A 57275-nucleotide genomic window follows, 5' to 3' on the forward strand; every position below is an offset into this window, starting at 1 on the left:
TAGAACAGGCTCTCCTGCATCACGAGACGCTCGCCCATCATGACCGGATCCTCCGCTGAGAATGCACCATCAGGGAATCATGATCCACCGCCAATCACGACGACTTTTTCAACGAAATCGGCACTTCTCGGACATAGCATCTAGGTCAGCTTAGACTGTCTAAGCTGACCTTCCTGATTGTAGCAATTGCGCGGTTTTGACCCGAGATTTCGCTCCTTGCTCCGGAACTAAATGCCAAGCTTGGAACTAACGAATAATCACCACTTCAAGGTATTTGCTGGGAACGACCATAGTGTCGTCGCCTGAGCGATTGAACTCGGCGGTTAAGTGCAGCAGGTCCTTCTCGAGAGCTCCTCGGGCATCAGGTGCAAGCGCCGCAAAGATCTTGAGAACCGGTCCATAATAGTTCCGGAACACATCCAACCAGTGCTCAGGCGACCGGTAGCGGAATACAAAGTGCCTCTCATTGGCTTGGATCGACGCGGCTTGCCGGCCGAACAGCTCATCAAGGCGTTCACGGTTGCCCCAGAGAGAGGGCGGCCGCACTGCCGCCGGAGGGGGCATGTACTTGCCAACCGTCTTGAACAGCTGACCGATGAAGCCGTCCGGTGTCCAGTTCGCGAGCCCGATCCTGCCTCCGCGTTTGCACACTCGGAGCAGTTCCGATGCGGCCTGATCCTGGTCTGGAGTGAACATGACACCGAAGGTGGACACCACCACATCAAAGCTCTCATCCGCAAACGGCAGAGCTTCTGCATCCGCCTCCTGGAAGGCGATGGGTAGACCCTCGGCTTGAGCCCTCTCCCGTGCCCGATCGAGGAGAGAAGGCACGTAATCCGTAGCAACGACATCACACCACCTGCGCGCGGCCGCAAGCGAGACGTTTCCGTTGCCTGCAGCCACATCGAGCACCTGTTGACCTGCGCGAAGGTCGAGCGCCTCGCAAAGCTCCTCGCCCACGATCTGGAGAGTGGTTCCAACGACAGCATAGTCTCCGGACGACCAGGCACTCTGCTGGCGGGCTTTGAGAGCATTCAGGTCCGGTTGGACGGATTGTGGGTCCTGGTTTATCGTGACAGCGGCATCAGCCATGACAGGCCTCCCTGGGTGTTGACGAGCCGGCCTTTGGTTCTGGCGAGCCGGAAGGCTTAAGGCCCTATGGAAGAGACCGTAGCAGCCGCCCGTGGAGGTGAACGTGGTAGGCAGCGTGGAAACGGCCGTGGAATCGTCCATCTCGGGGGATCTCCGAGGTTCCGCGTCCTACGTGGTGCGGATGCTTGGGCCTTTGACCATATCACGCAACGATGTCTCAATAGCGCTGCCGGCATCACGTAAGGTGCGGGCCTTGTTCGCCTATTTGGCACTTTCCGCGAATGCCGTGGCGCGAAGCCACCTTTGCGAGTTGCTATGGGACGTCCCGAACGATCCCAGAGGGGAACTGCGCTGGTGCCTCAGCAAGATCCGCCGCCTCGTCAATGAGCCCGGAAAGTGCAGGGTGAGGACTGAAGCGGATGCTGTAGCGCTTGATCTGGATGGATGCCAGGTCGACGCCTTGCAGATGATCCGAGCAGCAGATTTGGGCATCGCCGCCCATTCCTTGGAGCAATTGCGCAGAATTGCTGACGGGTTCGGAGACGAGTTTCTTGAGGGCTTGGAACTGGATCGCAGCCCGAACTTCAACACCTGGCTCGTGGCACAACGTCGTCGAATCCGCAGCTTCCAGATACATGTTCTGGAACACCTTGTTGAGCGCCTCACTGATGATGAGGCTCTCGATTACTTGAACCGCTGGGCCTCGCTCTCCCCACTGGACGAGCGGGTTCATGTGCGTCTTCTCCAGGTCCTTGCCCGGCAGCAGCGTTTTCAGGAAGGGAAGGATCACCTTGAGGCAATCGTCCGGCTGTTTGAAGCCGAGAGTCTGGATAGTGCTCCTCTCCGCCACGCTTGGCAATCTACAAGGACCCAGCCAGCACGCCCGCTCTCAGCTCACGCGACCATCATCTCGGAGCCGGCGGCTAAAGCAGTCGTGCAGATCTCGCCCGCCGCACCCCACCGCGGCTCCATTGCAGTTATGCCATTCACTGACCAATCCAGCTCACCGTGTTTTCGGGGCGGAATCTCCGACGCTCTCGTCCATGACGTCATCACTCGACTTGCCAAGCTCCGGAGTCTGTTCGTCATTGCACAGGGGACAACTTTTGCTCTGCATGACAGGAACATCCCACCCCACGAGGCGGGACGCATGCTGAATGTCGAGTATGTCGTCAGCGGATTGCTACGTCGCGATGGCAGCCGCCTGATGGTGCAAGTGGAGCTCTCGGAGGTGCAAAGCGGGCGAATTGTCTGGGCTGAAATCTTCAACCACTCTGTTGATGATGCCTTCCTCGTCCTGGACGAAATCGGCGACAGAATCGTGGCCGCGATTGCCAGCGAAGTTGAAGCGGTGGAGCGCAATCGCGCCATTCTCAAGCCGCCAAATTCACTGAATGCCTGGGAGGCCCATCACCGCGGCCTATGGCATATGTACCGGTTCAACAGGATGGACAACGAACAGGCGCAGCGCTTCTTCGAAATAGCCGTCGGGCTCGACCCAACCTTTGCACGAGCCTATGCTGGGTTGTCCTTCACCCATTTCCAGAAGGCGTTTCAGGGTTGGGCGGAGCGCCAGCCTGAGGTCGACCGCGCCTTTGAGGCAGCCGGACAAAGCCTCATGGTCGATGATCGCGATCCGGCTGCCCATTGGGCGATGGGCAGGGCACTTTGGCTGCGCGGTAGCTATGACCAATCGTTTCGCGAGTTGGAAACGAGTGTCGACCTGAGCCCCAACTTTGCGCAGGGGCATTATACGCTGGCGTTCGTCCATTCTCAGGTTGGCAATCCAGGCACGGCTATCGCGGCATCCGATCAGTCGCGTCGTCTCAGCCCCTTCGACCCGATGCTGTTTGGCATGCTTGGCGCCCGGGCCATGGCTCTCATCCGTCAACGCAACTTCGAGGAAGCCGCGCGCTGGAGCGTGGATGCGGCCACTCGACCAAACGCGCATGCTCATATCCTGGCGATTGCGGCATTATCATTAGCCCTGGCCGGGCGGATTGATCAGGCACGTGAGTATCTCACCGCCATTCATAGAACACTCCCTCGTTATGATGTTCGCGACTTTCTCACTGCAATGCGGTTCGCACGAGAGGACGAGGTTCTGTTCCAAGAGGCAGCTCGGCGCATAGGGATGGACTCGAACTAGGGACAGCCGCACCGCAACTCGACAAGCCCGTTTTGCTCAGCAGTAGGTTCTGGCGCCTCTCGGAAGCAGTGCTTCGGTCTGCTCGCCCAGCGTAAGCGGACCTTTGTGAAGGTAGGGAACCTTCAGGGTCTGAACCGACACGGACGCTAGCGCCGGAACTGCTCTATCGTTTGGGAAGCAATGTTCTTTGGTGGCAGCCAACCACGGTCGTGCAACGGCCGACATCCTTAAAGCGCTGACCACCTGTCCGGTTCTGTCAAGAGGATGTCCCACCCGATCAAGAAGCCCTCAAGGTTCAGCGTAGTGTTCAGTTTACCGGCTGGTCCGGGGCAGGAGGGGCATCGCCCGCGGGCCTCCCCCGCGAGCCTCCCCATTGAGCCTGGGAGCGTGGACATGAAAGCGGCAGCTCTCAGCCTTTCCCTGATCACGGCCAGCGTCCTGACCATCTCCATCGCCCAGGCCCAGCCGGTGACCGGCACGCCGGGCTCGCCCGGCGCCACAACGACCATCGGGGGCAGGCAACTGCCGCCGCCCGATCCGGCCTTCGGCGGCGTGATCCGGGAACAGGCCTCGGAGTCGACGGCGTGGTGGGCACCGCGCGTCGTGCCGCCCCAAGGCGCGCCTAACGTGCTGCTGATCATGACGGATGATGCCGGATTCGGCGCACCCAGCACCTTCGGCGGCGTCATTCCAACACCGGCCCTGGACCGCATTGCGAATAGCGGGCTGCGCTACACGAACTTCCACTCCACGGCGCTGTGCTCGCCAACCAGGGCGGCGTTGATCACCGGGCGCAATCACCACACGGCCGGTACCGGGGTCGTGGGCGAGATGGCCACGGGGTTCCCAGGGTACGACACGGTCATCCGGAAGGAGACTGGTACCGTCGGCACCATCCTGAAGGAGAATGGGTATGCGACCTCGTGGTTCGGCAAGAACCACAACACGCCCTTCTATCAGGCGACCCAGGCCGGACCGTTCGACCAGTGGCCGATCGGCATGGGCTTCGAGTATTTTTACGGCTTCGTCGGGGGCGACGCCAGCCAGTGGCAGCCCAACCTGTTCCTCAGCACCACGGCGATCTATCCCTTCCAGGGCAATCCCGGCTGGAACCTGACCACCGCCATGGCCGACGATGCGATCCGATACATGAAGGAACTCAACGAGATCGCGCCCGACAAGCCGTTCTTCGTCTATTACGTGCCGGGCGGCACGCATGCTCCGCATCATCCGACGCCGGAGTGGATCAAGAAGATCAGCGACATGCGCCTCTTCGACGAGGGCTGGAACAAGCTGCGCGAGACCGTCTTCGCCAACCAGAAGCGGCTGGGCATCATGCCCGCCAATGCGCAGTTGACGCCGTGGCCGAAGGAACTGCCGCAGTGGGATGCGTTGAGCTGGGAGGAGAAGAAGCTCTTTACCAAGCAAGCGGACGTCTACGGGGCGTACCTTGCCTACACGGACCACGAGATCGGCCGGGTCATCCAGGCGGTCGAGGACATGGGTAAGCTCGATGAAACGCTGATCATCTGCATCTCCGGCGACAACGGCGCGAGCCCCGAAGGCATGCTCAACGGCACACCGAACGAGTTCACCACCTTCAACGGCGTTCCTGTGCCGGTGAAGGACCAGTACCTCTGGTACCCGTTCTGGGGCTCGGAACGGACATTCCCACACTTTGCCGCCGGCTGGGCCTGGGCCATGGACACGCCGTTCAAGTGGACGAAGCAGATTGCGTCGCACTTCGGCGGGACGGCCCAGGGCGTGGCGATGTCCTGGCCCGGGCACATCACGATCTCGGCGGCATCCGCAGCCAGTTCCACCACGTCATCGACATCGTGCCGACGATCCTCGAGGCAACCGGAATCCCGGCACCCGACACGATCAACGGGATCAAGCAGCGTCCGATCGACGGCATCAGCATGACCTACACATGGGACCAGGCGAACGCCAAGGGCCCGACCCGGCACACCACTCAGTATTTCGAGATGCTCGGCAATCGCGCGACCTATCAGGAGGGGTGGGTGGCTGCCACGACCCCGGCTTCGCTCCCTTGGGAGCCGAGCACCGCTATGCCCCCGGACGTGATCACCGGCTACAACTGGGAACTCTACAATGTCCAGGAGGACCCGACCCAGTCGAACGATCTCGCCACCCGGATGCCGGACAAGCTCAAGCAGATGCAGGACCTGTTCTATGCCGAGGCGAAGAAGCACGACGTGCTGCCGCTCGACAACTCCACGCTCGCGCGCTTCACCACGCCGCGTCCGAGCCTCACGGCGGGGCGCAAGGTCTTCACGTATTCAGGTGAGCTGAGCGGTGTGCTCGCCAGCGGCGCGCCGAACATCCTGGACAAGTCCTACAGCATCACGGCTGAGGTCGAGATTCCTGCGGGTGGCGCGGAGGGCATGATCGTGACCCAGGGCGGGCGCTTCGGCGGCTACGGCCTGTTCCTGAGCAAGGGCGAATTCGGCGTCGGCCGGGGCAAGGTGGTGTTCCTGTACAACCTGCTCGACCTGAAGCGCACGACATGGGAAGGGCCTGAGCTGGAGCCCGGCAGGCACACCATCCTGTTCGACTTCAAGGCAGATGCGGCCGGGTTTGGCAAGGGCGGGACGGGCGTACTGTCGGTGGACGGCAAGGAGGTGGTGCGGAATTCCCTGGACCACACGACCCCTGTCACGTTCCTGGAGGATGAAGCCTTCGACGTCGGTCAGGATACCCGTACGCCGGTTGCGCTGCTGGAGTATCGCTACGACACGCCATTCAAGTTCACGGGCAAGATCAACAGGCTGACCTTCAGGCTTGAACCGGAAAAGCGTGCGGAGGCCAATCCCTGAGAGAAGCAGTCGTTTCCAGCCAGGATGGAAGCGCGAGGGGCCAAGCATGATCGGGGCGACGCAACGGGTACTGATAGCCGCCGCTGTCGCTGAAGCGGCGACCGGCATGGCGTTGCTGCTTGTTCCGTCGCTCGTGGGGCAGCTGCTGCTCGGTGAGGAACTCGTCGGCGTCGCCGCGTCGGTGGCACGCGTGGCCGGCCTCGCGCTGATCGGACTGGGGATCGCGTGCTGGCCGGGTCCGCCGCTGGTTGGCATGCTGACCTACAGTACGCTTGTTGCCCTGTACCTCGCCTACCTCGGCATCGCAGGCGATGGGACCGGTGTGCTGCTGTGGCCGGCGGTTGCCGTGCACGCGATCCTGTCAGTCTTTCTTGGACGTGTCTGGCTGGTCAGCGCCCAACAGTCGGCCGGTGATACATTGAATTGAAGAGCAATCCTTGATCCGGGAAAGAGTTCGGACAGGGCATCACTGAAGGCCCGATGCAAGAATGGCTCCGACACCACCGGAATCCATCCAAATCGCAGCCGTTACCGACTCACCTGACTCGCCGGGACGGCAAGCACCATCATTGACTTCAAGCCTGCCTTATCGGCAGTCCAGCGCATGAAAACAGATCGCTTCAGGATTGTTGACTTTCTATTTGGGGTGATTTGGCCGACGGAAGGCTCAAAGAACGTGAGCGAGTGTGAGAGCATATCCGATGTGCTGGTTCGCTCGACAATGAGCACAGCCCTCGACGGTTCTAGGAGCGCGAAGATCTTAGGAGGTGCCGTCCGCAGCAAGCCACAATCCATTTCAGCCCATGTGGGCATCAGGGATTTCAGTCAATTCGTTGAGGAGGATATTTTATGTCCAAGCGATTGCTTTACTTCAACGCGACTACGGAAGAGCACGGAGCAGAGCTCTATTATCTCCCTCAGAGAGGCACGCGGCCGACCCTGATCGATCTCGTTCCGGGTCAGGAGGGATCGGATCCTACCGGCTTCACGGCTCTGAAAGGCCAGGTCTATTTTTCGGCCTATGCTCCGGGACACGGCTATGAGCTTTATCGCCTCTCTCCCGGAAGCTCCAAACCCACATTGATCGACATCGAGCGCGGCCAGGAGAGCTCATATCCACACAATTTCACCGTCTACAAGGGACAGCTTTACTTCGCCGCCACCACGGCAGCGAACGGCACCGAACTCTATCGTCTCTCTCCTGAGAGCAATGTGCCGACTCTGATCGATATCAATCCCGACCAAAGCAGGTCCGATCCGTATCACGTGGGTTCGGACCCAAAGAACTTCGTGACTTATAAGGGGGGCCTGTACTTCACCGCCTTCACGGAGGCGCGGGGGGAGGAACTCTATCGCCTTTCTGCCGACAGCAGCAAGCCAACCGTGATCGACATCAATCCCGGCGAGAAGAGTTCGATGCCGGGGATCTTCGGAGACTTCACGGAGTACAGGGGGCATCTCTATTTCACCGCAGATACGCCGCAGAGTGGGACTGAGTTGTATCGGCTGTCCCCCGGCAGCACGAAGCCCGTTCTGATCGACATGACCCCTGGTCCGGCAGGATCGTTCTCCACCTACTTTAGCGGTTTCGAGAAGTTTGATGGCAAGCTCTACTTTGCCGGATTCAGTGCAGAGACCGGGACGGAGCTCTCTTATCTCGACGGTGCAAGCAGGACGCCGACCATAATCGATATCAACCAAGGTCAGACCTATTCCTTCCCGACCAATCTTACCGCCTTTCGGGGAAGCCTGTACTTCACGGCTTGGACGGAAGAGCATGGTACCGAACTCTATCGCCTTCCCCGCGGCAGCACTGAGCCAATCCTGATCGATATCAACCCAGGACCAGCCGACTCCGCCCCACTCGACCTGACCGTCTTCAAGGGCAGTCTCTACTTCTCGGCCAACTCTGAGGAGCATGGCAACGAACTCTACCGGATCTCTTCCGGCAAGACGAAGCCCACGCTGGTCGACATCAATCCGGGAACGGACGATTCTTCCCCGACGGACTTTGCCGCGCTCGACGGCAGACTTTACTTCACGGCCAGCTCGCATGATCAAGGCCGTGAGCTCTATGGGCTTTCTTCAGGCAGTCAGAAGCCGAGCGTGATCGACATCAATCCCGGCCCGGCGGACTCACACCCTCGCGAATACTTCACGCTGTGAGGATCATGGAAGCGCTTCAGGTCGGAGCGGTGCTGAGAATGATGTGATGCGAAGGTCTGGCCCAGTACTGCCTTTGCGTGCGCCTCCAGAGCATCGGATCCAAAGTGGAGTCCACTAATGGGTCCGATGCGCTAGAGGGTGTCTGGAAATTAAGCTGCTGCATGGGCTAATCTTTTGGTCATGAGGCGGGACATCGCGAGATAGATCCACGTCTCGGTTGTGGCCGAGAGGCGTTCCCAATCCTTCGCCAAGCGCCGGTTCCGGATCAGCCATGCGAAGGTGCGTTCGACGATCCAGCGTTGAGGCAGAAGAGAAAAACCGGCCGGCATCTCGGGTGCGGGCTGGTCGGCCGGCACGCGCACCCAACGACGTGGTCGCTTCACGATCAGGAGCATCCATCCGAGTTCAGCAGAGAGCCAGGTGGCCAGCCCCTGATAACCCATGTCGGCAAACAGGCATTCCACCTCGGGGTAGCGGCCTCTCGACTCGACTAACACGGCTTCCGCCGCGCGACGGTCATGCACGTCGGCCGGATGCACCAACACGTGTAGGATTAGTCCTTGCGTGTCGACCACCAGATGGCGCTTGCGGCCGGAGATCCGCTTGCCACCATCGTAACCGCGTACCCCACCAGCCTCGCTGCTCCGGGCTGTCTGGCTGTCGATGATGGCGGCGTGCGGTTGCGGAGTGCGGCCGGCCAGCATCCGGGCTCGGGTGCGCAGGCCATCATTGATCGAGCGCCAGATCCCCCTTTGGCGCCATCGTCGAAAGTGATCATACACGCTCTGCCAGGGCAGGAACTCGTGTGGCAGCAGACGCCAGGGTTCTCCGCTGCGCAGGACGTAGAGGATGGCATTCAGCACCACCCGCAGATCGTGCTTGCGCGGGCGTCCGCGGCGGGTTGTGGGGGCAAGGAGCGGCGCCAGAATCGCCCGCTCCGCATTGCTCAGGTCGGTGTCGTAGTTGAGGGCTGTCATGCCCTTCAGATGGGCTCAACCCGATTTTCCAGACACCCTCTAGCGTTGAAAGTGAGGCAATCATAGAAACTCGGAACGTCTCTTCCTGGCACTCCCCGGGCCAAAGCCACTGGTCCGCTTAGGCGGGTAGGAGCTGACGTTCATTCAGAGACCGGAATGTGAAAATCTGACCCAGAGGAGATGGTCGATGTGGCCGCCTTCGATGGGTTCGCGTCGAAAGCTGTCCAACATCTGACGGCTTCCTCGGTGTCTTTACGTCTTTAGCGGCGAGCGCAGATCGGACCCATCTGCCCGGTCTGCGCCTGGAGCGGTCGCGCGGCGCGGATTGGCGTGCCCGGCTAATGAGGCCCTGGTTGGACGCGCGTCAGCGGCGTGCCGTCCACTGCGACGGCTTGTGCACTCTCCAGCTTCTTGATGTCGTCAGGCGATAGCTTCGGCCGATCCACCTTGATCGATAGCTTGCTCAACTTCGCGGTCAGCGGGAAAGGCGGCTTGTAATCGGCGTCGTTCACGCCGGTGAGCGTGTCCGAGCCGATGTCGAAGGACTCGTCCCATTGCAGGATCATCGGCAGCGTCTGCGGCAGCGCGATCGTCTGCACCGCCTTGCCGTTGACCTTGAGCGTGCCGGTGCCGGAGCGACCGACGCCGCTCATGTTGTTGAAGGCAAGGGTGCCGACGCCCAGACCGTCGTACTTGAAGTCGAATTCCAGCGTGTGCTTGCCGGGTGCGAGGGCGTCCGGGCCCTCCCACTTGACGCGTTTCAGGTCGACGAGATTCCACAGGAACACCGGCTTGCCCTGGAGCAGATAGAAGCCGTAGCCGGCGAAGCGCCCGCCCGAGGTCAGGATCATCCCCTCGGCGCCTCCCGGCGGCACCTCGATGTCGGCCGTGATCGTATAGGAGGTGTTCAGCAGCAGCGGCGAGTCGCCCTGCGGCAGCCCGGTCATCGGCCGGGTATAGACGAATTCCGAGCGCCCCGCCGTGATGTTCGGCCGAGGAGCGACAATGCGCGCGGCGACCGAAGCATCCATCGGGAACATCTGATACTTCTTCGCCTCCGCGACGAATAGCTGCTTCAGCTCGTCGACCTTCTGCGGATTTTTCTCAGCCACGTCGGTGGTCTGATTGAAGTCCGTATTGAGGTCGTAGAGCTGGAGCACCTGATTGTTCAGCGGGTCGGGATTGGCTGCGCCGAACGCCTCCCACGGAGCGCGATTGACCTTGGTGCTCAGGAACCAGCCGTCATGGTACAGCGCCCATTGCCCCATCATCTCGAAGTACTGCGTCGTGTGCCGCGACGGCGCCTAAGCGTTCGCCGCATCGAACGTGTAGGCGAAACTTGTGCCCTCGATCGGCGCCTGCTGGATGCCATCGACGATGTCCGGCGCGCCAATGCCAGCGGCCTCGAGGATCGTCGGCACGATGTCGCTCACGTGCACGAACTGTTCACGCAACCCGCCCTTGTCCTTGATGCGCGCCGGCCATGACACGGCCATGTTCTGGTTGATGCCGCCGAGCTGCGAGGCGTTCTGCTTGAACCATGAGAACGGCGTGTCGAAGGTCCATGACCAGCCGGCAGACATATGGTTGTAGGTCTGCTCGGTGCCCCAGACATCGTAGAACTTCATCTGAACGTCGACAGGCAATTCGTTCAGACCGTTGAAGAACGCCACCTCGTTGGGTGTCCCCTTCGGACCGCCCTCGGCGCTGGTGCCGTTGTCGCCGTTGATATAGATGATCAGCGTGTTGTCGCGCTGCCCGATGTCCTCGAAGGCCTGGATCACGCGTCCGATCTCGTGGTCGCTGTAGGCCACATAGGCAGCGAAGACCTCGACTTGGCGAATGAACAGCTTCTTCTCGTCGGCCGAGAGCGCATCCCACTCCTTCAGCACGTCCTTGGGCCAAGGTGGCAACGTGGCGTCCTTGGGGATCACGCCGAGCCGCTTCTGGTTCTCGAAGATGCGCTCGCGCACCTTGTTCCAGCCCTCGTCGAACAGCTTCATCCGGCTGATCCTGTCCACCCATTCCTTGGTCGGGTGGTGCGGCGCGTGCGTGGCACCGGGCGCATACTTGACGAGGATCGGCTTGCCCGGCTGGATCTGGTGCATCCGGTTCACGTAGTCGACGGCGTCGTCGGCCATCGCGGTGACCAGATTCCAGCTTCCGACCGGCTTGCCCTCGAACGGATAGATCTGCGTCGTGTTGCGGAAAAGGTTCGGCTGCCATTGGTTGGCGTCGCCGCCGACAAAGCCATAGAAGTACTCGAAGCCCATGCCGGTCGGCCACTGGTCGAACGGCCCGGCCTGGCTGGCCGCGAAGGCCGGCACGTTGTGGTCCTTGCCGAACCAGGAGGTGGCGTAGCCATTGTCCTTGAGGATCCGGCCGATGGTGGCCTTGTCCTTGGCGATGATGCTGTTGTAGCCGGGAAAGCCCGTGGACTGCTCGGAGATGACGCCGAAGCCGGCCGAATGGTGGTTGCGCCCAGTGATGAGCGCCGCGCGCGTGGGCGAGCACAGCGCGGTAGAGAACATGCGGTTGTAGCGCAGGCCTTGATTGGCGACGCGATCCAGCGCTGGCGTCGGGATGACCCCGCCGAAGGTGCTGGGCACCCCGAAGCCGGCATCGTCGGTGATGATCAGCAGGACGTTGGGCGCGCCTTGCGGCGGCACGATACGCGGCGCCCACCACGGCGTGGACTGCAAGGCGTCGTCCCTGATCACGCCGCCGAACTGGGGGTCCGGTGCGGGGAGTTGCCGTCCGTCGATGGTGGTGGTCGCATCCGGTGCCCCTGGCGTGCCGGTGGTCTGTTGAGCCTGGGCTACGGAGATGGCCAGAAGGCTGGCAGTGGCGAGGGAAAGGGCGAATGATATGGCTTCCTTCATGCCCAGGATCCTCCTGTGGAAGACGGCCGATCAACCGCCCGACGAGCAAGGCGAAGGGGATCATCCTCGATTCAGGGGCGCGTGACGTCTTAGGTGCGCAATGAACATCAGTTCGCGGGAGCATGCTTGATCGGACGGGACATTGGCTTGACAGGATAAGACAGGTGCCTGCCGCTAAACCTAAAGAGTTCCCCATCCGGTGCCTCGGGCGTGATGGGTCGGAGGTCTGGCCTTAGCCTGACCAGACGACGCACATCGCAACTGTGTTGAGGTCAACAGGAAGAGCAGCTTATGGCACAAGGCGGAAGTGAGCCGAATGTCCACTCACGCGGGAAGCACCAGACATTCCGAAAAGTCGGCGAACGCCACCGCCTGCCCCCTGGAGCATCGGCCCCGAAAGTGGACCCACTTTCGGGGCCGATGCTCCAGACCTTGAAGAGCGCATCGTTGAGAGCGGAATCGGAGGTCCGCGTCACTGAAAACCGGATCCACTTTTCCTTACGATGCGCTGGAGCAGCGGACGTTCACACGGATCCATGGCCAGTGGCGTTGAAGTAGTCGCGGCACTGCCCATGCGGCTCGAAGCCGTCACAGATCCCGCACGCCGTCGGTTATATCGTTGAACGGAGTGTGGTGGGCTGGCGTAGTCGCGGTGCGAAGATCTGCTTTCACCACACGCCGCTACAGCCGGTCAGACGCGAGTACCGTGACGGCAGCTCGATCCGCCCGTTGGCGACCATCAAAATATCTGGCACGAATGGCCGGGTTCTTGAGGTAGCATTCCTCGGCGGCGAGCATGACGTGCAATTCCTCCGGGTGAAGATACCGGGGCGCGATGAGGACGTCATCCTCCACCTGATTGCGGAGACGGTAGAGATCATGGACTGGTTATACAAGCTGATCGCTAATAGCAGTGATGCGGTCATTCTCGTCGGGGGAGTGGTCTGCACCGCCGGTCTCGCCCTTGTTCTCGCCCTGATCTCGCGGCGGCTTTTCTTTTCACCCCACGACGAGGCGTTCGAGAGCCACAGCAAACTGGCCGATGTGGTCCATGGAAGCCTTCTGGCATTCTCCGTTTTCGTTCTTGCTCTGGTGCTGACGGAAGTCCGCTCCAATCTCGGGAAGGCTGATGACGCGGAGCTTCGGGAGGCTTCGGTCATCGCGCGGCTTGTTCGAGACCTCCAGACTTTGGGGACCAAGGAGGCGTCAACCGCGAGTGAGCGCGTTAAGGACTATGTCAGGTCGACGGTCTCCGCAGAGTGGGAGCTGCTCGCCCAGCATAATCCGTCGCTTGCGGAGGAAACAGATCGTGCCTTGGCGTTGCTCGTAGCACAGGTCAACACGGTGGCAGCGGACAATCCCGCAGCCGCCAGTGCCTTACGAGGTTACGTGGAGAAACTGGAGGATCTGCGCCAGAGCCGACTCGAGTTCGCCACGAAGAGTGTGCCCCCGGTGTTCTGGTGGGTGATGGCCGTCTTCATCATCGGCGCAATGATCATGAACGGGCGCCATAAACTGGACGCCTTCGGAATGACGCTGATCGCCTTCCACATGGGGGCAATCGGGTTGGTTATTGCTTTGATCCTGGTGATGGATTCACCGTTCAGAGGAGAAACGAGCGTCTCACCGGCTTCGCTGGTGAGGGCCGCGAGGCTGCCATCACCGTAGTGCAACTGTTCAAGTCGAGCCCGCTCGTCAGAGGATAGGCCGAACACGGGAATCTCTTCGTCGTAGCCCTTGAGCAGGCGGGCTCCGAGCGGGATCAGGGCGCGTTTGCCGCTCACGGCTTCGGCGATTTTGATATCCAGCAAAATCTCCCGATCCGATGCTGACGCGCAGAGCCTCGCGGCGCGGTTCACGACGCTGCCGATGGCCGTGTAGTCGAACCGGCTCCCGTATCCGATCCGCCCGACAATGGCCGGTCTCATGGCGGGCTTGGATTCCAATCCTATGCATCATGGCTGCCTATCGCGGATAACAAGCTTCCCAACCACAAGCTCATCGATCTCCACGCGGCTGATCCGCGCTCTTCCGACCACCAGTCGTCCAATCGCGAGCGCACCAATCGCCAATGCGCCAAGTGCCACAGCGCCGAGTGCCACGGCGCCCACTGAGGAAGCTCCTATCCGGGCCATTCCAATGGCGACGCTCTTCGTGGCAACCGAGTTATTGGCCATCCTGCTGCGCTCAACCTCATGACGTCCTATGCGTTCACTCATCATCCCTCGCTCCTCAAGGCTCGGAAAGCTAATTCAGGAACAGGCCGCCCGGTGCAACACGACCCAGCCGAGCAACCTCCGGTGTTGGCGGCGACCGGCTGCGCGAGCACGGCAGGCAGATAGAAGAGGAGCCCCCAGGCAAGGATCTGCGTGATTCCCGAGCGTGGCGATGACCACTCTCGGACTCGGCATGGCGGGATCGCTCGCCAGGGACTCACTCACAGGATTCGACACGGATGGATCTCAACAGCAGTGCGCGGGTTCCGCAACCTCCTCCGGCCGGCTTAGCGCTCAATCAAGAACACATCTTGCGCTGCTCCCGACGCGGCAGGCCATAACAAAACGGCATAACTGAAAGTATGTCGGGCCGCCTAGTGACACCACGTGGGCCTTGTTAGCTTCTTTGCAACCGAGCCCGAGACGAACGACAGGCTGCGGGAGGATGAAACAATATTAGGCTGCGGGCGCAAGCCTGCCGGATCACCAGCGGGCCAGCGTCTGCCACCAGCTTTTGGCAGCCCCCGCGCATGTCCAGAAGACGAGGGGAGGACGAATGAAAACGCGCAATTGGAAAGTGGCGTTGGCGGGCGAGTGCATGCTGAGCCGACCGTTTGCAATGCATGACGAACCTGAGTTCTTGAAGGTGGGCGAACTGCTCAAGGATGCCGACGTCACTTACGGCCACCTCGAGATGAATTTCGCCGAGTACGACGAGCTCAAATGGCCAGCGCGTGGCCAGGGGATCGGCAGCTTCATGATGTCGGACCCCGAGATCGCCAAGGATCTAAAGTGGGTCGGTTTCGATATCATGTCGACGGCTCATAACCACAGCTACGACTTTGGCCCAGAGGGACTTCTGGCCACCAAGAAGTACATGAAGGACGCCGGCATCGTCACAGCCGGTACCGGGGCCGATCTCGAATTGGCGAGCGAGCCTGGCTATGTCGAAAAGAAGAACGGCCGCGTTGCGCTCGTCTCCACCAGCTCGGGCAATCAGCATTTCATGTGGGCCAGTCTGCCCAAGGGTGGGCTGCGGGGCCGGCCCGGCGTCAATCCGCAGCGCCTGAACTTCGAGTTCATGGTCGATGGACAGACGGCCGAGAACCTCAAGGACTTCGCGAAGAAGCTCAACATTGCGAAGGCGCCCAAGCACGGACGGCCGGGTTCGTTCGGCATCCAGATCCCGGGGTCACAGCAATGGGGCGACCCCGACTCCTTCTTCGTCGGCGATCGCTGCGAGATCATCAGCCGCTGCCATCAGCGCGATCTCGAGCGCAACCTGCGTTCCGTCGACGAGGCACGTGCGATGGCAGATCTCGTCATCGTCGCACATCACTTCAGCGTCTCCGACGGTCCGCGCGGCGACACTCCCCCGCAGTTCGTCCGGCAATTTGCCCATGCCGTCATCGACGGTGGAGCCGACATCTATGTTGGGCACGGATGGCACCGCACGCTTGGCATCGAGATCCACAATGGCAAGCCGATCTTCTATGGTCTTGGCAATTTCTTCGCCCAGTCCGAATTCATCCAGCGCGTGCCGTACGACAGCTACGATGCCTGGGGCCATGATGTAGACCGCCTGCCGATGCTCACGCCGGCTGCACATCCGCTTCACCCGGGGCTCGATACGCCATCCGATACTTGGTGGAGCTCCGCCATCATCCAGCTGGAAATGGACGAGCACAAAGTGAAGCGCATCCTCCTGCATCCGGCCGAGATGGGGCATGACTCCACTCCTCAGGCCAACCAGACCCGCCGGACAGGCAAGGGCGAGCATCATAACACCGAAGGCCGTCCAATGATGGCGAAAGGTGAGGATGCCGTGCGCATTCTCGATCGGTACCGCCGCCTGTCGGAGCCGTTTGGTACGAAGGTGGAGATCAGAGACGGCGTAGGCGTCATCGACCTCCAGTAAGCAGGCACATACTCATGCGCCCTGACCGCAGCGGAAGAAACGCGGCAGGGCCACGAATTTAAGGCGGTGACCGGCTTGGCCGGGGCAATCGCCAAGGGAGGAAAACGGGTGGATCTGCATTTCGATACCGGACAGCCCCTTGTTGCGCGATCCATCGGAGAGATGTCTGTTGGAACAGCCGCAAGTTCAAACCCGGATATGCGACGACCGGCCCCATTTCTGGATGTGCGAGGACTGACGATTTCGTTCCCCAACGCAACGGGGCACAGCGAGGTGGTCAGTAATCTCAGCTATGCCATCGCGCCAGGCGAGACTCTGGGAATCGTAGGCGAAAGCGGCAGCGGCAAGACCATGACCGCGCTCGCGCTCCTCGGTCTTGTGCCGGGCGGCGGGCGGATCAGCGGACAGCTCGTGTTCAATGGCCGCGACATTGCCAGGCTGACCCCTGCCGAGTGGCGTCGTCTGCGCGGCCGCGACATTGCCATGATTTTCCAGGAACCGATGACGGCGATGAACCCGGTCATGACCGTGGGCCGCCAGATCGCGGAGACTTTGGTCGCTCATGAGAGCCTGAGCCGGCGCGCGGCAAAGGAACGGGCCGTGGAGCTACTCGCCTCGGTCGGCATCCCGTCCCCAGCGCGTCGGGCCGAGGATTATCCGCACCAGCTTTCAGGCGGCATGCGCCAGCGGGCGATGATCGCCATGGCCTTGGCATGCAAGCCGAAGCTCCTGGTTGCCGATGAACCGACCACAGCGCTCGACGTGACGATCCAGGCGCAGATTCTCGACCTGATGGTGGAGTTACAAGACAAAACCGGCATGGCGATCCAGTTCATCAGCCATAACCTGGCTGTTGTGTCCGAGGTCGCTCATCACATCCTCGTCATGTATGCGGGCAAGGGCGTGGAATACGCACCCGCCGAGGAATTGTTCGCGAACCCTCTGCATCCCTACACCCGAGGTTTGATTGCAACGCTGCCGGATCCAGACCACCCCGTGAAGCGGCTCCACGTCATTCAAGGCAGCGTCCGGTCCGTGCCCAAAACCGGATGCCGCTTCGCTGCCCGCTGCAGCCTCGCTAGCGACGAATGCCGGCAGACCGAACCCTAACTGCGCGAGGTGGTACCGGGCCACAGCGTAGCTTGCTTCAAGGTGGCCCCATGACAGCACTTCTCGAGATCGACCGCGTCAGTGTTCATATTCCGCTCAAAAGCGGCTTTCTGCAGTCACCGTTGTCATTGCGCGCGGTTGAGGACGTGTCGCTCAAAGTCGGACGGAGCGAGACGCTCGCCATCGTGGGTGAAAGCGGCAGCGGCAAGAGCACGCTCGGTTATGTCGTAGCGGGATTGCGCAAGCAGACGGCGGGCAACGTTCGCTTCAACAGTTCCCGGGCTGCCGCTCCAGGGGAAAATCCTGCGCAGATCATCTTCCAGGATCCGTTCTCCGCACTCGACCCAAGAATGACGGTCGGTGAGATTGTCGCAGAACCCCTGCGTCTGCGCAGCATTGGGCAGAAGGAGCGCCTGGGCCGAGCCGCCAACGTGTTGGAGCAGGGCGGCATGCCCGCTGATGCCGCCCGGCGCTATCCGCATCAGTTTTCAGGCGGGCAGAGGCAGCGCATCGCCATCGCCCGCGCGCTGATTGGCGAGCCGGAGCTGATCGTAGCCGACGAGCCGCTGTCGGCGCTTGACGTGTCCATTCAGTCCAAGATCCTGAACCTGCTCGCCGACATCAAGGATCAACACGGGATCAGCTATTTCTTCATCAGCCATGATCTCGGCGTGGTCCACCACCTGGCGGACCGCGTGGCCGTTCTCTACCTCGGCCGCTTGATGGAGGTGGCCCCACGCGATGAGATCTTCCGAACACCGAGCCACCCTTACACCCAGGCTCTGCTGGATGCCGTGCCGCGCATCGGGCGCGGACGACGCAAGCACCAGGCTCTGAAGGGCGAGATCCCTACACCGCTCGCGCCCCCGCCCGGTTGCGTGTTCAACACCCGCTGCCCGCGGGCACAGGACATTTGCCGCCGGGAAAGGCCGGCCCTATTGCCCGCACCCGGCCGTCCAGGTCAGCTCGCCGCGTGCCATTTCAAGGACTGATCCGATGCTGCGCTATACGATTTCCCGTTTGTTGCAGGCTCTGTTCGTCGTCCTGATCATGTCCTTCCTGCTGTTCGTCATGATCGGGCTCATGCCCGGCGATCCCATCGAAAACATGCTGGAGGGTAATCCCTCGCTGACGCCTGAGACGATCGCCCGGATGCGGGAGCTTTATGGCATGAACCAGCCTCTGCTCGTCCGCTACGGCCATTGGCTGACGACCGCGTTGCAGGGGGACTTCGGTTACTCCAACCTCTACTCGCGCCCGGTTATGGATGTACTCCTCCCTGCGCTAACTCAGACGAGTAAGCTCCTGATCGCGACACTGATCGTCAGCATCCCCCTGGCCCTTCTGCTGGGTTCCCTGGCCGCACGACGGCCCAATGGAATGGTCGATAGCGTCATTAGCTTTTTCTCTTTCGCCGCAATTTCTCTGCCGAACTTCTGGATCTCGCTTCTCTTGATCATCCTCTTTTCGGTCAACCTCGGCTGGCTGCCTGCAAGCGGGACTCCTCTTTCGAATGACGCACCGCTGTCCGAGCAAATCGCCCGCATGATTCTGCCGACGATGGTGCTGAGTCTGTTCTATGTCGGCCCGCTCCTGCGCTACGTTCGGGCCTCGATGATCGAGACCCTGTCATCCGACTTCGTGCGCACGGCCCGTGCCAAAGGATTGTCGGAGCCAGCTGTGATGATCCGTCATGCCCTGCGCAACGCGCTGATTCCGATGGTGACCGTGCTCGCCCTTAGCTTTGGGTCGCTGTTTTCCGGCGCGCTGGTGGTCGAGACGATTTTTGGCATGCTTGGCATGGGAAAGATCATCTACGACGCCATCGGCAATATCGACTTCAATCTGGCCCTGATTGGATTGTTGCTGGCAACAGTCGTGACGCTCCTTTCCAATCTGCTGGCCGATCTCGCCTATGCATGGCTCGATCCGAGGATTTCTCTGACATGACAACTGCGAGCCTGAATTCCGTCACTCTTCCCGCTGTGGATACAACCTCCATCTGGCGCATGCGGTACGAGAAATTTCGTACCCATCGCCTGGCAATGGTGTCTCTGTTCTTCATCATCCTGCTGACCATTCTCTGTGCGATGGCCTATCCGTTCGGCCTGGTGATGGGGATAGATGCGAATGAGACAAACCTTCTCTACAGGTTCCAGCCGCCGTCGGCGGAACATTGGCTCGGAACGGACGATCTCGGCCGCGACGTTCTTCTACGGCTTCTTTATGGCGGGCAGGTATCCATCGCGGTCGGCGTAGTCGCCACATTTCTTACCGCGATCATCGGCATTGCGATCGGCGTGACCGCAGGCTTTGTACGGGGGAGGATGGATGACTTTCTCATGCGCGCCACCGATTGCATGATTGCGCTGCCACTCATTCCGCTCGTCATCGTATTGGGAGCGATCGACCTGACGAAACTTGGCCTCAGCCCGGAGGCTGCGACCTCTCCGTTGTTCGTCTTCCTGCGCATCGTCATCATCATCGCGTTGGTGGACTGGACGACGATGGCGCGGATCGCGCGCGCCGGGGCGATCCAGGTGCGGGAACGCGACTATGTTCGCTCCGCCACTGTCAGCGGTGCCGGAAAGCCCTACAATGTCTTCGTCCATGTTCTGCCCAATATCTCAACGCCTCTGATCGTGGCGGCCGCGCTGACGGTTGGGCGCATTATTCTGCTGGAATCGACGCTGAGCTTCCTCGGATTCGGAATCGTTCCCCCGACACCGACCTGGGGCAATATGCTGACCAACGCCCAGCAGCTCATCATCTCGGCTCCGGAGCTGGCCGTCTATCCCGGGCTTCTGATCTTCGCCACGGTGATGGCGGTCAATTTCGTGGGTGACGGGGTCCGCTACGCATTCGATCCACGTTCGGAGAGCGAAGGCCGATCTTCATAACAACAGAAAACATCAAGCCAATCAGGGAGGAACAAGAATGAGTTTTCAGAACATAGTGATGGGGATGGCGGCTGTGCTCGCGGCCTTCGCGAGCCAACCCAGCCTTGCCCAGACCAAAAAGGATCAATTGGTGGTCGGTCAGCTGCAGTTCCTGACCAACTTTCATCCGTTGATCCAGGTCAACAACACCAAACGGAATGTGATCACCTACGGCCTGCGCCCCATCACGGCCTTTGATGAGAATGCAGTGAACCAGTGTGTTCTATGCGAGACGCTGCCCACGCTGGAGAACGGCTTGGCACAGATCGTGGACATGCCCGACGGTGCCAAGGGCATGAAGGTGAAGATCACGCTGAAGCCGGGGCTTGCGTGGGGCGACGGCGTCCCGGTCACGTCCAGGGACATTGCATTTACGCTGCAGATGGCCCTGGAGGGAAAGATCGGCTTCTCCAACTACAATCCCTGGGACCGGGCCTCCAAGGCGGAGATCGTCGATGGCAGAACGGTGGTTCTGACCCTTCCCCGGGTCCTGCCAAGCTTCAATTCGTGGGATCAGGTTCTGCCCGCCCATTTGGAAGAGCCGATCTACAAAGCCAATTCAACCCTCGATGGCTATGTCAAGCAGACGCTCTACAACACCAATCCTACGAATCCGGGCCTTTGGAACGGCTCCTACAAGCTCACGGACTATCAGATCGGCACCCGCATCACCTTCGAGCCCAATCCGCACTGGCCGGGCAAGAAGCCTGAGTTGAAGCGGATCGTGCTCAGCTATCGCGACAACTCTTCGGCCCTGATGCAAAACCTGTTGGCAGGCGAGATTGATGCCGTGCCGGTAAGCCCAGGCGGTATCAGCTTCTCACAGATGTTGGATCTCCTGAAGCGGGCACCCAAGCGCTTTGCCTATCATATCGACGAGGGCACGAACCTTGAACGGATCGCGATGAATTTCGAGAATCCGATCCTGGCCGACGTCCGGGTCAGAAAGGCGCTGCTGCATGCGATCGACCGTCAGGCGATCACCAAGGCGCTCTTCGAGGGACAGCAGGCGGTTGCGAACGGGATCCTGTCGAATGCAAATCCGTTCTATAACAAGGACGTGCCCACTTATAACTTCGATCCCAAACGTGCGCGCGCGCTTTTGACGGAAGCCGGGTGGACACAGGGCAGGGACGGCATCTGCGTGGACAAGTCCGGCAAGCGGCTCTCGCTGAAACTGGCGACCACGGCCGGAAACCAGACCCGCGAGCAGATTGCGCTTGTCATCCAGGGCCTCCTCAAGAATGTCTGTGTTGAAATCGTGAACAAATTCATTCCGCTCAGCGAGTATAACGGTGCTCTCCAGCGGCAACGCAAGTTCACCGGGCTTGCAATGTCCTCGATCGACTTCTCACCATCGACCTCGCCGCGGATCGCGCTCGGCTCCGATGCGATCCCGCAGGCCGATAACAACTACGTCGGCAACAACTTCTCCGGATATTCCAGCAAGGCGATGGATGCGGCTCTGACCGAGCTCGAATCGGCGCTCGACCGCGAGACGTCGAAGAAGAAGTGGACGGAAGTGCAGCGGATCTATGCTGAGGAACTGCCGATGCTGCCCCTGTACTTCTACGCGCGCGCCTATGTGGCGGTGCCGGACCTGGTCGACTTCCGCCAGGGGACTTTCGACCCGCTTCATATCTGGGCCGAGGAATGGCGCCGCAGTTGAGTGCAGTTTCTGATGATGCGGCGGGCCTTGCGGCCCGCTGCATGCGGAAAGACGAATTTCCATGAATATTGCAGTTCTCGACGATTATCTCGGCGTTTCGCAGCGCTTCGCCGATTGGAGCCGGATCCATTTACGGGTCTGGGAATGCGTGCTCTGCGGTTTCCGCTACGACGAAGCCATCGGCGATCCCGACGGCGGTATCCCCCCGGGCACACGGTGGGAGGATATCCCCGAGGATTCGGCCTGCCCTGAATGCGGGGCGCGCAAATCGGAATTCGATATGCAGGTCGTCTCCTGAAATGCGCCGCTCGGGGAGCATGGAGATGGCGGGAGTTCTGGTCGCCGGTGGGTCGCATGCTGCGGTCGCCGCGGTCATGGCGCTGCGGACAGCAGGGTACCCGGGCCCCATCCGCCTGATTTCGGCGGAGGATCTGCCTCCTTACCATCGTCCACCCCTGTCGAAGGAAGCGATCACCGCAGAGCGTCCATCATCCACGACGCCGTTGCGTCCAGCATCGTTTTACACGTCCAATGAAATTGAACTGACACTCGGCCGGGCGGTCTGTGCCATCGACCGCGTGGGAAAGTCGGTCGAGCTCTCCGACCGGACACGCCTTCCTTACGACCAGCTGATCCTGGCCTTGGGCGCCCGGGCGCGGGAGTTGTCGGCCTCCGTCTGCGCCCCTGACACCGTGCCGACGCTACGCACTCATCGTGACTACTTGACGTTCATGGATCGGTTGGCTACGGCACAATCCCTGATCGTCATTGGTGCCGGGCTGATTGGCCTGGAAGTCGCCGCCGGTGCCGTACGGCGCGGTATCGCGACTACGGTGATTGATACCGCCGATCGCGTGATGATACGCACCGCTCTGCCGCCTGTATCGGATCATGTGAAGCGGCATCATGAACGGAGCGGCTTGTCGTTTCGATTGAACACTCAGATTCACAGCGTTTCGCGCAAAGACGGATCATACAAAGTCTTATTGGCCAACGGAGAAATGCTGTGCGCCGATGCCGTGCTCGCGGCTATTGGCAGCAGTCCGGAAGATTACCTGGCTCATAGAGCAGGATTGCCTACCGGCGACGGTGTGCTGGCTTCCGCGACGGGACAGACCGATGATCCGGCGATATTCGCGCTTGGAGATTGCGCCGCGTGGTTTGACCCGGCGCTTGGGCGCCACGTCCCGCGCGAGGCGATCCAGCCCGCTCAAGACCAAGCGCGCGTTGTGGCCTCCATGATCGTAGGATTGCCGCAGCCAGCACCCACCGTGCCGCGCGCCTGGTCGCACCAGAGCGCATTGCGCATTCAGATGGCGGGCGAGCCAAGCGCGGCGGCCCGATCCATCCATCATCCGCGGCCTGACGGCGGCCTGATAGCCCTCGGTCTCTCCGGCGATCAGATCGTTGCGACGCAGGCGATCAACGTTCCTAACGTGTTCAATGCGCTCGCCGATCTTGTCGGCCAACCTGAGGCTGCCGCGGAGGCTGTTCTGTCTTCCGTTGAACCACGGGTGCTTGCGTGAGACAGGTGCAGAATCCAAGAAGATCCTTAACTGAAATGGGAGGAGAACCTGGTGGAGATCGTGTCATACGCCGAAAAGGAACCTGAGCGTTTCCGCCGAGGCGACTCCTGGAAAATCAACCTGTTCGGTAAGAACTCGGATGTGCCGAAGCCCGATCTTCAGGCGTTCCGCATCGACCTGAACGCACACCAGAAACTCGATTCACACTTTCATATCGTTGATCAGTTTCAAGTCTTCATCGCCGGAAGTGGCACCATCGGGCGCGATACGGCGCATATGATTACCGCTCACTATGCCGACCACCATACGGGCTACGGGCCACTCATCGCAGGGCCACAGGGCCTGTCCTATCTGACTCTCCGATCCAAGACCGATGCCGGGTTGGTGAAGCTGTCTACACCCAATGTGCGCGATCAACTGAAGCCGACAAAGCGGCGCCATCGCGTATCCTCACCCGTCGTGACGTCGATAGAACCTGTTCTGCGCAATCGCACCGAGGTCTCGATTGAGACCGTCATGGAGGAACAACCCGGCGACGATGGGATGTGTGTCAAGGTCATACGCCTTGGTCCTTCGATGTCGGTCGAAGCACCTTCGGCGAACGGCTCGGGCGGGCAATACCTGATCGTAATGAACGGAGCGCTGCTGTACGAAGGACAGAGCTACAGATCCTGGTCGCTCATCTTCGTGCGGCCGGACGACCCGGCACCGCTACTTCAGGCCGGCGAGGACGGGCTTGAGGTGATGATTACCCAATTTCCCACCGAAGACGAGTGGATGAGGACCATCTGACCCGCCGAGTCGGTCGATTGAGTTCGACCATCTTTCGCAGAGGATACCCCTATGAACGATACTGCCGCCGTTGTCCGGGAAATCGCGCCGACAGGACGTCTGCGCGTTGCCTTGAACCATGGCAACATTGTGCTAGTGCGGCGTAACCCAACGAGCGGCGAGGCCGAGGGGATTACAGTCGACTTGGCTCGCGCGCTCGCCGCACGGCTAGGCATAGACCTGACGTTCGTCGAGTTCGAGCGCGCCGGCGATGTCGCAGACAGTGCGGATGCTAACATCTGGGACATCTGCTTTCTGGCCGTCGATCCACTGCGAGCCAAGCAGATCGCCTTTACAGAGCCCTATATCGTCATCGAAGGTTGCTATCTCGTCCCGCAGGCATCAGCTGCGGTGACGGCGGGTGACGTGGACAGATTGGGGCTGCGGATCGGCGTTGTGCAGGGCAGCGCCTACGCCCTTCATCTGAGTCGTGCGGCACAGGGTGCACAGATCATCCCGTTCGCTCACTTCGATGAAGCCGCAAACGCGTTGGCCGAAGGCAAACTCGATGGGTTGGCGGGCGTGCGCCAAGCGATGGATCGGCAGGCGGCGCGAACGCCGGGTCACCGCCTGCTGGAGCCGCCCTTCATGTCCATTCGGCAAGCAATGGGAGTTGTGGCAGGCCGGCCACGCGGGGCCGAATTCACCCACGCCTTCATCAACGAGATGCGCGTGAACGGCCTCGTGGCCGATGCGGCCAAACGCCATAGGATCGAAGGTGTGACTCTGCCCTAAGCCGCGGAGGCCTTTCGAACTCGTTCGGCGCATTCCTTGAGCGTAACGAAGAACGAGTATCGTTTCCACGTAGCAAGGTAGGATCAAGCAGGAGCGGAAGCACCAATAGCCTTGCCGCGCGCACCTTCACCATAGACTCGAGTTGACTCGACAAAGAGCATTCCGATGATCATCGACTGTCACGGCCATCACACCACGGCACCGAAAGCGCTGGAGGACTGGCGCGACCGCCAGATCGCCAGCATCCGCGATGAAGGAGGATCTCATGACCGACGGCGTGCTCCAGCTTGACCCGTACCGGATGGGCGAACCGCTGACCAAGGCTGGGCTGAGATACGTCGACTGAGCTCGGTCGGAGTGTGTTCGATTACCCCGGAGTGAAGAATGACCAAACAGCTCACCGGTTTTTCATCCATGGCAACCCGGCAGGTTCTGGCCGATCTCGCTGCCTTGTATGAGCGGCGGACTGGGACCCGGATCGCGATCAGGTCGATGGGTGGGGTAGAGGCGGCCCGCCTGGTTCGTGCCGGTGAGTCCACGGACGTGATCATCCTCGCATCGAACGTGATGGAGAAACTGGAGGTCGAGGGGCACATTGCTCCTGGATCCCGAACCGGATTTGCGCGCTCGGGTATGGCGGTGGCGGTCCGCTACGGCGCAGTGCGCCCCCGCATCGACGATGAGGAAGGCGTCAAGCAAGCCATCCTGGCAGCGCGCAGGATCTGTTACTCCACGGGGCCAAGCGGTGATCACCTCCTGCAGTTGATCGAGCGCTGGGGTATCGCCGGATCAGTCTCCCAACGCCTTATCCAAGCCCCTCCTGGCGTGCCGGTCGGTACGATGCTGGTGCGTGGCGAGGCGGATCTCGGCTTCCAGCAGCTGAGTGAACTGCTGCACGTTCCCGGCATCGAGATCCTCGGTCCCCTTCCACCGGAGATCCAGGCCGTGACGGTGTTCACGGCGGGAATCGCCAGTACGTCCTCGCAGCATGAGGAAGCGCGTGCCCTCTTTGCCTACCTGATCTCGCGCGAGGCAGAGGCGGCCAAACGTCAGTACGGCATGGAGCCCGCATGATGCCCGATTCTACATCTCACGGCCTGAATTCGCTCCCAGGAGAAAGCGCCATGCACGACGAACCGATCATGGACGTGGCTCATCTCGGTCACCTGGAGGTGCTCACTCCCAAGCCGGATGAAAGCCTGCGCTTATTCGTCGATGTGCTCGGAATGACGGAGAGCGGGCGCCAGGGCGATTCCGTCTTTCTGCGTGCCTGGGACGACTACGAGCGCTACTCTCTCAAGCTGACCGCCTCGAACACCTCAGGCCTCGGCCATGTCGCCTTCCGGGCCCGCAGCCCGCAGGCGCTGCAGCGGCGGGTGAGGGCGCTGCAAGGCTCCGGATATGAGGTCGGCTGGCATGAGGGAGAATTAGGCCACGGTCCGGCCTATCAGTTTCGCGATCCCGACGGGCATCTCGTCGAGCTGTACTATGAGACGGAGTGGTACGAGGCCCCACCGGATCTGCGTCCTGCGCTGAAAAACCAAGCCCAACGCTTCCCGGCGCGAGGAGTGAATGTCCGCCGACTCGATCACTTCAACTGCCTCGCTGTCGACGTGAAGGCGAACCGGGAATTCTTCGAGCGCTATCTGGGCTTTCGCCTGACCGAGCAGATCGTGCTGAACGACGGAACGGAAGCCGGCATGTGGCTCACCTGCACCAACAAGAGCTATGACTTTGCCTATACCCGCGAAGCTCATGGCGTGAAAGGTCGCTTTCACCACATCACCTATGCCCTCGATAGCCGTGAAGACATCCTGCGGGCGGCAGATGTCTTCCTGGAGAATGGCATCCATATCGAGACCGGACCGCACAAACACGCAGTCCAGCAGACCTTCTTCCTTTACGTCTACGAGCCTGGGGGCAACCGCGTCGAGGTGGCGAATGCCGGCGCGCGTCTGATTTTGGCACCAGACTGGAGGCCAATCACCTGGACGGAAGAAGAGCGTAAGAAGGGCCAAGCCTGGGGCCTCAAGACCATCGAGTCCTTCCATACGCACGGTACGCCACCGCTGCCGAAATAGAGATCCTTATCATCGGATGGTACGCTCCATGCGTCGAAGCTCGCGGCAAGAGGCATCGTCGTCGTCTCGGTTCAGTACCGAACAAGCCAGCTCGGGTTCCAGGCTCTTCCCGAACTGGCCAAGGAAAGTCCGCAGGGTGTAACGGGGAACTATGGAGTACTCGACCTCATCAAGGCCTCGAAATGGATTAATTGTCCTGAGGCTCAGGCTTTCAAGTGAACGGTCACCAGGACGGTGCATTCGGCACCGGGTGAATAGTCCGCAGCAACGCGCAGCCAATTGCCAAAGTGCTTCACGCGAAGAACGGCAATTTCTCCCTCGCGCGAAGGCATCGGTGCTTCGGCTCCTTCGGCCACCCAGCGCATGCCGTCGGGCGAGATCTCGATCCGCACCATGGGTTGTTCACCCTTGGGCTCCTTCAACGCCCGGACGAAGATGACGGCCTCGCGGGCCCAACCCGCTTCAAAAGGTTCTGTCGCCGCACGGCCCGACCAGCACTCGTTTCGGCCGACCACGAGGGTAATGTTCTCCGGCAGCATCAGAAATCTCCCGAGATGCAGACGGAATCGACGTACAGGAAAGCACGCTTGTCCGAATCGGTTTCAGCGAAAAGGCAAAAATTCAACATACACCAGAGATTTTTCATCGCCGGTATGCGGATAGACTCGAAGCCCGACATGTCGAACGTGCGATCGTTGCAGCGGAAGGACAGCGCCTTCATCTCCTCCAGATCGAAGTCGAACGCGAGGTAGGTCCAGTTGATCTTGGTCGGAATCTCGTTGTAGCAGAGGCGCTGCGCGCCGCCGGGCAAGTCTTCCCAGTCTTCAGGCGACAGGTGGTAATGGCTGAGGGTCTTGTCGCTGTCGCCGATCGGCTTCAGTTCGGTGGTCCTGCGCTTGAACTGCCATTTCTGCACGTGTTGACCGTCCAGCGCATTGAGGAAGCGCAGATGGGGCATCACACGCTGGCCGCCGGCGTCCTGATCGCCCGACTGCAGATCGAACAGGAAGCCGACCGAGCGCACATCGGTTTCGCTGAGCTTGAGTTCCGTCGCCTCCGGCTTGAAGGTGAAATAGACCTCGAACCGGATCTTCCCGCGGTGGCGGAAGGTGTGGCGCTTGATGGCGACGTTCTGTGCCCCCTTGCGCGGACGCGTCGCGATCTTGAGGGCGTAGGACGATCCCATGCCGCCATGCGAACCGGAATCCCAATGCGGCAGCGTCGAGAGCATGGCGCTCGTGTGCTGAGCGTAACCCGGCAGCATCGTGTCGAGATCGTTCTCGTAGTTGCCGACGAGCTGCGACCAGCCGCAATGGCCGGTGGAAAAGCTGTCATGGCTGATGATGCGTGGCAGGGGATCGAATCGACTGAGCTTGGGATCGGCACGCAAGAGTGCAATCCGCATAGCCTCGGTCAGGTCGTTCGTCGGCACGTTCGAAGTCATTCTCATCTCCATGCTCCGCTAAAGCACCGGACCCGAAAGTGGACCCACTTTTGGGATCCAATCCGATGCTTCCTCTTTTGATGAGAGCATCGTTCTTCGTGGCCCTTCGGGTCCGCACGATGCTCTAGGCGCGAAGCCGCGCGACTGCATCCCAGTCGATTTCAATGCCGAGGCCCGGGCCGGTGGGCACCGGCAGCATGCCGTTCTTCTGCCGGTCTGCGCCGGGCGCGGCACCCGTCAGCGCTGTCTTGAAGGGGCTGGAATCGGTCTCGCATTCCATGGCGCGAATGTTCGGCATCGCCGCGGCAAGATGCACGCTCGCCATTTCGCAGATGATGCCGGACATGCCGATATGGGGGGCGTACTGAACATCATGCGCTGCGGCGAACTCGGCCATGCGACGCGTCTCACTGATTCCGCCGGAGCGGGCAACGTCCGGCTGGAGGTAGGAGAGCGTCCGGTTGGAGACGAGGCGCATCGCCTGATCGAGCGTATAATTACTTTCGCCTGCCGCGAGTGGCGTGGCGCACCGGCGGTGAAGCTCCTCGTAGCCGGCCTCGTCCTCGGGACGCAGCGGCTCCTCGAACCAGAAATATGCGTTGTCGGACAAAGCACGGCCCACTTCGACCGCCTCTTCCAGCGTATAGGCCCAATTAGCATCGACACAGAGCTCGATATCGTCGCCGGCCCGTTTTCGCAGGCGGGCAATGCGCCGGCATGCATCTCTGACAGGATTCGCGATCTTGATTTTGATCCGCGGGAATCCCTTTTCCAGGTAGCTGTCGAGTTCACGGTCCATGAACTCCTCGCTGCCCCAGTTCACGGAAGCCGCATAGACGGGCACCTCTGTCCGGCCCATGCCGCCGAGCAGGCGGTGAATGGGCAGCCCAGCCACTTTGCCGAGGATGTCCCATAGGGCGATGTCCACCCCGGCGATCGCTTCGAACAGCATGCCACCGGCACGGCCGGAAAGCGCGCGCCGCATCGTGCGCCAGTGTGCTTGGATATCGGTCGGATTGCCGCCGATCAGGCGCGGCTTCAGCGAAGTCTCGATCAACTCCGCATAGGCCTTCGGAGAAAAGCGTGCCAGCGCCTCGCCCACGCCGGTAATGCCGGCGTCGGTGCGCACTTCGACCAGCACGATCGAGACTTCGGTGTAGGCCCCCCCCGAGGTCACGGTCGGACGCGGCAGTTTCTGCGTCAGAGGATGGGGGATCACGTCCGTAATGCGGATCTCTGCACTGCTCGTTACGGTTGGCACCCGTTTCCTCCCTGTTTCTCGACTACGGGTCATAGCCCAGAACACAACTGCCTAGCAACTAAAAAACATAGTTGCTATGTTTCTTGTCGATATGTTACAGATAAGAAAAATCGGGAGTCCCATGAGCGTAGGATCGGCCAAAAAGCCCCTCTTTTCCGACAAGCCGGTCGTGCCGGCTCGACTGGCGGATACTGTTTCAGATGCGATCGCGGCAGCCCTGTTTGACGGTCGTATCGCCCCGGGCGAGGCGCTGCCGGCTGAAGGCGAGATTGCCCGCGAGTTCGGTGTTTCCAAGCCCATCGCCCGCGAGGCGCTGCGCCAACTGGCGGCGGCAGGCCTGATCTTCACCCAGCAGGGCAAGGTTGCGCGCGCCAAGGCGATCAACGGGGAACCGATGGAGCGCATCTACGGTTACGCTGCGCGATCAAGCCTCGAACGCCTGCGCGAGGCGAATGAGATGCGCCGCGTGATCGAGACGGGGATTGCCCGGTTGGCGGCGGAGCGCCGCGATCCGGCGGGGCTGGCTGCCATGGAGCAGGCACTGCGTGACATGGTGAGTTCGATAAAGGAACCGGCGGGCTTCACCGAGGCCGATATCCTCTTTCACCTCGGCATCGCGCTGGCGACGGGCAACACCATGATCCGCGTTCAGATGGAGGGCATGCGCTCCGTCCAGCGCGAGGTTTCGGAACTCTTCTCACGCCGCGCCAACCGCACCGATGCCGACTGGAACGCGACTGTCGAGCGTCATCGCACCATCTTTGAGGCGATTGCGGCCGGCAAGCCGGATCTTGCCGAGCAGAAGATCATCGCTCATTTCGAGGCGGCGGACATCGCTTCGCTCGAAGTTGCCGAAAAGCTCGGCAAGGACGGGGAGGTGCAGCGGTGACGGGCGCCTTCTCCCTCCTTGGCCGCCGCGCGATGGTGACCGGTGCCAATTCGGGCATCGGGCGCGCGATCGCGCTGGGATTGGCGAGGCAGGGTGCGGATGTGGCGGTCCATGGTCACGGCGACCGGCAGGGCTTGGCGTCGATCCGTGCCGAGATCGGCGCCATCGGCCGCGCCGCGATGGATTTCGAAGCGGATTTCCTGGACCCTTCTGCGCCAGAAGCGCTCGCGCGCCAGGTGACGAACGAATTCGGGCCTGTCGACATCCTGATTGCGAATGCGGCCATCGAGCATCGCACGCCCTGGCAGGGCGTGATGGAGGATCATCTCGCGCGCCATTTCACCGCAAATTTCGCGTCCCTCATGGCGCTCTGCCGCGCGCTTGTCCCTGCGATGGTGGAGCGGGGATGGGGGCGCGTTGTGGCCACAGGCAGTGTCATGGCGGCCCGGCCGCGGGCCGAGACCGTCGCCTACGCCGCGTTCAAGTCGGCGCAGCTCACGGCCATTCGCGCCATTGCGCGTGAGGTTGCAGCGCGCGGGGTCACCATGAACGTGATCTCTCCGGGCGCCATCGAAACGGAACGCACGGCGGACCGCTATGCCGATCCCTCCTTCCGCCATGCCGTCGCCGCCAAGATTCCCGTCGGGCGTCCCGGGCGGCCGGAGGATTGCGTGGGACCCGCGATCTTCCTGTGTTCGAACGAAGCGGCCTACCTGACCGGCGTGGACATACCGGTCGATGGCGGTTGGACGATCGGTGATGCGCCGGGCTCGCTGCCGGGCGAGTTCGTGCTCAGATAAACCCAGACAAATATAGCAGGGAGGAAAACGATGAAAATCACAACAAAGATAATGACGACAACGGCTCTGGCGCTCGCAATGATGTCGGGCTCTCTGAGCGCCGCGGAGCTCCGCTTCACCATCTGGACGGGCAACGAAGCGCATCTCAAGATGCTCAACGGGTTCGCGGAGAGCTTCAAGGCGAAGCACCCGGATGTGACCGTCAAGTACGAAACGATTCCGCCGGGCGACTATACCCAGAAGCTGACCTTCCAGCTGGCCGGCGGCAATCCGCCGGATGCCGGGTGGTTGATGGAGGACGCCGCTCCGACCTTTGCCGCGGCGGGTGTGCTGGAAAATCTCGCTCCGGCGTTGAACAAGGCCCAAGGTTACGACTTCGCGGACTTTTCCAAGCCCGCGCTCGGCCTGTGGACGGCGGGCGACAAGGTCTACGGAGTGCCGTTCTCGACCTCTCCCTTCGTGATCTTCTATAACAAGGACCTCTTCGACAAGGCAGGTCTGGAAGATCCGAATGCGCTGGCGGCGAAGGGCCAGTGGAACATGGTGAAGTTCCAGGAAGTGGCCAAAAAGCTCAAAGACGCCACCGGCAAATGGGGCTTCGAGCTCAAGGACGGCCAGGGCTACGACACGCGCATCATGCACGCACTGATGCCGCCGATCCGCGCCGCTGGAGGAGACGTGTGGGCCAACAAGCAGTGCGGCTTCGACAAACCTGAGGCCGTGGCGGCAGTCAAGCAGCTGCACGACATGGTCTTCAAGGACAAGTCGATCGTGCCGCCCGGCGAACAGGGGGACTATTTCTCCGGCGGCTCCGCCATGACCATTAACCAGATCTCGCGTGCCTCGCTCATGCCGAAGGCGGGCTTCAAATGGGGTATCGCTCCACTTCCCACAGGTGCGGGCGGCGAGTCACCGGTCATCGGGCAGGCCGGCATTGTCGTATTCTCCGCCGGCAAGCAGAAGGAGCTCGCAGCCGAGTTCGTGGCTCACATGACGACCAAGGAGAACGTCGCCGCCGCTGCGCAGTTCTTCCCACCGGCGCGTAAGAGCGTGCTAGACAGCGACGCCTTCATCAAATCCAACAACCTCATTCCCCCGGAGCAGATGAAGGTCGTTGCAGACGCCATTGCCAAGGGCAAAGTGCTACCGGCCCATGAGAAGAGTCCGCAGATCCTCGCTGCGATGAAGCCACGCGTTGATGCCCTGTGGCGCGCCAATGCCGACGTGGAATCTTCATTGAAGGCCGTCTGCACCGCCATCCAGCCGCTGCTCTGAGGACAGGACAGTGGCGGGGGCGTTACCAATTCGGGACACGGCGCGCCGCGAGGATGCGCCGTGGCTCACTTTGAAGATGCGTGAGGCGATGGAGGCATGGCTCTTCATCAGCCCCACGCTGGCCGGCTTCCTCATCTTCTTCGTCGGGCCACTGATCGCGGTGGTCTGGTATTCTTTGACTGAGTGGAACCTGCTCACCCAGCAGGCCACCTTCGTCGGTCTCGACAACTACAATGATGCTCTGTTTCGCAATCCGGATTTCTGGCACGTCATCCGCAACTCGGTGGTCTTCGCAATCGGGCTGGTGCCCCTCAACATGGCACTGGCTCTCTCGCTGGCGATTGCCCTGTCCGGCCGCTTCGCGGGCGTTGTCATCTTCCGGACAGTTTTCTTCGCGCCGGTGGTTACATCGGCCGTAGCGTGGGCGATCGTCTGGAAATTCCTGCTTCAGGGCGAGGCCGGATTCATCAACCAGATCCTTGCTTTGATCGGCATCGATGGACCCAACTGGCTGCGCGAACCGAACTGGGCGATGGCGGCTGTGATCGTGACCCGCGTCATTAAGATGGTGGGCCTCAACATGATCCTCTATATCGCCGCGCTGCAGGCGATCCCGCGGGACTACGAGGCCGCCGCCCGGCTGGAAGGAGCATCGGGCTGGCAGATCTTCCGCTGGATCACCTGGCCGCTGTTAGGACCCACGACGCTGGTCATCATGGTCATCACCACGATCGGATCGTTCAAGGTGTTCGACCATATCTATCAGATGACCGGCGGCGGGCCGGAGAACGGCACGCTCGTCCTCGCATTCTACATCTATCAGCAGGGTTTCCAGTTCTTTGACGTCGGCTACGCGTCGGCGCTCGCCATGATCATGTTTGTCGTCGTGATGATCCTGACACTCTTCCAGCTCGTGCTGCGCCGGAGGGACACGTGACTGCATCACTCACGCGGCGTCGGATCCGCATCATCAATCAGGTTTGCTGGACGATTGCGCTCTGCATCGTCGCCATTCCCTTCGTCTTTCCTTTCCTTTGGATGGTCTCATCCGGCTTCAAGAGCGCGGCTGAGATTTTCGGGTCACCCAGCCTCGTCCCACGCGAATGGCAATGGCAGAACTTCATCGATGTTTTCAACCATCAGCCCTTCGCGCGGCAATACTTCAACTCGCTCTACATTGCCGTCACCGTGACGGTATTGACGCTGTTCGTCTCGTCGCTCGCCGGCTATGCGCTGGCGCGCATGCGGTTTGCCGGCGCGGCGCTGATTGCGCTCTTCCTTGTCTCCGCGCTGATGGTTCCCGAGGAAGTGACGATCATCCCCAATTTCTTCATGATGCGCTGGGCCGGTTTCGTGGACACACACTGGCCGCTGATCCTGCTGCCGACCTTCGGGCCGCAGGGTATTATGGCGACCTTCCTCATGCGTCAGTACTTTCTCGCCTTGCCGAAGGAGCTTGAGGACGCGGGCAAGATGGATGGTCTATCGCGGCTGGGTGTCTGGTGGAGCATCGCACTGCCCATGTCCCGGCCGGCACTTGCCGCCGTCGCCATCATTACGTTCCTCAACTCCTGGAATCTCTTTCTGGAACCGTTGATCTTCGTCTCGTCACTGGAGAAGTTCACTTTGCCGCTGGCGCTGTCAAACTTCACGGACCCTTACGGCACGCCGCTCTGGCACCTGCAATTGGCCGCCACAGGCCTCGCCGTCATCCCGATCCTCGTCGTCTACATCATCGCCCAGCGCCAGATCATCGAGAGCTTCGCGCTCTCCGGCGTGAAGGGCTAGGTTGCAATCCCGGCCGCATATCGGATCTTGCCATGACCAGCCTCTCCCTCAGCAACATCAAGAAGCACTTCGGCCGGACCGAAGTCATTCGTGGCGTCGATCTCTCGGTCGACGAGGGTGAGTTCGTCGTCTTCGTCGGGCCCTCCGGCTGCGGGAAATCTACGCTGCTGCGCATGATCTCGGGCCTGGAGGACATCAGCTCAGGTGTGTTGAAGATCGGGAACCGCATCGTCAACGAGACGCCGCCGGCCCGTCGCGGGGTCGCGATGGTGTTCCAGTCATACGCGCTCTATCCGCATCTCAACGTGCGCGACAATATGGGATTTGGCCTCAAGGTTCGGAAGGTGCCGGCCGAGGAGCGGGCCCGCCGCGTCGGGGAGGCAGCCCGAACGCTCAAGCTGGAACCTCTCCTCGACCGCTTTCCGCGCGAGCTCTCCGGCGGACAGCGGCAGCGCGTCGCCATCGGCCGCGCCATCGTCGGCAACCCCGAGGTGTTTCTGTTCGACGAACCTCTGTCGAACCTTGATGCGGAGCTGCGCGTCCACATGCGCTCCGAGATCGCTTCGCTGCACAAGCGTCTTGGCAGCACCATGATCTACGTGACGCATGATCAGATCGAGGCTATGACGCTGGCTGACAAGATCGTGGTGCTGCGTGACGGACTCGTGGAGCAGGTCGGCACGCCACGTGAACTCTACGAGCGGCCTGGCAATCTGTTCGTGGCGCAGTTCATCGGCAGTCCGAAAATGAACATCCTTCCGATTGGCTCGGTCGCGAAAGCTTTGCCCGCCCATCCAGACGGTTCGAGCCAGGTCGGCATGCGACCTGAGGACCTCAAGCTGACCGACCCCGGTTCGGGACTCGTCAGCGGGAGAGTGCTCCTCAGCGAGTATACCGGCGCGTCCTCGTTGCTGCACGTGGAACTGCCCGGCGGTGAGGTTTTCCTCGTGGCATACGACGGCCAGGCAGTCGATGCAGATACCGCCGTGGGGCTCACCATCGCGCCGGACCGTTTGCACTTTTTCGACGGCGCCGGCCGACGGGCAAATTAGATTTGCAAGATCGCCTATATCCCTTGCCGGCTTTACGAGGTGATTTGTCTCGGGTTCCGGGTGCGCCACGCATCTTTTCAGATCTCCCAAAGGTCAGGGTCTGGCGCATCTGGCAGAGGCCTTAGCCTGGAGAGAAGGGCATTGCATACATCCGAGGTTGGGATGTTGGATCTCAAAGCCAGCGTCACTAAGGGCCTCGACTATGCGAGGCAGATCGGCGGCCGCTTCATCCATATGATGCCCAGCTTCCATGGCGCGTGATGAGGGACGGTCGACCTATCTTAGGAACTTGGGGGGCTGTACGACTGCCGAGGCAATTGGGGGGCGGCGTTGATTGAACCTATCGGGAAGGCGGCGCTAGCCGGTTACATGATGGACGATCCGTTCCTTTTGACACCTTTGTTCCAGATTCGCGACACAAGGCTTGCCTTAGCCCGGTTGATTTAGGCGCATATACGAGCATATGCACATATCCGGGAAGGAGCGCTCAAATGGCTACGGTGCGTGAGTTCCGTCCAGAACACTGCAACGGCCTGTCGCTCCGCCAAGTAACGCGGCATGTCACCCGGTGCTATGACCGGCTCCTTGCTCGTGAACCTGTCGGCGCCGTTCCAATCTTCCAGTATTGTCGACATTCAGGGTGGGCTCTTCTCCACCCCGGATGCCACCTCCGGAACCTGGCCGTCTACACCGTTGAGGGATACTGACATGTTCAAGCTGTGGCTGCCCACTTTTTTCACTCTTGCTCTCGGTTCCTCGGTTGCTTGGGGATGCAACGACAATCATCCTGCGCAAGCGCAGAAACTGGACATCGACTACCTAGAAATCAACTCTGATATCACGCTCAGAAGAATGGTGGCGCATAACTCAAGCTCGAAAGGGACCGTACTTCTCCTGCACGGATTTCCTGAGACGCTGTGTGCCTGGAAAGACATTTCCTTGGCACTTTCCGCTGAATACGAAGTCCATGCCATCGACTGGCCGGGTTACGGGTTTTCATCGAGGCCTTCGGCCGACAGGTTTTCTTACTCGCCAAAAGACTACGCGCGTGTGCTGCGAGAGTATATCAGGAAGGCGAACATCGCTACATCGAGGCTCACGATCTACGCAACAGATATCGGAGCTCTCCCGGCACTTCTTTTGGCTCTGGAAGAACCACAAATTGCGAGGACCATCATTGTTGGCGACTTCGCTCCGTTCAACAGGCCCCAATATATGTACGAGAGTTTGCAAAGTCTGAAGTCGGAACCTTCGGCAGCTAAGACACGCGCCTACATGAACCAGACGAGTGGGGAAATTCTCGAAAACGCCTTCAGGAGAGGTTTGTCAAAAGGAGAGCAGTTTGAAATTTCTGCTGACTTCAAGAATGACATGTCCCGTGGATGGAGCCATGGCGGCATGACATCCGCAGACGCTTTCTATTACTACTACTCCAACTTCACACGAGACGAAGAGTACTTCGAGGCGAACTTAAGCAGACTAACGACCCCGGTGAAAGTGGTTTGGGGCGAGAGGGATATCTATATCAAAAAGGAAATGGGCATCGAGTTCGCCGAAAAGATCAAGACGGATATCAAGCTTCTGCCTGACATCGGACACTATCCCCACTTGCAAAGTCCGAAGCAAGCCATTGAGGAGATACGCGCCTCGTTTCGATAACCATGCAGTTCCAGCTCCGAGCACAGCGAGATCCTGAGCGGACTGTTTCCGATTTCCTGATGGACAGCCGGTCGAGCAATCGTTGAGAGCTCGACCAATGTGCCAAGCAGCGCGCGCATGAGCTTCCGGGCGACGGCCTGTTCCCAGCGGGACTGGACTGGCATGGCGGGGCTCGCCCTCACTATCGACAGCTGTCGCAGCCGGAGCGGGATTGATTCAAACCCGTTCCACCCTTCGAAGCAGTAGTCAGCCCGCCTTCACCCACTGGTCCTCCTATGAGACGTCGATGAGACGGTTCCATCATTCGCCCCCTCCAGCTATGAGAGAAGGTTGCTCTCTATAGAGGTCAGGAAATAAGCGTTTCAGAGCATCAATCTTTGGCCGCTCCTGGATCAGGATGTAGGACTGGGTTGGATTGCGGTACATGTAGTCCTGATGATACGGCTCTGCCTCATAGAAGGATTGCCCGGGCTCAATCGTCGTTGCGATCTCTGATCTGAACGATTTGGCTTCATTCAGTTGCTTGATGTAGTTGGCCGCGACGTTTGCCTGCCGTTCATTCACAGGAAAGATCGCAGAGCGATATTGCGGGCCAATGTCCGGCCCTTGACGATCGAGCTGCGTTGGATCGTGGGCTGCGGAAAAGAAGATCCGGAGCAGCGTCCCATAGCTGATTTTCTGAGGGTCGAACACGACACGAACCGCTTCAGCGTGGGCTGTCAATCCGGTTTCCGTCTGCTCGTAGCTGGCGGTCTCGGCACTTCCTCCAGCATATCCGGATGTCGCGCTGACGACGCCTTCGACATGCTGAAATATGCCCTGGATGCCCCAAAAGCAGCCGCCGGCAAGAACGGCTGTCTGTAAGCCATTCTCCTTAGGTAGGTCGATCAGTGAAGCGGGTACCGGTCTCGGAGCCTCTGCGACCGACGGGACCTGGGCAGCAGTCGCCAAGCCGAAAAGGCCGAGCATCGCGCCAATCACAACCGCTTTGCTCGATCTCGGGCGAGGCCTGACAGGATGCCAATCATCAATAAACATTGGATTTTCCCCTAGCCGAAAGTGAACACGTAGGCTTCGACGCCGGGATCGAGGAACCGAACTTCGAAGGTGCGTTCGCGCACGTCGCCTTCCTGACGAACCAGCTGGTAGAGCCGGGTTTCCGAGACAGTCCCGTTGCCGGCGGCGTCAATGTCCGCTCCATGGTTCATCCCCGGGGCTTTGCCGTCGACGGTTACCTGGAACCGCACCGGTTTGCCGTCCGCGCCGGGACCGAGAACGAGATGCAAGTCTCTTGCGCGGAACTTGTAGGAGATCGCCCCTCCGGACCGGTTGAGAACAGCCTGCTCGGCTTCAACCGTCCAGTTCCCGGCGAGGCTCCATTCATTGAGCCGCAACTGCCCGGCAGTATAATTCTGCGCCTGGCCGTCAGCAATCTGTTCAGGCGAACCGAAGTTCGCCGCTCTCAGGTAGCCAAGATAGATCTCACCGGACCGAACCGTTGCGAAATCGGCGGCGGCCTGAGCACCCTGTCCATCTGGCGCTACAAAGCCGCCATCGGCTCTCCGGTCACCTGCTGCTTCTGCCAGCAGTTCCTGGATGACCTGCTCTGAACGCTGATAGTCACCCTCACCGAAGTGATGATGCCTGATTTGGCCCTGCGCATCGATGAAGTAGTGCGCGGGCCAGTAGCTGTTCCGGAAGGCGCGCCAGATTTTGAAGTCGTTATCGACCGCCACCGGGTAGGTAATCGTGAAGTTCTGGATCGCGCGTTCCACGTTGTGGATCCGCTTTTCGAACGCGAACTCGGGCGCATGCACGCCGATCACGACGAGACCCTGCTCCTTGTACTTCTCGGCCCAGGCCCGCACGTAGGGGATCGTGCGAATGCAGTTGATGCAGGAGTAGGTCCAGAAGTCGACGAGGACGACCTTACCGCGGAGTTGTTCAGCGGTTAGTGGCTCGGAGTTCAACCACTTCACGGCACCATCAAGGGACGGAAGCCTGCCCTCGATCGGCAGGCTGCTGCGATAGCCCTGTCGGGCATCGTTTGCAGCCAGCCTCATGCTGGGGCCTAAGGAACTCGCCGAAGCTGCGCCGGATTTGTCATGAACCCGATCCAGCACGGATTGTTCGATCCCGGCGGTGCTCGCATAAGATAGGCGCGTCAGAAGACCGGTGTCGAGGCCGAGAGTGATCGTCGCAACGCCCGCGAGAACGGCGATACCTAAGCCCTGTCGAATGCGATGGCTGAGGCTGAGGGAGCGCTTCATGCCGGCAAATACTTTGCCGCCCGCAACGACCGCCAGAGCCAGGGATGTCGCCGCGCCAGCGGCGTAGGCCACCAACAGCAAAGATGTCTGCGGATTGACACCCCGGAAGGCAGCACCCGTCAGGACCAACCCCAAGATCGGACCAGCGCAGGGCGCCCAAAGAAGGCCAGTCGCTGCGCCGAGCAGGAGCGATCCACCAACACTCGGCTTTTCCGTGGCCGGCGTACCGGACAACCGGCTGCCGAGGGCGACCACGGGCCGGGTCAGGAGGGCCGCAGCGCGTGACGAGATGAGGGTCACGCCGAACATGCCAAGCAATGCAATGGCGGCAGAACGCCCGATCTCGTTCGCGTGTACCGCCCAGCTTCCGCCCACGGCCGCGAGCGTCGCGACCGCGGCGAAGGTGATCGCCATGCCGGCCAGCATCGGCAGAACGCTGCGGACAAAAGGTTGGCCTGCTCGCGAAAAGACGAACGGTAGGATCGGGAGAATGCAGGGACTGACGATTGTCAGAATACCCGCTAGATAAGAAGCTACAAACAGGGTCATGGCTGGTCCTCTCAGGCCCGACCCATACAGAACGAGGGTTGGGCCGGTGTTGAACTCGCTTCACAACTGAACAGCGCAAAGTATCCTGAGTGTTTTCTGGAGGGGCAGAATTGTAACGAAGTGTAGGGGTAGCAGCCGGGGGCAGGGGCGACACGGAAATCAACAAAGGGCAAGGTTTCGTGGTTGCCCCTTTCAGTCTTGGTCATGAAGATTACGATTGAAGACTAATGCTATAGACTGGCGGCTGAGTGAGCCCGCACCGAGGCTGCGTGGATAGGTGGATAGCACAGCACGGACGGGAATTTTGTCAGGCTGTGTATCGGTCGTCGGGAATGTTACAGACCGATACAAATCTCTCAGAGGAGATGGGGGTTCCCCATCGGCCGAACTGCTAAAATGGAGCAGGCACAATCCGGGGCGATAGGTATGGAGCATACAGACCACATCCTGATCGTGGATGATGATCGAGAGATCCGGGAGCTCGTTTCCAGCTACCTGAAGAAAAATGGGCTGCGTGTCACTGTCGCTGCGGACGGGCGGCAAATGCGGTCATTTCTTGAAGCCAACCGGGTCGACCTCATTGTTTTGGATGTCATGATGCCGGGCGACGACGGGCTCGTGCTTTGCCGTGAACTGCGAGCAGGCAAGCACAAATCCACGCCGATCCTGATGCTGACCGCACGAAGCGATGAGACCGATAAGATCATCGGTCTGGAGATGGGTGCCGATGATTACCTTGTAAAGCCTTTTGCTGCCCGCGAGCTGCTTGCCAGGATCAAAGCGGTCCTGCGCCGCACACGCATGATGCCGCCGAATCTTCAGGTGACGGAGGTTGGGCAATTACTCACCTTCGGAGCGTGGCAACTCGATACAACAATGCGGCATCTCCTTGACAAGGATGGAACGGCTGTCGCGTTGAGCGGCGCCGAATACCGCCTGCTCCGTGTCTTCTTGGACCATCCGCAACGGGTCCTCTCGCGGGATCAACTGCTTAATTTAACCCAAGGACGCGAAGCCGAATTGTTCGACCGCTCGATAGATCTGCTCGTCAGCCGGCTGCGACAACGCCTTCGCGACGATGCACGCGAGCCAGCCTATATCAAGACCGTCCGCAGCGAGGGCTATGTCCTCGCGATGCCGGTTGAGATCACCATAGCACGACAATGAACTTAATCGGTTGGTTTCAACGGTTCTTCCCCTTCCCGCGAACCCTGCGGTGGCGGCTCTTTGTCATCCTCTTTGCCGGGCTGGCAGCTGCGCACGCCCTTTCCTTCGGCGTCTTGTTCCTCGAGCGCTACATGACCGCCAAAACCATGATGCTCGGTAACCTGGAGAAAGACGTCGGCACCTCGATTGCCCTGCTCGAGCGCCTCCCCGCAAACGAACGCCAGCAATGGGTCACAATGCTGGAGCGAGGGAACTACCGATATGAACTCGGTCCAGGTCTCCCCGGTGTACCCGAACTCAGCCGTCTGGGTGCCGAGATTGCCGAAACCATCCGTGAGGCAGTGGGACATCGCTTTCCGGTCACAGTTGAAGCCATTCCCGGTAGCCCGCAACGTTTACAGGCCCATGTGACGCTCAACGACGGTGCACAAGTCACGATCGATCTAAGGCCAAAGGTCTTGCCTCTCGCGGCCTGGCTTCCCTATGTTCTGATCGCACAACTTCTGCTTCTCATTCTTTGCACCTGGTTTGCAGTGCGTTTGGCGATCAGGCCACTTCTTCGGCTCGCCAAAGCAGCCGAGACATTGGATCCGAGCAGCAAGGCGACACGCCTGGAGGAGACCGGACCGACCGAGGTCGCCTATGCTGCGACGGCATTCAACGCCATGCGGGATCGGATCGCACACTATCTGGAGGAGCGCGTGCAGATTCTCGCCGCTATCTCCCACGATCTTCAGACTCCTATCACTCGTATGAAACTTCGTGCCGAGATGGCGGAAGACAGTCCGGATAAGGAAAAGTTGATCAACGATCTCTCTGAAATAGAGAGGCTTGTTCACGAGGGTGTGACCTATGCCAGAACCGCGCACGGCAATGTCGAGAAGCCGGCGCGTATCGATATCAGCTCTTTCGTCGAGAGCATCGTATTCGACTATCAGGATACCGGAAAGGCGGTGACATCTCCCAGGATGATCGATGCCGTTGTTGTGACACGACCACATGCGCTCAGGCGCATCCTTACAAATCTCATCGATAATGCTCTGAAATTTGCCGGGGAAGCTGAAGTTAATGTCAGGAAAACGCCCGAAGGGCGAATCTGTATCACCGTGCTCGATAACGGGCCAGGCATCCCCGATGGCCACCTTGAGGCAGTTCTGCAGCCATTCTATCGTCTTGAACAGTCCCGCAACCGCAATACAGGTGGAACTGGTCTCGGCCTAGCCATAGCTTACCAGTTAGCACTGGCAATCGGCGGCTCGCTTAATCTCAAGAACAGGTCCGAAGGAGGGCTGGCTGCCGAGATAGTCCTTGGGTGACATCACCCTTGGGCAGCCAGCACGCTCGGCCACGAAACGAGGCGGTTTAGAAGCCACTCCGAAAGTGGATTTAGCCGCTCCGGCTCTTGTGCAGAGCTTTCGCAACCTTCAATGCGGGTGAGATCCAGCCTCTAGTACGGCGAATGTCACCGTCTGCCCGGTAAAGACGTGGTGTTCGGGGCTGGCCAACTCAAGTTTCACCTTGTGCTGGCCCGGCGGTAATCCCACCACCACGATTGTATTGGTCCCACTTCCGATGTCTGCCCAGCGCCAAGGCGCATCGTCAACCGTGACGTGGAGATGCCCGACCCGTGGAGAGACGTTGCTGGCAGCCGCTCCGAACACCGGCAGGATGCGGAAGTTCTCCGTCCGGTACGGGATGAGAACAGCGCCTCGGGCCAGTGGTCCAGGAAGCGGAGGATCTACGATCAGCTTGGGTGCCGGCTCGTCCTTGATGGGGAAGAACGGCGGGGGATTACTGACCTCCCCGACGCCCTGGGCGAGGGCGCTCGTGGTGAGAACGGCAGCCGCCGCGGCTGCAGCGAGCGTTTTGATGAGCATGGTCAATGCAGTCTCCTTAAATTTGTTAGAGAAATTCTTGTTCTTCATAGTAGTGTCAGTCACCTTCGATCATCGATTTGCTATGGTGAGTCTGGCCCGCGCTCGTATCTCAATTGTGTTCAGATAGACGCAAACTGTATCACCATGTAGGAGTCAGGCGGCTTCATCTCATACGGCAAACGGCGCTGAGCAGAGATGCAGCGCCACGCTCGCAGACTACATGCGCAACCTCCCGCATTTAGTCCGGTTTGCTCACGGTACAGAGTGCTCCGACGCTTGAGAGCGACATCGGCTTTCAACTCTGGCGGGTTGGAACAGAAAGGGGATGCTTTAGTACGCCCCTGCGTCCCACAGGAGTGCGAACACATGGGGATACAAATCAGCAATCGTTCGAAACATCATGGATACAAGTGCCATCTTCAATGGATCCGAACGATACAAGGATATTCACATGAAGACGACTCGAATTATTGCAGCAGCGGTGCTGTTCGTTGGAGGCGGGTTGACGCTGCAGTTGGCGCAGGCACAGCAGTCAGGAAATCAGATGGCGCGACCTCCAGGCATCGGTCGCACCGAGATCCTGCGGCACGATCTCGGTCAGTCCGGACGCGAGGTCATCCAGGTGCGCGTCGACATCGCCCCGGGAGCGGCGTTCGGCATGCACACGCATCCGGGCGAAGAGGTCGCCTATGTCCTTGAGGGCGCGCTGGAGTATCAGCTCGAGGACAAGCCGCCAATCACGCTCAAGGCCGGCGACTCCCTGTTTATTCCGGCCGGAACGCCCCACGCGGCGAGGAATGTCGGCAGCAGCCATGCAGCAGAGCTCGCCACATACTTAGTCGAGAAAGAAAAGCCGCTCGTGGTCGTCAAGTGAGCGATACGATCCTCGTCTAGCCAGAGCATTGATTTGCTGAGAGAGGGCTGGGGGCGAATGCCTTTCGTCGCCCGCGAAACGTCGCTTCCCTTCAAGCGGCGAGTAACTCGAACTGCTCCGGAAGCGGTAGGTTCGAATGGAACGTATACTTTGCCTGTCCTTTATGCAGCATGTAGATCATTTCAACCCCACCCAAGATGGCCGATAGCGTCCCACCGACTTTACCCGAGCATAGGTCAAACTCGGTGCTTGATGGCGCGGTGGTCCTGCTCGATCCGATTGTTCAAGTAGTGACTCTGCTGGATCCGGATCCGCCTCTGCTTATGTCTCGATCTGTCCTGGAGCCGGTCTGCCGTATCCAGGACGGGATCGCTTCGTAATTGGTCCGGCTGCCGTCCGCGTGTCAGGCGCGATCGACGTCCGCCACCGCCTGAGCGAAAGCCTGCGGTGCTTCCTGCGGCAGATTGTGGCCAACCCCGCCGGTGATCAGCCGATGTTCGTATTTGCCAGAGAATTTCTTGGCATAAACAGCCGGGTCCGGATGGGGTGCGCCATTGGCATCCCCTTCGAGGGTTATCGTCGGGATGTTGATCACCGGAAATTGAGCGAGCCGCATTTCCAGATGATCGTATTGGCGCTCACCGTCGGCTAGCCCGAGCCGCCAGCGGTAATTGTGGATCGCGATCGCGACATGATCTGGGTTCTCGAATGCCGCGGCGCTGCGATTGAACGTGACCTCGTCGAAGTTCCACTTCGGTGAGGCAAGCTCCCAGATCAGCTTGGCGAAGTCGCGCCGGTACATTTCGTATCCGGCGCGGCCGCGTTCCGTCACGAAGTAGTACTGATACCACCATTGCAGCTCAGCCTTGGGCGGCAAGGGCATCTTGTTGGCTTCGATACTGCCGATCAGATAGCCGCTCACCGAGACCATGGCCCTGCACCGGTCCGGCCAGAGAGCCGCCAGGATGTTGGCGGTTCGTGCACCCCAGTCGCAGCCCGCGATGATGGCTTTCTCGATCCTAAGGGCATCCATCAGGGCGATGATATCGACGGCGAGTGCCGATTGTTGGCCGTTCCTGGGTGTGCCGTCCGACAGAAAGCGTGTGGTGCCGTACCCACGCAAATAGGGAACGATTACCCGATAACCCGCGCTGGCGAGTAGCGGCGCCACATCCACATAAGTATGGATGTCGTAGGGCCAGCCGTGCAGAAGGATTACTGGAGCGCCATCGACCGGGCCGACTTCCGCATAACCGACATTCAGGACGCCTGCGTCGATCTGCTTGAGCATGGAGAACGACGTATTCGTGCCCGGCGTGACCACTGGAGGGCGGGACGGCACCGGGTTGCCTGATTGAGCTCGCGCGCGCCCCAAAAATCCGAGTTTGGTAGCCGCGATGGTCAATGCTCCCGCACCCACAACGTACCGCCGCAGATGATTGATTTCCTCTGTCATCGATTTCCCTCCCGCTGAGTGAACCTGAGCGACAGAAACTGACGTCAATGTGTCTCCACTGTGTTCCCGCAGCGGGAGTTTTGAACAATCATGTACTAACGATCCGGTTAGATACACCGAGATACAGATATGATCCTTCCGGATTCGCTTGTCCGAGCATATCGAAGGACGGACAAGTTTCATTGTCGCCATTGGCGATACAGGAGTTTTTGTAAGATTTTGTATCAGGTCCCCTGAAAACGACGCTGGCTTACATTTCTGGTCGATCTGAAAACATGCCGGATACTTGGACCGGACACTTATCGGCTCCGCTGAAGACACGACCATCAGCGTCACAAAGGAGCCTACACCATGGCGAAAATTGAGAAGGTGCTCTATACAGGTAAGACCCGCACGTCCGGCGGCCGCGACGGTGCATCTCGCAGCGACGACGGCCGTCTTGATGTCAAGCTGTCCCATTTCGGGAGTACGGGGAGCGGTACCAATCCGGAGCAGCTCTTTGCAGCTGGGTGGTCGGCCTGCTTTCTCAGCGCGATTGGCATCGCGGCCGGCAAGCGGAAGATCGCTCTTCCCGAGGACCACGCGGTCTATGCAGAGGTCGACGTCGGACACACGGGTGACGCCTATTTCCTCCAGGCTCGTCTCAACGTGAGTCTGCCGGGCATCGATGCTGCAACGGCGCAGGTGCTCGTCGATGAAGCGCACCAGACGTGCCCTTATTCCAAGGCCACGCGCGGGAACATCGACGTTGCGATCGCGCTTGTCTAGGTGATGTCGCCTCTGGGGTCCGCCAAGAGCTGGCCCCGGAGGTAGTGTCCCGCCGCTGAGTAGCATCACTTCACCCTGAATGAATCGGACTGAGTGACGGCAGGCTGCGGCGCTGATACGTGAAAGGTTGGCCCGGCCTTTGGCCACGTTGGAGGCTTGAGCGGAAATCCGCCGAGCTGCCCGTTGTGCTGATCGGAGCGACACCACACATGGTGACGGCAAGCTGAGAAAGCCACCGATGCAGGCTGCGCGAGCGCCGCACGCATCGGTGGCTTTCTTATTTTATCTATCAGCAGAGCCGTGAGATGACTGATCCGGTTGCCCGGTCCGCTCTCAGATCAATCAGAAATGTAAAAAGGCTGTTTCCAGCGCATCGAGTACATAACCCTGCAGAAACTCCCGGCTCGTTGATGCAGCATCAATAGTGAGCAGATTCCAGGGAGGTGCGGTCCGTCTTTTCGGCCACAACATTGTACCGGCTGGCGGGCTTCGTGCGCGAGAGCTTGCCGGCCATCGCCTGGCGGGTCGCGTCGTAGGCGTCCCACTCGGACTTGTCCTCAAGCGAGGGGATGGTGACGGTCTCACCCTGGTCCAGACCGGCCAGCGCGGCGTCGACCAAGTCCTGCGCCGACATGACGATTTCTGCTGGGAGATTGTTCACCGGCAGCCCGGCGATGTCCCAGAACTCCGTCGCGGTGGCGCCAGGCAGGACTGCCTGGATCCGTACGCCCTTCTCAGCCAGTTCGTGCTGGAGGGACTGGCTGAAGGCCAGCACGAAGGCCTTGGTGCCGCCATAGACACCATTCAGCGTTTCCGGCGAGATGGCGACGATCGAGGCGATGTTGATGATCGTGCCGCTGCCACGCGCCGCAAAGGTTGGGGTGGCCGCGTAGGTCAGGCGGGTCAGCGCCAGGACGTTCAGTTGGATCATCCGGTCCATCGCGTCAACATCGGAGGCCAACAGCGGAGCCGCCCCGCCGATGCCGGCATTGTTCACGAGCATCGAGATCGTGCCGTTTGTCCGCAGGACCGTCTCAACCCGAGCAAGATCCGCACTGTCATTCAGGTCGGCGGGCAGGATCTCGACCGAACGGCCGGTCTCGTCGCGCAGCCGGGCCGCAAGCGCCTCGAGGCGGCTCTGGTTGCGCGCCACGAGGATCAGATCGTAGCCGCGCCGGGCCAGGCGATCGGCATAGATGGCGCCGATGCCCGTCGAGGCGCCTGTAATGACGGCAACTTTTCTGTCGATGCTCATGGTAGAGGTCCTTCGTCCTTGCTGAGGGTGGTACCGCCCGTCGGGCCACCTAACATTGGTGGAGACAGAATTAGCCTCGTCCGATGCGGGTGCGAATAGACGCTGATCGGGAGACACTCTTTCATTGCGCGATAGAATGCGGGCAGGTGAGGGCGTTTGACTGCGAATTGTTGTTGGCGGGCTATCTCGTGGACCGTCGACCGATCCCGCATCATAACACCTCAATTGGGCGGGCATTAAGCTCGGCCATAACCGGGCATTCCGTGGTGGAGAGCAGAGTAGTCTGTCGCCAACTACCATTTATGGCGGCGTGGCGGGGAATGCAGGAATCCTGACTTATCTCAGCGGCAAGAAGGCTGTCGCGTGATTATCCGGTGTCGCGGCTCGCCGTCGCGAAGTGATTGCGGAGCCGAGGGAGAGCAAGGTCGACGAACGCGCGTACTTTCGGCACCGAGAGACGTCCCTGTGGCGCAATCAGATGCACAGGAAAAGGCGGTGGCTCATGGTCCTTGAGAACGATCTCTAATGCCCCTTCGCGCACCTGTTGCGGGATGTGATAAGAGAGCACGCGCGTCACACCTCGGCCGTTAACGGCAGCGACTATGGCTCCCCGGATACTGTTGACGATGAGCCGCGGTGTAAAATGCACCGTGCGGGGAGCAGATGATCCGTCTGGCGGCGGAAAGCTCCAGGAGTCGATTCCAAGGTCTGCAAATGTGATGATCTGATGCTTGGCAAGGTCCGCCGGCTCCGTGATGCGGGGATTCTGCGCGAGGTAGCGCGGCGACGCCGTTACGACCCGGCGCACCTCGCCGACCCGGGTTGCCACCAAGCTCGAGTCGGCAAGGTGCCCGATGCGCAGGGCAACATCGATTCCCTCGTCGATGACGTTCACGAACCGATCCAGCAGGTACAGACGCACCGACACCGCCAGGTACGCATCCAGGAAGGCATCGAGGATCGGGCCCAACACAGTCTCACCGGCAAAGACCGGGGCGGTCACGGTCAGCGTGCCGCGCGGCGCCGAGCGCTCCCCGGCCGCCATGATGTCGGCTTCCTCGAGATCGATGAGCACGCGCCGGCAGGCGGCCGCGTAGCGTTCCCCCGCTTCGCTGAGCTTGATCGATCGCGTCGTCCGGTGCAGGAGTTCGGCGCCGACATGCTCCTCCAGGAAGGCGATGGCCCGGCTGACGGCGGCCGGCGAGCGGCGAAGCTTGCGACTGGCGCCAGCAAGGCTGCCCTCATCAAGGGCCGTGACGAAGACTTTCATGGCATCGAGGCGGTCCACGTCTTCGTCCTCCCCTTATTCTTCCGGCCGGAGGAGTAATGGCCGCCAAATCATAGCTATTCACTCGCATGGCGGCAATTCCTATGCTCCTGTTTGCAGAAGCTCGGCCGTGCGGCAGAACCAGCCTTGGGTTGGATCGCCATGGCTAACTTCAATATGATTAGGTCCCATGCCAGCGATCCTTGCTGTATCCGCAGGGACCGGGCCTGCAAGGTATTCACGGGTATCGTCATTTGCTTCGTGCCTATTGACGTCTAGTCAGCGACTGTCTCGATGTTGCGGGAGTTGCCGAGCCTTGCGAAAATCGCGGATGGTGATTGTTCTCTGAAGATCTGCATTGCCGTTTCACGCCCAAAGATTGGTGCTTCGTGAAGAGCTCATTCAGCGGATGCGGGTGTCGACCGCTCATCGCTCCAGCCATACAGATAAAAGGGCCCGGATTGCTCCGGGCCCTTTTGTTTATTGAGGTCTCCTGGATGGGGCCGACGCTCAATGCTCGCAATGCTAAGCAGCAGAGCTGCGGCGCGGCAGCTTCCAGCCAGGGCGGACGAAGTGGCAGGTGTAGCCGCCCGGATAGCGCTCGAGATAATCCTGATGTTCCGGCTCCGCCTCCCAGAAGTCGCCCGCGGGAGCGACCTCGGTCACGACCTTGCCCGGCCACAGGCCTGAGGCATCCACATCGGCGATCGTGTCCTCGGCCACCTGACGCTGCTCGTCCGAGGTGTAGAAGATCGCCGAACGGTAGCTCAGACCGAGGTCATTCCCCTGCCGGTTCTTCGTGCTCGGGTCATGAATCTGAAAGAAGAATTCCAGCAGGTCGCGGAAGCTCGTTTTCTCGGGATCGAAGATGATCTCGATGGCCTCGGCGTGCGTGCCATGGTTGCGGTAGGTTGCGTTCGCCACGTCTCCACCGGAGTACCCGACGCGGGTGGAGACGACACCGGGGAGGCGGCGGATGAGATCCTGCATGCCCCAGAAGCATCCTCCGGCCAAGATGGCTCGCTCAGCCACACCAGTCATAGGCTTTCTCCTTTCTCTGCAAAAAGCTTGCGAAACTCGCCATAACCCTCGCTCTTTATATCATTGTAATGAATAGACCGCAGCGAAGCTGAGTTGATGCCATCGCGCAGTCTCACTAACCTCAGGCGGGCCATCGGCATACACCTGTCCCGGATTGCTGCTGTCGGGGGCTGTCATGGTATTCGTCAGCCAGGGTCCGTCGTCCATTGGACCCGACAGATTGGCCCGGGTGCAGAGACAGTCGACCAGATGATCCCAGTCACGCAGGACGTAAAAGGCACCTTCGCCGGTGTCGGCGGTTAGGATGCGCGTACGGCTTCCGTGCAGTAACCGTGGCATGTGGGTCGCTTTAGCTCGCAAGACCGAGAACAGCTCCGCGCTCGATTCAACGATATCGAAAGCGCCAGAGATTAGCGTTGCAGAATTCATTGGATCATCTGCCGCCCTTGGCACCTTGATTACCGGCTCACCGTTGACGTGACGACGGCTTGGTTGCTCAGCCAAATCCAGGCATAAGTGCGGTCACCCTCGCTCTTGATGTACACGTAGCCGGTCTGATGCCATGGTAGGACGGCATCTCGCTTGTTGTCGAGGATGAAGTCACCTTGGTCGGTCCGGACCGCCATGACGGCATGGCCTGCGCCCAGCTCATCGAGTACCACAACCATGCGAAGGGCCCGCCGCGGCAATCCCGCCTCGACCGGTAGCCGCCGCTTGAGGATCTGATAGTCCTCACAATCCCCATAGCCATCGTCCGGGTAGTCCCAACGGTCAATCACACCCCAGTGGTTGATGTCTTCCTGCGGCGACACGGCGGTGTTGACTTGCTTGTTGATCGTGATGATCAAATTCCACACACGCCCATCAAGCTCGATTGTGGCAGGCTCGGAGGGATTGATCATACACTCGCCCGGGCTCCGTTCGCAGAACTCTCTCCAGGCATCTGTTGGCTGAGCGCTCCCGTCCGCTGTCGGAATCCAGACTGCATTGAGCTGATGGAACTCGCCTGCACTGGCACGTGGGACACCGACGAGCGCGAAAAACAGAAGGAGGCTGATCGCAACCGTCCGCAGGAACCACGCCAAGTTTCCACGGGAGGCGGTGTCGGTCTTGGCGACAGGGTAACACGCGCACGTCCGTTTAGTTATCCAGGGCATATTGGCCCTCCTGGTCGATCCGGGTCAGGCAGGACGCCCTGCCAGTTCCAAAATAGACACAGATCTGTATCTATTAGAGATAAAATATACCGATCTGTATCTAATGGGAAGGCGTCACGAAGAGCAGAATTGCCGATCCGCCTTTGCGAAAATGCAGGCCTTACCTTAAAATCGCTTGCTTCTGAGGTGGCTGTGATGAGATAAAGATACAGATCTGTTACGTATTCTGAGAGTCCGATGCGTCGTTCAGAGATCAGAGATCACCTGCTCGAGACTGCACTCCGGCTTTTCAACCAGCACGGTTACCACGCCGCGGGTATCGACCTGATCATCGCAGAAGCGGGGATCGCCAAGACGACGCTGTACCGACACTTCGAAACCAAGGAGGATCTGATCCTGGCTGCTCTGGAGCGTCGTGACGAGCAGGAGCGCGACGCCATGCGGGCCTTTGTCTAGCAGCGTGCGACGGATCCGGTCGAGCGTCTGTTCGCGACATTCGATTTCCTCGAAACCTGGTTCCGTGACGAGCGATTCCGCGGCTGCATTTTCGTGAGCGCCGCAGGGGAGCATAAGGACACCGGCAATCCCGTGTTCCGTGCAGCCGTACTGCACAAACGCCTGGCGCTGGCGTATTTTGAGGAGCTCGCCCATGCGGCGCGGTTTGCCGAGCCGAAGCGAATTGCGGCCGAGATAAATCTGCTGCACGAGGGCGCGACCGCCGTTGCACAGATGACCCGCAGCATCGAGCCTGCCCGGCAGGCCAAACGCATAGCAATCCAGTTGCTTGCGGGAGAGGGGCCGTCCGCCGAGCAAGCTGCGCCTGTATCGTCAGACCGGAGAGGGAATCCCAGTCGGTGAGCACAGATGTCCTGAGGTTCGTCTGTGATCAGACCATGGGATCCGGCTCCAGTCTGCCGCCAGAGGCAGCCGCTCCGGTTTGAGCAAGGAGGTCAAATTCTCCGCTCGGCCTTGGGCGCGACCTGGTGGCGAACCTCGCCGTTCTCGACATGGCCGCGGATCTGGACTGCACCGGGCCGTGCTTTGGCCCGCGGTGCGGTTCTGCACGAGCCCGCGCGAATTCCCGAGCTAACGGGCTGATGTCGGCGCCGTGTATCTGGTTGCGGGCAGCCGAATCCGATCTTGGGTCTGGCGCAGCGCCTCGAAGGCTTCCTTGTTGGCGCGACCTGCCGCAATGGCATGCTCCCAGCGGCCATCCCGCTGCATGGCCTCAACCTCCAGCCGGACACGATCGCGATCCGTGCTGCCGCCCATTTCCGCCCGGGCCATGCTTGGAAGAACAAGAAGGGACAGGATCATAAGGAGCTCTATCGACATGTTTCTCTCCATGGCACCGGCGCATAGCTGATGCTTGAGGGATGTTGCAATCGCGCTCGCCGATCGAGATTGAGACGATCTCGCGGCTTGGGTTCCTCGGCCCCTCCGCGCGTAGCCATCCCGCGAGCGGATTTGCATGCAGCACCTTCGATACTTCTCGGTCTCGTTCACCGAGTCGGGGATCTATACGGCGGTATCGATTTCGTAGCGGGAGATGCCGATGTCATCCAGTTCGCGATCGGAGAGATGGACAGCTCTCGAATGGACGCGCGAAACCGCCAGTAGGCACGGATCCTGGAAAGAAGAAAAGCGATGAAAAGAGGAATCCTCGATTTGAAGACGAAGCAATGGCGTCTCGTGACGGCGGCGATCCTGCCACCGGGCTGGGCTACAAAACAGGTCTAAGATTGAGTGAAAGAACTGCACCATTGATCACTCGATCGGATCAGCATACCCGACCCTATTCCCGACCGGGGGACCCTCGCGCCATGGCAGGTTAGGTGTGTGAGCGACTTGTTGAAATAGGGGCGTTGTTGGATTCAAATGGAGTTCAAGTCTTGCCTTGAGACGCCGCCCTTAGCGCATCGTGCGGACCCGAAAGGCCACGCTAGTGAAAAGTGGACCCGGTTTTCGCTGACGCGGACCTCCGGATCCGCGTCCAACGATGCGCTCTTCGAGGAGTGGAGCATCGGACCCAAAAGTGAAATCCACTTTTGGGTCCGATGCTCTAGGGTGCCGAGAGCAGAATGTCCATGTAGAGCTCGGACGGATCGGGCTCGGGATCGTGCGTGGCGAACTCGGCCGCCTCGTTGACGATCTCGCGCACCTTGCTGTCGATGGCCTTCAGCTCGTCCTCCGACAGCTTCCATGTCTCCAGCAGACGACGGCGCACCTGCTCGATCGGATCGTACTCTTCGCGCATGCGAGTCACTTCGTCCTTCGTGCGATACTTCGCCGGATCGGACATGGAGTGGCCGCGGTAGCGGTAAGTCTGCATCTCGAGGATATACGGGCCCTTGCCGGAGCGGGCGTGCTCGATGGCGCGGCGACCAGCGGCGTAGACCGCGCGAACGTCCATGCCGTCCACCTGCTCACCCGGAATGCCGAAGGACAGACCACGCTTCGAGAAATCGGTCTGCGCGGAAGCGCGCGTGACGGCCGTGCCCATGGCATAGCGGTTGTTCTCGATCACATAGACAACCGGCAGCTTCCAGAGCGCTGCCATGTTGAAGCTCTCGTAGACCTGGCCCTGGTTGGCAGCGCCGTCACCGAAATAGGTCAGGCAGACATTGCCGTTGTCGCGATAATGGTTGGCGAACGCGATGCCGGTGCCGAGCGACACCTGGGCGCCGACGATGCCGTGGCCGCCATAGAAATGCTTCTCCTTGGAGAACATGTGCATGGAGCCGCCCTTGCCCTTCGACAGACCGCCGCGGCGTCCCGTCAATTCGGCCATGACACCCTTCGCATCCATGCCGCAGGCGAGCATGTGACCGTGATCGCGATAACCGGTGATCACCTGGTCGCCATCTTTCGTCGCCATCTGCATGCCGACGACGACAGCCTCCTGGCCGATGTAGAGGTGACAGAAACCACCGATCAGGCCCATGCCGTACATCTGGCCGGACTTCTCCTCGAAGCGCCGGATCAGAAGCATATCGCGGTACGCGTGTAACTCCTGATCCCTGTTCAATTTCGGTGCCATGACGTTCTCCGAACGTTCGGTGTCAATTCAGCATCATTGGATTGAGGCCATCCGACAGGGTGGATAGTCGACTTACTCCGCTGCGAGAATTGATTGATGTTCACGTTGGTGCGATGCAATCCGCTCAAGCATCATTGGACGAAAGTGACGGATGAGCCCTTGCACGGGCCAGGCGGCGGCATCTCCAAACGCGCAAATCGTATGGCCTTCCATCTGCCGCGTGACCTGTTCCAGCAAGTCGATCTCGTTCGGATCGGCACGGCCTTCGACCATCCGGTACATGACCCTCGTCATCCACCCTGTTCCTTCCCGGCAGGGGGTGCACTGGCCGCAGCTTTCGTGCTTGAAGAACGCGCATAGGCGAGCGATGGCAGCAATCAGGTCCGTCGACTTATCCATGACGATGATCGCGGCGGTGCCGAGACCGCTTTTGACGCTGCGGAGGCTGTCGAAGTCCATCAGCAATGTATCGCATATGCTCTTCGGCACGAGCGGCATCGAACCACCTCCCGGAATGACCGCGAGAAGGTTGTCCCACCCTCCGCGGACTCCACCCGCATAGGTGTCGATCAGTTCGCGCAACGGGATACTCATGGCTTCCTCGACATTGCACGGCCTGTTCACATGGCCGGAAATCGAAAATATCTTGGTGCCTGCGTTGTTCGGTCGGCCAAATCCCGCAAACCACGCGCCTCCCCGTCGCAAGATCGTCGGCACGACTGCAATGGTCTCGACGTTGTTCACCGTCGTCGGACAGCCGTACAGACCGACCCCCGCTGGAAATGGCGGCTTCATCCGGGGCATCGCCTTTTTCCCCTCGAGGCTCTCGAGCAGGCCCGTCTCTTCCCCGGCGATGTAGGCGCCTGCACCACGATGAAGGTAAAGATCGAAGTCCCACCCGGATCCACAGGCGTTTCGCCCGATCAAACCGGCACGGTAGGCCTCGTCAATGGCGTGCTGCAGATGAGCGGCTTCCTCAATAAACTCGCCTCGAATATAAATGTAACAAGTATGCGCGCCGATGGCGAACGATGCGAGCAGGCAGCCCTCTATCAGTTTGTGAGGATCATTGCGCAGGATTTCACGGTCCTTACAGGTTCCAGGTTCGGACTCGTCGGCATTGACGACAAGATAGCTGGGCAGATGATCGGATGGCTTCGGCATGAAGGACCATTTCAGTCCCGTTGCAAATCCCGCGCCGCCCCGTCCGCGAAGCCCTGACTCCTTGATCTCATTGACAATCCAGTCCCGTCCCTGCGAAAGCAGAAGTGGTGTCCCATCCCAGTCTCCGCGCAACTGTGCACTGGCGAGCCGCCAATCGTGAAACCCATAGAGGTTGGTGAAAATCCGGTCCCGGTCGCTGAGCATGACCAGTTCTCCTCTTGTCGTCCGAACTCATCATGAAGACGCAGCAAACGTGCTAGTGCGATGACACCCCCGATCAACTAAGGGATTGCACCGCTATCGGCCCATACCGTGCCGAGTTCCTCAATCAGAACGCGTGCATTCTCTCTAGTCGACTGGCTCCGAGACGAGGTGAGTGCCGCCTGCATTGATGCCGGCCACTCTTGGGCGTGAGATCCTCCAAGGCTGCTACACACCACCCTTTGGTGCCATAGGCGTCGGCATACTTGAAACCGGATTGCGAAGGTCAGTCTCCAGTCTGCAAACTGGTCTGCCGCCTCTTTCCAGTGGATCATGTCGCATGCCGGGTCTCCAGGATCGGGACGACCAAATTCAGCTTGAGAAGCGCCATTTCCAACTTCTGTGAGCTTATCATCAAGCCGCCATCGCCACAAACCGTAGGCATGTGGTGCAACAAGAACGTTGCACCAGTGCCATCATGGCGTCGTCCGATTGAGGACCATCGCTTTTCATATTCTTCTCCGGTGCCACGCGAAGGCATATTCCCTGCTCAAGCTTCCCGGTCGCGCAGGCGGCCGGACAGCCGAAATCCTTCACTCGATATCCGTGCGCTCGGGCGGAACTCACGCGGCTGCGGCGGAGGCTGCGGCGAGCGGCGGCACGCGGAAGCTGATTGCCAGGCGGTTGTAGGCGTTCATCAGGCCGATGGCGATCGTCAGGTCGGCCAGCTCCTTCTCGCTGAACGCCGCGCGGGCCGCGGCATAGGCCGCCTCCGGCACCTGCGTGTCGCTGACCCGGGTGACCGTCTCGGCCCATTGCAGCGCCGCCTTTTCGCGGTCGCTGAACAGAGCTCCGGCCTCGTCCCAGGCCGGGACGAGCACGAGCTTGTCGACCGGCAGGCCCGCCTGGAGCAGGTCGCGGCTGTGCATGTCGATGCAATAGGCGCAGCCATTGAGCTGCGAGATGCGCAGATACACCAGTTCGATCAGGGCGGCCGGCAAGCCGCTCTGGGCGACATAGCCATAGACGGCGCCGAGGGCCTTCATGCCGCCCGGGGCGGCGGCGGCATAGTTCATCCGCTGGGTCATCGTGCCGATCCCTGCTGGCGGTCCGGGATGACCAGGAAATGGTCCTGGCGGTCGATGATGAAGACGGCGAGCAGCTGGGCCGGGTCGTGGGCGCTGGCGTTCTCGCTCACCCGGTGGTGCGCGCCCGGATCCTCGTACCAGCCCTCGCCGGCCCGGTAGACCTTGGCGGGCTCGTCATTGACCTGGCTGCGGATGGCGCCGGAGAGCACATGCGCATAGATGAAGGCGGAGTTGGAGTGGTAATGGGCCGGCGACTTGCCGCCCGGGGTGTAGGTCACCTCGAGGGCGATCAGGCGCTTGCCCGGGATGTGCGGGATGGCGCGCTCGAAGACCGGCCTCACCGTCTCGCCGAAGGTCGGCGCGTCAGCGGTCTGCGACACCGCAGCCGCCGTGCTGTGCTCGGGCCCGTGGGCGGACGCGGTCGTGCTCGCGAGGGCGAGGGTGATGGCAGCGGCGCCGATGAAGCTCGTTCGTGGGATCATCCGCATGGTCTTGTCCTCAGGGTGGGATCAGGCATGCGGCGATCTTGCCGCCGCCATGGGCGACAAAACAGGCCCAAGAACAAACCAAACGACTGTACCATCCGTTGCGGTCTTAAAGTCCATGCAAGGGAATGAACGATCCGGCTCGTCGCCCGCTGGATGACACCACTGCGTTCCTCGGTCCGGCACATAACATAGGGCTTGCGCCATGACCCGATCTTCCGATGCCATCGTCGTCGGCACCGGATAGGGAGGACCTTCGCTCGCCGGATGCCTGATGGCAGCGGGCATGAGAGGCGCCATCATCGAGCGCGATTGCC

At 60.4% G+C, this 57275-nt stretch carries 49 protein-coding genes and 6 pseudogenes; 32 read left to right on the forward strand and 23 right to left on the reverse strand.

Features of this window, described 5'->3' with window-relative positions; translation table 11 throughout:
- Positions 1–246: 246 nt before the first annotated feature.
- Entirely contained in the window at positions 247–1092 is an 846-nt protein-coding gene (locus ACS5Q1_RS21675; protein ID WP_473100122.1) for a class I SAM-dependent methyltransferase, read from the reverse strand.
- Between the two features lie 466 nt (positions 1093–1558).
- Between ACS5Q1_RS21675 and ACS5Q1_RS21680 the strand changes: the two are divergent.
- The 5 genes and pseudogenes from ACS5Q1_RS21680 to ACS5Q1_RS21700 all read left to right on the forward strand — a co-directional run.
- Positions 1559–1813, forward strand: a pseudogene (locus tag ACS5Q1_RS21680) (transcriptional regulator); the annotation flags it as partial.
- A gap of 429 nt (positions 1814–2242) precedes the next feature.
- The gene (locus ACS5Q1_RS21685; protein WP_473100170.1) at positions 2243–3241 is read left to right on the forward strand and encodes a tetratricopeptide repeat protein; all 999 of its coding nucleotides are present in this window, start codon (positions 2243–2245) and stop codon (positions 3239–3241) included.
- Between the two features lie 393 nt (positions 3242–3634).
- Positions 3635–6081 (forward strand): annotated as a pseudogene (locus ACS5Q1_RS21690) (arylsulfatase).
- Positions 6082–6127: 46 nt separating this feature from the next.
- A complete protein-coding gene (locus tag ACS5Q1_RS21695; protein WP_473100123.1) occupies positions 6128–6508 on the forward strand; it encodes a hypothetical protein in 381 nt (126 codons plus the stop codon).
- Positions 6509–6930: 422 nt separating this feature from the next.
- Positions 6931–8247, forward strand: a complete 1317-nt coding sequence (locus tag ACS5Q1_RS21700) for a hypothetical protein (RefSeq protein WP_473100124.1) — start codon at positions 6931–6933, stop codon at positions 8245–8247.
- A 149-nt stretch (positions 8248–8396) separates the two neighbouring features.
- Here ACS5Q1_RS21700 and ACS5Q1_RS21705 read toward each other — a convergent pair whose 3' ends face one another.
- Positions 8397–9224, reverse strand: coding sequence for an IS5 family transposase (locus ACS5Q1_RS21705; RefSeq protein ID WP_473100125.1), 828 nt, complete (start codon positions 9222–9224; stop codon positions 8397–8399).
- 338 nt (positions 9225–9562) lie between these two features.
- A pseudogene (locus ACS5Q1_RS21710) lies at positions 9563–12106 on the reverse strand (arylsulfatase).
- Between the two features lie 633 nt (positions 12107–12739).
- On the opposite strand from ACS5Q1_RS21710, the gene ACS5Q1_RS21715 reads away from it, so the two are divergent.
- Positions 12740–13774, forward strand: a complete 1035-nt coding sequence (locus ACS5Q1_RS21715) for a bestrophin-like domain (RefSeq protein ID WP_473100126.1) — start codon at positions 12740–12742, stop codon at positions 13772–13774.
- Positions 13775–14061: 287 nt separating this feature from the next.
- Here the strand turns inward: ACS5Q1_RS21715 and ACS5Q1_RS21720 are convergent, their stop codons facing one another.
- On the reverse strand, positions 14062–14328 hold the full coding sequence (locus ACS5Q1_RS21720) for a hypothetical protein (RefSeq protein ID WP_473100127.1): 267 nt from the start codon (positions 14326–14328) through the stop codon (positions 14062–14064).
- A 550-nt stretch (positions 14329–14878) separates the two neighbouring features.
- Here ACS5Q1_RS21720 and ACS5Q1_RS21725 point away from each other — a divergent pair.
- The 14 genes and pseudogenes from ACS5Q1_RS21725 to ACS5Q1_RS21790 form a co-directional block, all read left to right on the forward strand.
- Complete coding sequence (locus tag ACS5Q1_RS21725) at positions 14879–16240, forward strand: CapA family protein (protein ID WP_473100128.1); 1362 nt, start codon at positions 14879–14881, stop codon at positions 16238–16240.
- A 162-nt stretch (positions 16241–16402) separates the two neighbouring features.
- Entirely contained in the window at positions 16403–17350 is a 948-nt protein-coding gene (locus tag ACS5Q1_RS21730) for an ABC transporter ATP-binding protein (protein WP_473100129.1), read from the forward strand.
- Between the two features lie 50 nt (positions 17351–17400).
- The gene (locus ACS5Q1_RS21735) at positions 17401–18342 is read left to right on the forward strand and encodes an ABC transporter ATP-binding protein (protein WP_473100130.1); all 942 of its coding nucleotides are present in this window, start codon (positions 17401–17403) and stop codon (positions 18340–18342) included.
- 4 nt (positions 18343–18346) lie between these two features.
- Positions 18347–19300 (forward strand): ABC transporter permease, encoded by a 954-nt coding sequence (locus tag ACS5Q1_RS21740; protein WP_473100131.1) that lies wholly within the window; start codon positions 18347–18349, stop codon positions 19298–19300.
- Complete coding sequence (locus tag ACS5Q1_RS21745) at positions 19297–20250, forward strand: ABC transporter permease (RefSeq protein ID WP_473100132.1); 954 nt, start codon at positions 19297–19299, stop codon at positions 20248–20250. Before ACS5Q1_RS21740 ends, ACS5Q1_RS21745 begins: the two co-directional genes overlap by 4 nt.
- Positions 20251–20287: 37 nt before the next feature.
- Positions 20288–21958: a peptide ABC transporter substrate-binding protein gene (locus ACS5Q1_RS21750; RefSeq protein WP_473100133.1), complete on the forward strand. Its 1671-nt coding sequence runs from the start codon at positions 20288–20290 to the stop codon at positions 21956–21958.
- 61 nt (positions 21959–22019) lie between these two features.
- The gene (locus tag ACS5Q1_RS21755) at positions 22020–22256 is read left to right on the forward strand and encodes a rubredoxin (RefSeq protein WP_473100134.1); all 237 of its coding nucleotides are present in this window, start codon (positions 22020–22022) and stop codon (positions 22254–22256) included.
- A 25-nt stretch (positions 22257–22281) separates the two neighbouring features.
- Positions 22282–23484, forward strand: a complete 1203-nt coding sequence (locus ACS5Q1_RS21760; RefSeq protein ID WP_473100135.1) for an NAD(P)/FAD-dependent oxidoreductase — start codon at positions 22282–22284, stop codon at positions 23482–23484.
- Positions 23485–23535: 51 nt separating this feature from the next.
- Positions 23536–24276 (forward strand): hypothetical protein, encoded by a 741-nt coding sequence (locus ACS5Q1_RS21765; RefSeq protein WP_473100136.1) that lies wholly within the window; start codon positions 23536–23538, stop codon positions 24274–24276.
- Between the two features lie 51 nt (positions 24277–24327).
- The gene (locus ACS5Q1_RS21770; RefSeq protein ID WP_473100137.1) at positions 24328–25050 is read left to right on the forward strand and encodes a transporter substrate-binding domain-containing protein; all 723 of its coding nucleotides are present in this window, start codon (positions 24328–24330) and stop codon (positions 25048–25050) included.
- 165 nt (positions 25051–25215) lie between these two features.
- Complete coding sequence (locus ACS5Q1_RS21775; RefSeq protein WP_473100171.1) at positions 25216–25341, forward strand: hypothetical protein; 126 nt, start codon at positions 25216–25218, stop codon at positions 25339–25341.
- 93 nt (positions 25342–25434) lie between these two features.
- A complete protein-coding gene (locus tag ACS5Q1_RS21780) occupies positions 25435–26124 on the forward strand; it encodes a substrate-binding domain-containing protein (RefSeq protein ID WP_473100138.1) in 690 nt (229 codons plus the stop codon).
- 50 nt (positions 26125–26174) lie between these two features.
- Entirely contained in the window at positions 26175–27131 is a 957-nt protein-coding gene (locus ACS5Q1_RS21785; protein WP_473100139.1) for a catechol 2,3-dioxygenase, read from the forward strand.
- Between the two features lie 33 nt (positions 27132–27164).
- Positions 27165–27350 (forward strand): annotated as a pseudogene (locus tag ACS5Q1_RS21790) (carboxylesterase family protein); the annotation flags it as partial.
- Here ACS5Q1_RS21790 and ACS5Q1_RS21795 read toward each other — a convergent pair.
- The 3 genes from ACS5Q1_RS21795 to ACS5Q1_RS21805 form a co-directional block, all read right to left on the reverse strand.
- Entirely contained in the window at positions 27335–27670 is a 336-nt protein-coding gene (locus tag ACS5Q1_RS21795; protein ID WP_473100140.1) for a hypothetical protein, read from the reverse strand. The pseudogene ACS5Q1_RS21790 and the gene ACS5Q1_RS21795 overlap by 16 nt on opposite strands.
- Entirely contained in the window at positions 27670–28536 is an 867-nt protein-coding gene (locus ACS5Q1_RS21800) for a DUF6772 family protein (RefSeq protein ID WP_473100164.1), read from the reverse strand. The genes ACS5Q1_RS21795 and ACS5Q1_RS21800 overlap by 1 nt, the downstream gene beginning before the upstream one ends.
- Positions 28537–28699: 163 nt before the next feature.
- Entirely contained in the window at positions 28700–29836 is a 1137-nt protein-coding gene (locus tag ACS5Q1_RS21805) for a mandelate racemase/muconate lactonizing enzyme family protein (protein ID WP_473100141.1), read from the reverse strand.
- Between the two features lie 121 nt (positions 29837–29957).
- Here ACS5Q1_RS21805 and ACS5Q1_RS21810 point away from each other — a divergent pair, with 121 nt between their 5' ends.
- The 7 genes from ACS5Q1_RS21810 (at position 29958) to ACS5Q1_RS21840 (ending at position 37299) form a co-directional block, all read left to right on the forward strand.
- The gene (locus ACS5Q1_RS21810) at positions 29958–30725 is read left to right on the forward strand and encodes a FadR/GntR family transcriptional regulator (protein WP_473100142.1); all 768 of its coding nucleotides are present in this window, start codon (positions 29958–29960) and stop codon (positions 30723–30725) included.
- Positions 30722–31525 (forward strand): SDR family NAD(P)-dependent oxidoreductase, encoded by an 804-nt coding sequence (locus ACS5Q1_RS21815; RefSeq protein WP_473100143.1) that lies wholly within the window; start codon positions 30722–30724, stop codon positions 31523–31525. The genes ACS5Q1_RS21810 and ACS5Q1_RS21815 overlap by 4 nt, the downstream gene beginning before the upstream one ends.
- A 51-nt stretch (positions 31526–31576) precedes the next feature.
- The gene (locus ACS5Q1_RS21820) at positions 31577–32800 is read left to right on the forward strand and encodes an ABC transporter substrate-binding protein (RefSeq protein ID WP_473100165.1); all 1224 of its coding nucleotides are present in this window, start codon (positions 31577–31579) and stop codon (positions 32798–32800) included.
- Positions 32801–32876: 76 nt separating this feature from the next.
- Entirely contained in the window at positions 32877–33737 is an 861-nt protein-coding gene (locus tag ACS5Q1_RS21825; RefSeq protein WP_473100166.1) for a carbohydrate ABC transporter permease, read from the forward strand.
- On the forward strand, positions 33734–34588 hold the full coding sequence (locus ACS5Q1_RS21830; RefSeq protein WP_473100144.1) for a carbohydrate ABC transporter permease: 855 nt from the start codon (positions 33734–33736) through the stop codon (positions 34586–34588). The genes ACS5Q1_RS21825 and ACS5Q1_RS21830 overlap by 4 nt, the downstream gene beginning before the upstream one ends.
- A gap of 32 nt (positions 34589–34620) precedes the next feature.
- Positions 34621–35640, forward strand: a complete 1020-nt coding sequence (locus ACS5Q1_RS21835) for an ABC transporter ATP-binding protein (protein ID WP_473100145.1) — start codon at positions 34621–34623, stop codon at positions 35638–35640.
- A gap of 708 nt (positions 35641–36348) precedes the next feature.
- Positions 36349–37299 carry an alpha/beta fold hydrolase gene (locus tag ACS5Q1_RS21840; protein WP_473100167.1) on the forward strand — a complete coding sequence of 317 codons (951 nt, stop codon included), beginning with the start codon at positions 36349–36351 and terminating at the stop codon, positions 37297–37299.
- Between the two features lie 300 nt (positions 37300–37599).
- Here ACS5Q1_RS21840 and msrA (ACS5Q1_RS21845) read toward each other — a convergent pair whose 3' ends face one another.
- Entirely contained in the window at positions 37600–38337 is a 738-nt protein-coding gene (gene msrA, locus ACS5Q1_RS21845) for a peptide-methionine (S)-S-oxide reductase MsrA (RefSeq protein ID WP_473100146.1), read from the reverse strand.
- A gap of 11 nt (positions 38338–38348) precedes the next feature.
- A complete protein-coding gene (locus tag ACS5Q1_RS21850; protein ID WP_473100147.1) occupies positions 38349–40118 on the reverse strand; it encodes a cytochrome c biogenesis protein DipZ in 1770 nt (589 codons plus the stop codon).
- 426 nt (positions 40119–40544) lie between these two features.
- On the opposite strand from ACS5Q1_RS21850, the gene ACS5Q1_RS21855 reads away from it, so the two are divergent.
- Positions 40545–41285 carry a response regulator gene (locus ACS5Q1_RS21855; RefSeq protein WP_473100168.1) on the forward strand — a complete coding sequence of 247 codons (741 nt, stop codon included), beginning with the start codon at positions 40545–40547 and terminating at the stop codon, positions 41283–41285.
- A complete protein-coding gene (locus ACS5Q1_RS21860) occupies positions 41282–42601 on the forward strand; it encodes a sensor histidine kinase (protein ID WP_473100148.1) in 1320 nt (439 codons plus the stop codon). Before ACS5Q1_RS21855 ends, ACS5Q1_RS21860 begins: the two co-directional genes overlap by 4 nt.
- Positions 42602–42709: 108 nt before the next feature.
- Here the strand turns inward: ACS5Q1_RS21860 and ACS5Q1_RS21865 are convergent, their stop codons facing one another.
- Positions 42710–43162 (reverse strand): DUF6130 family protein, encoded by a 453-nt coding sequence (locus tag ACS5Q1_RS21865; protein ID WP_473100149.1) that lies wholly within the window; start codon positions 43160–43162, stop codon positions 42710–42712.
- Between the two features lie 451 nt (positions 43163–43613).
- Between ACS5Q1_RS21865 and ACS5Q1_RS21870 the strand changes: the two genes are divergently transcribed.
- Positions 43614–44036 (forward strand): cupin domain-containing protein, encoded by a 423-nt coding sequence (locus ACS5Q1_RS21870; RefSeq protein ID WP_473100150.1) that lies wholly within the window; start codon positions 43614–43616, stop codon positions 44034–44036.
- A gap of 91 nt (positions 44037–44127) precedes the next feature.
- On the opposite strand, the pseudogene ACS5Q1_RS21875 reads toward ACS5Q1_RS21870, so the two are convergent.
- Together ACS5Q1_RS21875 and ACS5Q1_RS21880 are read right to left on the reverse strand one after the other, a co-directional pair.
- Positions 44128–44433 (reverse strand): annotated as a pseudogene (locus ACS5Q1_RS21875) (DDE-type integrase/transposase/recombinase); the annotation flags it as partial.
- A 6-nt stretch (positions 44434–44439) separates the two neighbouring features.
- Positions 44440–45492 (reverse strand): alpha/beta fold hydrolase, encoded by a 1053-nt coding sequence (locus tag ACS5Q1_RS21880; protein WP_473100151.1) that lies wholly within the window; start codon positions 45490–45492, stop codon positions 44440–44442.
- A gap of 351 nt (positions 45493–45843) precedes the next feature.
- Between ACS5Q1_RS21880 and ACS5Q1_RS21885 the strand changes: the two genes are divergently transcribed.
- Positions 45844–46260, forward strand: a complete 417-nt coding sequence (locus ACS5Q1_RS21885) for an organic hydroperoxide resistance protein (protein WP_473100152.1) — start codon at positions 45844–45846, stop codon at positions 46258–46260.
- 418 nt (positions 46261–46678) lie between these two features.
- Here ACS5Q1_RS21885 and ACS5Q1_RS21890 read toward each other — a convergent pair whose 3' ends face one another.
- The 5 genes from ACS5Q1_RS21890 to ACS5Q1_RS21910 form a co-directional block, all read right to left on the reverse strand.
- Positions 46679–47515: an SDR family NAD(P)-dependent oxidoreductase gene (locus tag ACS5Q1_RS21890; protein WP_473100153.1), complete on the reverse strand. Its 837-nt coding sequence runs from the start codon at positions 47513–47515 to the stop codon at positions 46679–46681.
- A gap of 367 nt (positions 47516–47882) precedes the next feature.
- The gene (locus ACS5Q1_RS21895) at positions 47883–48803 is read right to left on the reverse strand and encodes a LysR family transcriptional regulator (protein WP_473100154.1); all 921 of its coding nucleotides are present in this window, start codon (positions 48801–48803) and stop codon (positions 47883–47885) included.
- A 504-nt stretch (positions 48804–49307) separates the two neighbouring features.
- Entirely contained in the window at positions 49308–49823 is a 516-nt protein-coding gene (msrA, locus tag ACS5Q1_RS21900; protein WP_473100155.1) for a peptide-methionine (S)-S-oxide reductase MsrA, read from the reverse strand.
- Between the two features lie 60 nt (positions 49824–49883).
- A complete protein-coding gene (locus ACS5Q1_RS21905) occupies positions 49884–50162 on the reverse strand; it encodes a hypothetical protein (protein ID WP_473100156.1) in 279 nt (92 codons plus the stop codon).
- Between the two features lie 119 nt (positions 50163–50281).
- Positions 50282–50980 (reverse strand): transglutaminase-like cysteine peptidase, encoded by a 699-nt coding sequence (locus tag ACS5Q1_RS21910; RefSeq protein WP_473100157.1) that lies wholly within the window; start codon positions 50978–50980, stop codon positions 50282–50284.
- A gap of 237 nt (positions 50981–51217) precedes the next feature.
- On the opposite strand from ACS5Q1_RS21910, the pseudogene ACS5Q1_RS21915 reads away from it, so the two are divergent.
- Positions 51218–51838: pseudogene (locus tag ACS5Q1_RS21915) on the forward strand (TetR/AcrR family transcriptional regulator).
- Positions 51839–52066: 228 nt separating this feature from the next.
- On the opposite strand, the gene ACS5Q1_RS21920 reads toward ACS5Q1_RS21915, so the two are convergent.
- The 6 genes from ACS5Q1_RS21920 to ACS5Q1_RS21945 all read right to left on the reverse strand — a co-directional run bounded on the left by ACS5Q1_RS21920 (position 52067) and on the right by ACS5Q1_RS21945 (position 56961).
- On the reverse strand, positions 52067–52315 hold the full coding sequence (locus ACS5Q1_RS21920) for a hypothetical protein (protein WP_473100158.1): 249 nt from the start codon (positions 52313–52315) through the stop codon (positions 52067–52069).
- A gap of 183 nt (positions 52316–52498) precedes the next feature.
- Positions 52499–52663, reverse strand: a complete 165-nt coding sequence (locus ACS5Q1_RS21925) for a YjiS-like domain-containing protein (RefSeq protein ID WP_473100169.1) — start codon at positions 52661–52663, stop codon at positions 52499–52501.
- Positions 52664–53042: 379 nt separating this feature from the next.
- Positions 53043–54020 (reverse strand): pyruvate dehydrogenase (acetyl-transferring) E1 component subunit alpha, encoded by a 978-nt coding sequence (gene pdhA / locus ACS5Q1_RS21930; protein WP_473100159.1) that lies wholly within the window; start codon positions 54018–54020, stop codon positions 53043–53045.
- Positions 54021–54092: 72 nt separating this feature from the next.
- A complete protein-coding gene (nuoF, locus tag ACS5Q1_RS21935; RefSeq protein WP_473100160.1) occupies positions 54093–55388 on the reverse strand; it encodes an NADH-quinone oxidoreductase subunit NuoF in 1296 nt (431 codons plus the stop codon).
- 620 nt (positions 55389–56008) lie between these two features.
- The gene (locus ACS5Q1_RS21940) at positions 56009–56473 is read right to left on the reverse strand and encodes a carboxymuconolactone decarboxylase family protein (protein WP_473100161.1); all 465 of its coding nucleotides are present in this window, start codon (positions 56471–56473) and stop codon (positions 56009–56011) included.
- Complete coding sequence (locus ACS5Q1_RS21945; protein ID WP_473100162.1) at positions 56470–56961, reverse strand: cupin domain-containing protein; 492 nt, start codon at positions 56959–56961, stop codon at positions 56470–56472. The genes ACS5Q1_RS21940 and ACS5Q1_RS21945 overlap by 4 nt, the downstream gene beginning before the upstream one ends.
- Positions 56962–57275 lie beyond the last annotated feature (314 nt).

It is taken from the genome of Microvirga sp. GN3, from assembly GCF_055792825.1.

What these genes read in the sequence shown, in the direction of transcription:
- ACS5Q1_RS21675 (WP_473100122.1), bottom strand. Translation starts at nt 1,092, where the DNA reads ATGGCTGATGCCGCTGTCACGATAAACCAGGACCCACAATCCGTCCAA.
- ACS5Q1_RS21685 (WP_473100170.1), top strand. Translation starts at nt 2,243, where the DNA reads ATGCTGAATGTCGAGTATGTCGTCAGCGGATTGCTACGTCGCGATGGC.
- ACS5Q1_RS21695 (WP_473100123.1), top strand. Translation starts at nt 6,128, where the DNA reads ATGATCGGGGCGACGCAACGGGTACTGATAGCCGCCGCTGTCGCTGAA.
- ACS5Q1_RS21700 (WP_473100124.1), top strand. Translation starts at nt 6,931, where the DNA reads ATGTCCAAGCGATTGCTTTACTTCAACGCGACTACGGAAGAGCACGGA.
- ACS5Q1_RS21705 (WP_473100125.1), bottom strand. Translation starts at nt 9,224, where the DNA reads ATGACAGCCCTCAACTACGACACCGACCTGAGCAATGCGGAGCGGGCG.
- ACS5Q1_RS21720 (WP_473100127.1), bottom strand. Translation starts at nt 14,328, where the DNA reads ATGATGAGTGAACGCATAGGACGTCATGAGGTTGAGCGCAGCAGGATG.
- ACS5Q1_RS21725 (WP_473100128.1), top strand. Translation starts at nt 14,879, where the DNA reads ATGAAAACGCGCAATTGGAAAGTGGCGTTGGCGGGCGAGTGCATGCTG.
- ACS5Q1_RS21730 (WP_473100129.1), top strand. Translation starts at nt 16,403, where the DNA reads ATGTCTGTTGGAACAGCCGCAAGTTCAAACCCGGATATGCGACGACCG.
- ACS5Q1_RS21735 (WP_473100130.1), top strand. Translation starts at nt 17,401, where the DNA reads ATGACAGCACTTCTCGAGATCGACCGCGTCAGTGTTCATATTCCGCTC.
- ACS5Q1_RS21740 (WP_473100131.1), top strand. Translation starts at nt 18,347, where the DNA reads ATGCTGCGCTATACGATTTCCCGTTTGTTGCAGGCTCTGTTCGTCGTC.
- ACS5Q1_RS21745 (WP_473100132.1), top strand. Translation starts at nt 19,297, where the DNA reads ATGACAACTGCGAGCCTGAATTCCGTCACTCTTCCCGCTGTGGATACA.
- ACS5Q1_RS21750 (WP_473100133.1), top strand. Translation starts at nt 20,288, where the DNA reads ATGAGTTTTCAGAACATAGTGATGGGGATGGCGGCTGTGCTCGCGGCC.
- ACS5Q1_RS21755 (WP_473100134.1), top strand. Translation starts at nt 22,020, where the DNA reads ATGAATATTGCAGTTCTCGACGATTATCTCGGCGTTTCGCAGCGCTTC.
- ACS5Q1_RS21760 (WP_473100135.1), top strand. Translation starts at nt 22,282, where the DNA reads ATGGCGGGAGTTCTGGTCGCCGGTGGGTCGCATGCTGCGGTCGCCGCG.
- ACS5Q1_RS21770 (WP_473100137.1), top strand. Translation starts at nt 24,328, where the DNA reads ATGAACGATACTGCCGCCGTTGTCCGGGAAATCGCGCCGACAGGACGT.
- ACS5Q1_RS21775 (WP_473100171.1), top strand. Translation starts at nt 25,216, where the DNA reads ATGATCATCGACTGTCACGGCCATCACACCACGGCACCGAAAGCGCTG.
- ACS5Q1_RS21780 (WP_473100138.1), top strand. Translation starts at nt 25,435, where the DNA reads ATGACCAAACAGCTCACCGGTTTTTCATCCATGGCAACCCGGCAGGTT.
- ACS5Q1_RS21785 (WP_473100139.1), top strand. Translation starts at nt 26,175, where the DNA reads ATGCACGACGAACCGATCATGGACGTGGCTCATCTCGGTCACCTGGAG.
- ACS5Q1_RS21795 (WP_473100140.1), bottom strand. Translation starts at nt 27,670, where the DNA reads ATGCTGCCGGAGAACATTACCCTCGTGGTCGGCCGAAACGAGTGCTGG.
- ACS5Q1_RS21800 (WP_473100164.1), bottom strand. Translation starts at nt 28,536, where the DNA reads ATGCGGATTGCACTCTTGCGTGCCGATCCCAAGCTCAGTCGATTCGAT.
- ACS5Q1_RS21810 (WP_473100142.1), top strand. Translation starts at nt 29,958, where the DNA reads ATGAGCGTAGGATCGGCCAAAAAGCCCCTCTTTTCCGACAAGCCGGTC.
- ACS5Q1_RS21820 (WP_473100165.1), top strand. Translation starts at nt 31,577, where the DNA reads ATGACGACAACGGCTCTGGCGCTCGCAATGATGTCGGGCTCTCTGAGC.
- ACS5Q1_RS21825 (WP_473100166.1), top strand. Translation starts at nt 32,877, where the DNA reads ATGCGTGAGGCGATGGAGGCATGGCTCTTCATCAGCCCCACGCTGGCC.
- ACS5Q1_RS21835 (WP_473100145.1), top strand. Translation starts at nt 34,621, where the DNA reads ATGACCAGCCTCTCCCTCAGCAACATCAAGAAGCACTTCGGCCGGACC.
- ACS5Q1_RS21840 (WP_473100167.1), top strand. Translation starts at nt 36,349, where the DNA reads ATGTTCAAGCTGTGGCTGCCCACTTTTTTCACTCTTGCTCTCGGTTCC.
- msrA (WP_473100146.1), bottom strand. Translation starts at nt 38,337, where the DNA reads ATGTTTATTGATGATTGGCATCCTGTCAGGCCTCGCCCGAGATCGAGC.
- ACS5Q1_RS21850 (WP_473100147.1), bottom strand. Translation starts at nt 40,118, where the DNA reads ATGACCCTGTTTGTAGCTTCTTATCTAGCGGGTATTCTGACAATCGTC.
- ACS5Q1_RS21855 (WP_473100168.1), top strand. Translation starts at nt 40,545, where the DNA reads ATGGAGCATACAGACCACATCCTGATCGTGGATGATGATCGAGAGATC.
- ACS5Q1_RS21860 (WP_473100148.1), top strand. Translation starts at nt 41,282, where the DNA reads ATGAACTTAATCGGTTGGTTTCAACGGTTCTTCCCCTTCCCGCGAACC.
- ACS5Q1_RS21865 (WP_473100149.1), bottom strand. Translation starts at nt 43,162, where the DNA reads ATGCTCATCAAAACGCTCGCTGCAGCCGCGGCGGCTGCCGTTCTCACC.
- ACS5Q1_RS21870 (WP_473100150.1), top strand. Translation starts at nt 43,614, where the DNA reads ATGAAGACGACTCGAATTATTGCAGCAGCGGTGCTGTTCGTTGGAGGC.
- ACS5Q1_RS21880 (WP_473100151.1), bottom strand. Translation starts at nt 45,492, where the DNA reads ATGACAGAGGAAATCAATCATCTGCGGCGGTACGTTGTGGGTGCGGGA.
- ACS5Q1_RS21885 (WP_473100152.1), top strand. Translation starts at nt 45,844, where the DNA reads ATGGCGAAAATTGAGAAGGTGCTCTATACAGGTAAGACCCGCACGTCC.
- ACS5Q1_RS21890 (WP_473100153.1), bottom strand. Translation starts at nt 47,515, where the DNA reads ATGAGCATCGACAGAAAAGTTGCCGTCATTACAGGCGCCTCGACGGGC.
- msrA (WP_473100155.1), bottom strand. Translation starts at nt 49,823, where the DNA reads ATGACTGGTGTGGCTGAGCGAGCCATCTTGGCCGGAGGATGCTTCTGG.
- ACS5Q1_RS21905 (WP_473100156.1), bottom strand. Translation starts at nt 50,162, where the DNA reads ATGCCACGGTTACTGCACGGAAGCCGTACGCGCATCCTAACCGCCGAC.
- ACS5Q1_RS21910 (WP_473100157.1), bottom strand. Translation starts at nt 50,980, where the DNA reads ATGCCCTGGATAACTAAACGGACGTGCGCGTGTTACCCTGTCGCCAAG.
- ACS5Q1_RS21920 (WP_473100158.1), bottom strand. Translation starts at nt 52,315, where the DNA reads ATGTCGATAGAGCTCCTTATGATCCTGTCCCTTCTTGTTCTTCCAAGC.
- pdhA (WP_473100159.1), bottom strand. Translation starts at nt 54,020, where the DNA reads ATGGCACCGAAATTGAACAGGGATCAGGAGTTACACGCGTACCGCGAT.
- nuoF (WP_473100160.1), bottom strand. Translation starts at nt 55,388, where the DNA reads ATGCTCAGCGACCGGGACCGGATTTTCACCAACCTCTATGGGTTTCAC.
- ACS5Q1_RS21940 (WP_473100161.1), bottom strand. Translation starts at nt 56,473, where the DNA reads ATGACCCAGCGGATGAACTATGCCGCCGCCGCCCCGGGCGGCATGAAG.
- ACS5Q1_RS21945 (WP_473100162.1), bottom strand. Translation starts at nt 56,961, where the DNA reads ATGCGGATGATCCCACGAACGAGCTTCATCGGCGCCGCTGCCATCACC.